Raw genomic sequence first — 57,671 nt, 5'->3', positions numbered from 1 at the left:
GACTACCCCGAGGTGGTGATGGCGACCTAGGGTCTTTCGTTTGGATCATGCCGGGCTCGCGGGGCCTGGTGCCGCCCTTCGCCGCGTTGTCGTCGGTTGCCATGGCTCCGCCATGGCGCCCTCCTCCGCCTTGCGATGCACGGCACCAGGCCCCGCTCCCTGATCCGGCCTGATCCAAACGAAAGACCCTAGCCGGTCCGGCCGCCGGGGGCGGGTGGTCGCACGCGCCCGCCCGGCGGCCGGTGCCGCGCGGCCGGGCCTCAGGCCGGGTCCTGCGGCCCCCGTCCCGAGAGGACCTCGCCGTACGCCTGCATCAGGTCCGGCAACCGCAGTGTCGACAGGTCATCCCGGGTCAGGGTCCCCGGGTAGGTCGACAGCCGCAGGTCCCGGTAGGCGCAGCTCTTCTCGTACAGGGTCCGCAGGAACCGCCCGTTGCCCAGTTCGTCGATCCAGCCCTGGTCCACCACGTGCCCGGCGATCGACCGCAGTTCGTCCAGGGCCTCCTCGTCCCACACGTCCCCGTTGTCCGCCGCGAGCACCTCACCGATCGAGGTGAGTTCGAGGGGCCGGTACGACGGGAAGTCGACGCGGGTCGTGAAGCGGGACGACAGACCGGGGTTCGCCGCGAGCAGCCGGTCCATGCCCTCGGGATAGCCGGCCAGGATCACCACCAGGTGGTCCCGGTTGTCCTCGGCCCGCTTCAGGAGCACCTGCAGTGCCTCGTCCCCGTACGCGTCCCCCTTGCCGTAGCCCGAGTTGGACAGGGAGTAGGCCTCGTCCACGAACAGGACGCCGCCCAGCGCGGAGTCGATCAGTTCGTTCGCCTTCACGGCGGTCTGGCCCAGGTACTCGCCGACGAGGTCGGCCCGCTGGGCCTCCACGAGGTGGTCGCCGCCGAGCAGACCGAGGGCGTAGAACACGCGGCCGAGGATGCGGGCCACCGTGGTCTTGCCGGTTCCGGAGGGGCCGGAGAAGACGAAGTGCCGCTTCGGCGGCTGGACCGGGAGCCCCTGGCCGGCCCGCAGCCGGGCCATGTTCAGCTGCGCCGAAAGGGCCTTGACCTGCCGTTTCACCGGCTCCAGACCCACCATGCGCTCCAGCTCGGTGAGCGCCTCCTCCAGTAACGCCGGGTCGGTGGGACCGGCCGGCAGGACCGAGGGCACGACGGTCTTCGCGCGCACGGCCGGGTCGGGCACCGTCGGGACGGGACCCACGGGCGGCAGGTCGGACGGGTCGCCGAGTTTCAGGTCCCGGCCCTCGGTGCCGAACAGCGGGTCCAGGACGTCCGCCCCGTCCCCGACGTCCTGACCGACTCCGGCCAGGGTGATGGACGCCAGGTCGCCCGTGTCGTCGTAGCCGTCGCCCTCGGCGATCGCGGCGAGCCGGGCCGAGGTGTCCATGAAGGCGGGGTCGACCCGGTGCACGGCCCGGTACAGGGGGAGCGCGGCGGCGGAACGGCCGGTGCCCTCGTGCGCGCGGGCCAGCCAGTACCGCAACTCCTTGCGCTGCGGCTGTTCGCTGCGGCAGCGCATGAGCGCCGTCGACAGCAGCGGCTCGGCCTGCCCGTACGTCTCCAGCCGGACCCGGGCCATGCCGCCGAACAGACCGGCCTCGATACCGAGGAGGGGGTCGTCGAGGAGCGGGTCGGTGTGCCGGACGAGCTGCTCCCAGTCCTTGACCAGATAGGCGCGGCAGGCGTGCAGGAAGCGGACGTGGTGGTCGGCGTCGACGGGCGGGAGGCCGGCCAGTGCCCGGTCCAGCTCGGGCACGTGCCGGCCGTCCAGCCAGTGCGAGGCGTGCGCGAGGAGCAGGTCGCGGGGGCTCTCCAGCACGGGCTGCACCCACCAGCCCAGCCAGTACCAGGAGTTGAGGGTGCGGCGGTGCCGGGTGCGCTGTTCGCCGAAGCGGTCGCGGTGCCGGAACATCCTGAGCAGCGCGGTCGTCGTGTCGACGCGCAGCGCGTGCAGTCCCAGCCAGCCGTCGGCCATGCCGGGATCGATCCGCACCGCGGCGCGGAACTCCTCCTCCGCCTGCGGATACGCGCCCATGGTGTAGGCGTCCACACCTCGCAGCCAGGCGAGGTCGGCCGGGGCCTCGGGGCCCCGCGTGCCGAAGTCCATCACGTCCCCCACGAACCGTGCCCCCGTCGGTATGCCACCGGGCCGGAGCCCATCGGCTGCGATGGTCGAACCGCTGTGCCGCGGACCGGAGTTGCCAGGTGCGCGCAGCAGTCGCCCGTAGGTCGCACCGAGGGCATCGTACCTGCGGGGGAGTGCCTCGCCGTAGGGTGCCGCACGGCCCGTTCGGCGAGGTGGGAGCAGAGGGGGCGCACCGTCACACGGTGACCCTGGGTGAGCGAACGGCGTCACGGCGCGTCCACGAAACGGCCCCGAAGGGGCGCGCGGGCAGAACGAAGCCCCCGATCACGGGGGAACAACCGGGGGCTTCGCGACTGCGGGGCGGCTTCCCATGCCGCACATTGAGAACGTAAGTCCTGTACGGGCCGTCGGTCAAGCCGAGTTGAAGCACTTGGCGGAGTTCGAACGCAAGGCCCTTCACGCTTTCACCACATTGCAGGCGACCTCTCACCCTGCGTGACGTGGTGGTGTGCTCAGCGCGTTCCCGCGGGCCCCGGGAGCACCTCGTACCCCTCGGGCAGCTGCCGTACCAGAGCGTGGGCGTACGGCCGCGACGGGTCCCCGGCGAAATGTCGCTCCTCCGCCTCGACCCATCCGTCCCAGAACTCCCGCTGGTCCTCCCCGTCCCGGCACCGCCCACGAGCCCAGGCCTCCTCCCGCGGCAGCTCCATCCACAGCAGGTGGGCCAGGTACGGCCGCAGGGCGCGGCGGCCGGCACCGACCCCCTCGACCAGGATCACGGGGGCCGGGGGAAGCGGGCGGGGCGGACCGAACCCGCGGACGCGCCAGTCGTAGGGGGCGTAGTGCGCCGTCTCGCCGCGGCCGAGCGGCTCGATCACCTGGGCCAGCAGCCGCCCGGTCCACGCGAACGGCTCGTCGTGGGTCGCGATGTCGTCCAGGCGCAGCACCGGTGCCCCGCCCGCCGCCTCGGCCAGCCGTCCCGCGAACGTGGACTTGCCCGAGCCGGCGTGCCCGTCGACGCCGATCAGGCGGACCGGGCCGCAGGACGGCGGCAGGCTGCGGAGCCGGGAGGCGAGCTGGCGGATGACGGTTCCTGGCGGTGGCGGTGGCGGTGGCGTGGCGGTGGCGGGCCGGGCAAGTCTAGCGGCGCGGAACCGACCTTCCGCAGGTCACGCCAGTGGACCAGACCCATATTGCCGGGCGCGGCACGGGCGGAAGTGCTGGCGGGTCCGCCCCCCTCCCGCCATAGTTGGCGCACACCGCACACCGCACACCGCACACCGGACCCGCTCCGACCCGGACACCCTGGGAGTCTTTCGCTCATGAGCAGAGCCGAACAGCCGTCCAGGAGGGCCGACCAGCTCTCCGACCGAACCGACCAGCCGTCCCGCAGGACGCTCCTCGCCGCCGCGGTCGTCGCCGCCGTGGCGGGCGGCGCGGCCCCCGCGGTGGCCGAGGCCGCCGTTCCGACCGGGCCCGCGGGCCCGGACGCGGCACCGGGCACAGCACCGGAAGCGGGGCCGGGCGCGGCCCCGGACCGCCCCGTGGAGTACCACTCCTGGACGACGTACACCGACTGGCGCTCCGGCACCGCCGCGGGCACCCGCGCCGTCGCCGGCGCCCGGCCCGGGCTGGTCCTCTCGACCCCGGCCGGGACCACCGACTACACCGACCCGCACACCGGCACCACCGCCGCCTGGGAGTACGCGACCTGGACCTCTCCCGTCCACCGGTTCGCCGTCCCCGCCACCGAGGCGATCGCCTCCTGGAACGCCGGCACACCGGCCGGCACCTGGCTCCAGGTCGAGGTGAAGGCCGGCTACTCCGACGGCACGCACACCCCCTGGTACGTGATGGGCCGGTGGGCCGCCGGGGACCAGGACATCAAGCGGACCTCCGTCGACGGCCAGACCGACGGCAGGAGCACCGTGTGGACGGACACCCTCGCGGTCGACGACGCGGCCACGGGCCTGCGCCTCACGTCGTACCGGCTGCGCCTGACCCTCCACCGCAGGCCCGGTACGAAGCTCACCCCGACCGTGTGGCGGGTGGGCGCGACGGGCTCCGACGTCCCGGACCGCTTCACCGTCCCGGCCTCGGTGCCGGGCCTCGCGCAGGAACTGGTCGTCCCGCGCTACTCGCAGGAGATCCACGCCGGTCAGTACCCCGAGTACGACAACGGCGGCGAGGCCTGGTGCAGCCCCACCTCCTCGCAGATGATCATCGAGTACTGGGGCGGCCGCCTCACACCGGAGCAACTGGCCTGGGTCGACCCCGCGTACGCCGACCCGCAGGTGTGCCACGCGGCTCGCCACACGTTCGACCACCAGTACCGGGGCTGCGGCAACTGGCCGTTCAACGCGGCCTACGCCGCCACGTTCGACGGCCTCCAGGGCGTGGTGACCCGGCTCGGCTCCCTCACCGACCTGGAGACGCTGATCGCGGCCGGCATCCCGGCCATCACGTCGCAGTCCTTCCTGAAGGAGGAGCTGACGGGCGCGGGGTACGGCACCTCCGGCCATCTGATGACCGTGATCGGCTTCACCGCGGACGGCGACGTGATCGCCAACGACCCGGCCTCGCCGAGCGATCCGGCGGTGCGGCGCGTCTACCGGCGGCGGGAGTTCGAGAACATCTGGCTGCGGACCAAGCGGTACAACGCGAGCGGCAAGGTCGCGTCGGGCACCGGAGGCGTCTGCTACCTCTACTTCCCGGCACGTCCGAGCGCGCTCCAGCGCAGGGCGCTCGCGGCGGTCGGGGTGCGCTGAGCCCCGACCCGCACACCGGCAACCCCCGTCGTGGCGGCCCCGTCACGGCGGGGGCCGTCCGCGTGTGAGCAAGCTCTCGACCGCAAAAGCCCCGCACGGTGGCAAGGTGGACGGACCGGGGGAAGTCCGCCGTCCACCGCACGCACGACCGTCAGCGAGAGACCATGACCGCACACGCCGCAACCGCCGCCGCCCGCACCCGTACCGGTGGGCCCGAGGACGACGGTCCGAAGATCTTCGAGCACGTCATGGGGTGGACCCTGGTCGTCGTCGTGGCGATGCTCGTGACCCAGCTGGGCCTGGTCTGACGCCGGCGCGGGAGCGCCGTCCGCGCTCCGGTCCCGAGGCGCCCGGGCCCGGTTCGACCTGACATACTGACGTCGTCCCGCCGAGTGTTGGAGCCAGGGTCGACATTGAACATCAGTCAGCAGCGTGACGCGTCCCGTCCCCAGGCCCGCGGCACCGAACGCTCACTGGCGCGTCGCGCCGAACTCATCTCCATCGGGCGCAGGTTGTTCGCCGACACGTCCTACGACGCGCTCTCCATGGACGACATCGCCCGGCAGGCGCACGTCGCCAAGGGACTGATCTACTACTACTTCCGGTCCAAGCGCGGCTACTACCTGGCGATCATCCAGGACTCCGTCGCCGACCTGGTCTCCTTCGCGGCGAGCGGCATGGAACTGCCCCAGGTGGACCGGGTGCACCGCACGATCGACGGCTACCTGCGCTTCGCCGAGCACCACCAGGCCGCCTACCGCACCATCGTCAGCGGTGGCGTCGGCTTCGACACCGAGGTGCACGCCATCCGGGACGGGGTGCGCGAGGCGATCGTGGCCGCCATCGCCGAGGGCGCCTACGGCCGCAGCGACATCCCGGCGCTGCCCCGCATGGGCCTGCTGTCCTGGGTGTGCAGCGTGGAGGGCGCCACCCTCGACTGGATCGGCCGCCCCGAACTCTCCCGCGAGACCATGCGCGACCTCCTCGTGAAGACCCTGGGCGGCGCCCTGCGCGCCGTCGAGGAACTCGACGCCGCCTTCCCGGCCCCGGAGCCGGCCCGGCGCGACCCTTGAACCGCCCCCGGGGCGAGGACCCGTGGTCCTCCGCCCCGAGTGCCCGTGCGGGACCAACTGGTCGATGGCCTTGATCGGCTCACCGCCTGCGGCGTCCCCGCCCGTACGTTCCCGCGGCCGGGCCGCCCGCCGTGGCGTCGGCGGTGATGGCCGCCGTGACGAGGTTCCCGGTGCCGAACCGCGCGCGCAGCGCCTGCACGAGGTTCCTGAAGGCCGCCCGGCCGCTGGTGTCGCAGGTGGCGCCGCAGGCGTTCGGGTACTCCCCGCCGATGCCGATGCCGATGCCGATGCCGTCGAAGACGTCGGCCCACCGGGAGTTCTCGACCAGGTCGTGGCAGGACCGGGCGAACGCGGCCGGGTTCCGGGCGGCCTCGCCGAAGCCGCCCGACCAGGTCCAATCGCTGAAGGACCACAGGGCCTTGAGGCCGGGGCGCTTCTTCTTCTTCTTCTTCGGCTCGCGCAGCTGGTTGAAGTTGCCGCGCAGCGGCTGGTCCGAGGCGCCGGCGGCCCCGTCGACGGACTCGGCGGCGGGGCGGGCGCGGTAACGCGGCGCCGAGAGCGCGAGAGGACCAGACCGGTTCGGTCAGTGGTGCGGACCGACCGCCTCCGCCCGGGCCGTGCGGCCGCCGCCCGCCGCGTGCATACTCACCGCGCCGGGCCGCCGACCGGCCCGAGGAGGAGAGTGGGGTCATGCCCGACCGTGCAGCACCGCCCGTGGACCGCCTCCTGCCCACGCAGGAGGCCCGCGACCTGCTCGCCCTCGTCCAGGACATCGCCCGCCGCGAGATCGCCCCGAGCGCCGCCGCGGAGGAGGACGCCGGACGCTTCCCGCGCGCGCTGTTCACCCTCCTGTCCCAAGCGGGCCTCCTCGGCCTGCCCTACCCGTCCGCGTACGGCGGCGGAGACCAGCCGTACGAGGTCTACCTCCAGGTCCTCGAGGAACTCGCCGCCGCCCGCCTCACCGTCGGCCTCGGCGTCAGCGTGCACACCCTGGCCACCTACCCCCTCGCCGCCCACGGCACCGAGGCTCAGCGGGCCGCCCGCCTGCCCGCGATGCTGGGCGGCGGGCAACTCGGCGCCTACTGCCTCTCCGAGCCCGCCTCCGGCTCCGACGCGGCCGCACTGCGCACCCGGGCCGTCCGGGAGGGCGACGGCTGGGTCGTCGACGGGACCAAGGCCTGGGTCACCCACGGGGGCGTCGCCGACTTCTACACCGTCATGGCGCGCACCGGCGGCGAGGGCGCCCGCGGGATCACCGCGTTCCTGGTGCCCGGTGACGCCGAGGGGCTGAGCGCCGCGCCACCGGAGCGGAAGATGGGGCTCAAGGGCTCGCCGACCGCCCAGGTCCACTTCGACGGGGTGCGGATCCCCGACGCGCTGCGCATCGGCGACGAGGGCCAGGGCTTCGCGATCGCCCTCGCCGCCCTGGACTCCGGACGGCTCGGCATCGCCGCCTGTGCCGTCGGTGTCGCCCGGGCCGCCCTGGAGGAGGCGGTCGCCCACGCCACCGGGCGCCGGCAGTTCGGACGGCCGATCGCCGACTTCCAGGGACTGCGCTTCCTGCTCGCCGACATGGCGACCCGGGTCGAGTCGGGCCGGGCCCTGTACCTCGCGGCGGCACGACTGCGCGACGCCGGACGGCCGTTCGTGCGCGAGGCGGCCATGGCCAAGCTGCACTGCACCGACGCGGCCATGCAGGTCACCACGGACGCCGTCCAGGTGCTCGGCGGCTACGGCTACACCGCCGACTTCCCCGTCGAGCGCTACCTGCGCGAGGCCAAGGTCCTGCAGATCGTCGAGGGCACGAACCAGATCCAGCGCATGGTCATCGCCCGTCAGCTGCTGGGTCCGGAGACCCGCTGAACTGGCCCGGCCGCACCAGCGGTGCGGCCAGCCGCACCCACTCCGGGTCCCGCCGGCCGGGCAGGGTGCGGCCCCGGTCGGCCCAGGCACGCATCATGTCGCGGTAGATCGGCGGGTCCTGCGAGGGCGGCGGCGGAGCCGACGGAACCGATTTCGCCGACACGGGGGCCGGGACGGACAGTTGGCGGTGACGCCCGGACGCCTGATAGGTGGGGGTCATACCAGGGCAACGCGAGCGCGCGACGCCAGGTCACGGCTCGCGCCCTCGTGCGTGAGTTCGGGATGTGCCCCCGGTGCGGCCCGCGTTGACGCGACCGCTCACCGACTCGCCGTCACATGCTCGTGCTTGAGCGGCACTTGACTGCTCCGGGTGTGCCGATCACGGGCCACGGCCGGGATGCGGGCCGTGGCGCGGGTCGGTCGGGGGCGTCGGGCGGAGGCGCTCAGGCGGCGTGGCGGCGCAGTGCCGGCACCCGGATCGGGCGCGAGGCGGGTCCGCCGACGTGCGAGAAGGGCTGCATGCGCCAGTCCAGTCCCTGGGGGAGCGTCAACAGCAGTGCCGTCTCCTGCTCCTGGGGCTCCACCGACTCGTCCGCGGGACGGGCCTCGGTCGCCGCGCGGCCCGTTCCGGCGCAGACCGTGAGCCCGAACGGGTTCCACGGGGAGGCGCACAGCGCGTGCTCCGGCAGGATCTCCTCGTCCGCCAGCAGGGCGATGGGCTGCGCGCAGTCCGGGCAGATCACCCGGTACATCTCGAACGTGTCGTAGGCGTCGAACTCGTAGGAGTGGTCGCCGCTCTCGTCGTCGAGGCCGTCGTAGCCGTCGGGTTCGACGCCCTCCGGCTCGGACTCGACGACGGTGGGCTGGAACCGCTTGGGCGCGGTACGACCAGGACGCTTAAGGCTCTGCATGGGATTCTCCCCCTCGGGCTGGGCCGTTCAGGCACTGCGGCCTCGACCACAGCAAGCACTTCCCAGCCCTTCGCGGCGGTAATCACGGGACCATCACGAAGACTTCGCACGGGCTGTGGTGTTGGTCACATGCCATGCGCAGGTGCCGGTCGGCTCGTCCCGTCCGTCACATCACGAACCGGTATGGCCTGGGCTGTATACGTATACGAAGAGATCGCGCGCCCTGTAAGTTCTTGCGCCATGGAGGAGCTGGACCGACAGATCGTGCAGCTGCTCGTCAAGGACGGGCGGATGAGTTACACCGACCTGGGCAAGGCCACGGGCCTGTCCACGTCGGCCGTGCACCAGCGGGTGCGCCGGCTGGAACAGCGCGGCGTGATCCGGGGGTACGCGGCCGTCGTCGACGCCGAGGCCGTCGGGCTGCCCCTGACCGCCTTCATCTCGGTGAAACCCTTCGACCCCAGCGCGCCCGACGACATCGCCGACCGGCTCGCCGGAGTGCCCGAGATCGAGGCCTGTCACAGCGTGGCCGGCGACGAGAACTACATCCTCAAGGTGCGGGTGGCCACCCCGCACGAACTGGAGGAGCTGCTGGGCCGGCTGCGGGCCCTCGCGGGCGTCTCCACGCGCACCACGGTCGTGCTGTCCACCCCGTACGAGGCCCGCCCGCCCCGGATCTGAGGACCGCCGCCCCGGACGGACCTCACGCACCGGCGCCCAGGTACGAGGGTCCCGCCCCGGACGGACCCCACGCACCGGCACCCGGGTGCGACGGTCCCGCGCGGATGAGCTCGTGCCCCCGGTACGAGGGGGTCCCCCGTGCCGGGCGGCCGGGGCGAGGTACGAGACTGGTGCCATGAGTGAGCGCACCCCCGACCCGAAGACCGTCCTGCTCCGCCGAGGAGAGGTCCACAGTCCCGCCGACCCGTTCGCGACCGCGATGGTCGTCGAGCGCGGCCAGGTGGCCTGGGTCGGCTCCGAGGGCGCGGCTGACGCCTTCGCGGACGGCGTCGACGAGGTGGTCGACCTGGACGGTGCCCTGGTCACCCCCGCGTTCACCGACGCCCACGTCCACACCACCTCCACGGGCCTCGCCCTGACCGGCCTCGACCTGTCGGCCGCGCCCTCCCTGGAGGCGGCCCTCGCCCGGGTGCGGGACTTCGCCGCGGCCCGGCCGCGGGACACGGTCCTCCTCGGCCACGGCTGGGACGCCGCCCGCTGGCCCGGCGGCCGCCCCCCGACGCGCGCCGAACTGGACGAGGCCACCGGCGGACGGCCCCTCTACCTGTCCCGCATCGACGTCCACTCCGCGGTCGTCACCACGGCCCTGCTGGAGATGACCCCGGACGTCGGCGCGACGGACGGGCCGGGCGACGCCCCGCTCACCGCCGGCGCCCACCACGCCGTCCGCGCCGCGGCGTTCGCAGCCGTGACGCCGGCCCAGCGTGCCGAGGCCCAGCGGGCCGCCCTGGCGCACGCCGCCTCGCTCGGTATCGGCTCGGTCCACGAGTGCGCCGGCCCCGAGATCTCCTCCGAGGACGACTTCACCGCCCTGCTGCGGCTGGCCGCCGAGGAACCGGGCCCGCGGGTCGTCGGCTACTGGGCGGAGCGCGACGTGGACAAGGCACGCGCGCTGGGCGCCCTCGGCGCGGCCGGGGACCTCTTCGTCGACGGCGCCCTCGGCTCCCACACCGCCTGTCTGCACGACCCGTACCGCGACGCCGCCCACACCGGTACCGCCTACCTGGACGCCGCCGCGGTCGCCGCGCACGTCACGGACTGCACCGAGGCCGGCCTCCAGGCGGGCTTCCACGCCATCGGCGACGCCGCCGTCACCGCCGTCGTCGAAGGTGTGCGCGCGGCGGCGGAGAAGGTGGGCCTGGCCCGCGTGCGGGCCGCCCGCCACCGCGTCGAGCACGCCGAGATGCTCACCCCCGAGACGATCGCCGCCTTCGCCGAACTCGGCCTGACCGCCTCCGTCCAGCCCGCCTTCGACGCCCTGTGGGGAGGCGAGGACGGCATGTACGCCCAGCGCCTGGGTGCCGAGCGGGCCCGCGCCCTCAACCCGTTCGCCGCCCTGCTGCGCTCCGGCGTGCCCCTCGCCTTCGGATCCGACAGCCCGGTGACCCCCCTCGACCCGTGGGGCACCGTCCGTGCCGCCGCCTTCCACCGCACGCCCGAGCACCGGATCTCCGTGCGTGCCGCCTTCACCGCCCACACCCGGGGCGGCTGGCGGGCCGTCGGACGCGACGACGCGGGTGTCCTGGTGCCGGGCGCCCCCGCCGACTACGCCGTCTGGCGCACCGGCGCCCTCGTCGTGCAGGCCCCGGACGACCGGGTCGCCCGCTGGTCCACCGACCCCCGCTCGGGCACTCCCGGCCTGCCCGACCTCACGCCCGGCACCGACCTGCCCCGATGCCTGCGCACGGTGGTCGGCGGACGGACGGTGTTCGCGAGGCCGGGCGAGTGATCCGCCGGGGCGCGGCGTCGAAGATCACCCGTCCGCACGGCGTCCCGCGAGAGTCGCCGCCTGCCCGCTGACCAGGGCCTTACCCGAAGAGTCGCAGGTCGGTCGGCTGTTGACAGCCGACCGCGGGGGGCCGGTAGGTTCGGCCGGGTCCACCACCGGACGCCCCGCCGGGGAACGTCCGCGCACTCGCCGGTGCGCCGCTGGGTCAGGGACGGTGTGCCGCACCGGCGCGTCGCCACCGGGAGCCAGGCGCGGCGCCGCACCAGGACGAGAGAACGTTCCGGCCGGTCGGGGCGGTGTGACCCGGGTGGGGCCCGGACGCTCAGTAGACAACGGCTTCAGGTCGACCCGCAGCCGGCGGGTCCCAGGTCGGCCCGAAGGGCGCCGGGCCCCCATCCGCAGGACCGTACGGGCACGTCCTGCGGCGGTACGCTCGGTCATACGAGGCCAAAAGGCGATCCATACCCCGCTTTTGTGGAAACGACACCACCGTACGAACGTCCTGTCGCGTCACCCCAGGCGGCGGCCACTATGGTGGACCCCTGCGTACGGACACGAAGGGGCAGCAGTGAACGACGGCGACGCGAACCGCGCGGCACAGGACCGGGGGAGGAAGTTCGGTCCGCTCGGCACGGCGTTGGTGATCATTCCGACCTTCAACGAGGCGGAGAACATCAAGAGCATCGTCGGCCGGGTGCGCGAGGCCGTCCCCGAGGCGCACGTCCTCGTGGCCGACGACAACAGCCCCGACGGCACCGGCAAACTCGCCGACGAACTGGCCGCCACGGACGACCATGTCCAGGTCCTGCACCGCAAGGGCAAGGAAGGCCTCGGCGCCGCCTACCTCGCGGGCTTCCGCTGGGGCCTGGAGAACGGCTACGGCGTCCTGGTCGAGATGGACGCCGACGGCTCCCACCAGCCCGAGGAACTGCCCCGCCTCCTCACCGCCCTCAAGGGTGCCGACCTCGTACTGGGCTCCCGCTGGGTGCCGGGCGGCCGGGTCGTGAACTGGCCCCGGTCCCGCGAGATCATCTCCCGCGGCGGCAGCCTCTACTCGCGCCTGGCGCTCGACCTGCCGCTGCGCGACATCACCGGCGGATACCGCGCCTTCCGGCGCGAGACCCTCGAAGGCCTCGGCCTGGACGAGGTCGCCTCGCAGGGGTACTGCTTCCAGGTCGACCTCGCCCGCCGGGCGGTCAAGGCCGGCTACCACGTCGTCGAGGTGCCCATCACCTTCGTCGAGCGCGAGCTGGGCGACTCCAAGATGAGCCGCGACATCCTCGTGGAGGCGCTGTGGCGGGTCACGGCCTGGGGCGTGGGAGAGCGCGTCGGCAAGATCGCCGGCCGGACGGGCGGGCAGGAGCAGGCACAGTCCCCCTCGCAGTCGTCCCCGGCCTCGTCCGCCCCGCCCACCCCGTCGCCGCAGCAGCCCCCGCAGTCCTAGGGCGTGGCGCCGGGGCCGAGCCGTCCGGCGGATCGCACAGGGACGGCCGATCGCACAGGGACGGTTGATCGGCCCCTTACGCCGCTCTGAGCCGGGGCCAGGCACACTGGGGGCATGACGACTGGCGCTCAGACTCCCACGTCCCTCGGCACCCGGCCCCGGCGCTCCCGTCTGCGGACGTTTCTGCCGCTGGGGCTCGCCGCGTGGCTGGTGCTGGAGATCTGGCTGCTGACCGTGGTCGCGGGCGCGGCCGGCGGGTTCACGGTCTTCCTGCTGCTGCTCGCCGGGTTCCTGCTCGGCTCCGTGGTCATCAAGCGGGCGGGCCGACGCGCCTTCCAGAACCTCAACGAGGCGCTCCAGCGCGGCACGCCCCCCTCCTCGGGCGGGGGCAGCGGCCTGATGATGCTGGGAGGCCTCCTCCTCATGATCCCCGGCCTGGTCTCCGACGCGCTGGGGCTGCTTCTGCTCCTCCCGCCGGTCCAGAAGGCCGTCGGCCGCTACACGGAACGCACGCTCGACCGCAAGCTGCGCGCGGCCGGCCCCGGGAGCCTCGGCGACGCCTTCCAGCAGGCCCGCATGCACCGCCCGGACGGAAAGGTGGTCCAGGGCGAGGTGATCAGCAGGGACGAGCGCGGAGATGACCGCCAGGACCGGCGTCCCCCGCTGACGCAGTGAGCCGAGCCCATGGCGAGCCCACGGGCGGTGCGACGCGCAGTCGGTGAGAGACGAAAAGACCGCGGGCGCCGTACGCACTTCGCGTACGGCGCCCGCGGTCATTTCTCGTTCGCTGTAAACCAGCCCCAGCTCCGCAGAACTACGCGGACTTGCGGCTGTCCCGAGGATGTACCGCGAGGTTCATCGCTCCGGAACGCAGAACGGCAAGCCGTTCCTCGAGGACCTCTTCGAGTTCCTCTCGGGTCCGCCGCTCCATCAGCATGTCCCAGTGCGTACGCGCGGGCTTGGCCTTCTTCTCCTCAGGGCCGTCGCCGTCCACGAGGAGCGCAGGCGCTCCGCAGACCTTGCACTCCCACTCCGGCGGGATCTCCGCCTCCACCGAGAAGGGCATCTCGAAGCGGTGCCCCTTCTCGCATGCGTACTCCACGGCCTGGCGCGGGGCCAAGTCGATGCCGCGGTCCGTCTCGTAGCTGGTCACCACGAGGCGCGTGCCGCGAAGAGCTCGCTCACTCATGAATCGTGCCTCCCGGGCTTGTCGCCCACAGGACAGGTGTCGCTGTCGTCGTCATCCGGTCAACGTCCGGTCGGCGGTAAAGATTCCCGTTCGGAGTCCCGTTCCGGGTCGTGCGTCGCCGTCGTAGCCGCAGCCTTGTCAACCAGTGCAGTACCCACCGGCGCCCGGTTTGTCACATCTGAATGGAGATGTCACCCAGCGTTTCGGTATCTTTGACGCGCAGTAACGGTACGCCTGGCAGGCCAAACGCGTACACTACCGCCCTTTGGTCTCCAGCGCTAAATCCTTTCGGGTACGGGATTGCCCGCGTCGGCGATCGCCCGTCGTACCGGGACCCGCGCCAGCAGCAGGAAACCGACGACGAAGAAGATCACCAGCGAGATGATCGCGTCCCGATAACTTCCGGTCACCTGGTAGGTGATCCCGAACAGCAGCGGGCCGAGCCAGCTCGTCCCGCGGTCGCTCACCTCGTACGCGGAGAAGTACTCGGCCTCCTTGCCGGGCGGGACGAGGTGCGAGTAGAGGGAGCGCGACAGAGCCTGGCTGCCGCCGAGGACCAGGCCGATCGCGGCCGCCAGCAGGAAGAAGCCCACCGGCGCGCCGGCCGGCAGGAAGTAGCCGACGGCCAGGGTGAGCGTCCAGGCCGCCAACGACCCGAGGATCGTGCGCTTCGCGCCGTAGATCCGGGACAGCCGGCCCATCGTCAGGGCGCCGACGACGGCCAGGACCTGCACCAGGAGGACGGCGCCGATGAGGGTGGACTGGCCGAGGCCGAGTTCCTCGGAGCCGTAGACCGAGGCCTGGGAGATCACCGTCTGGATGCCGTCGTTGTAGACGAGGTAGGCCAGCAGGAAGGCGAGGGTCAGCGGATGGCGGCGCATGTCCCGGAAGGTCGCCACCACCTGGCGCAGGCCCGGGGCGCTCACCGCGCCCGCGGAGGCGGCCGCCGGCGTGCGGTCGCGCAGCCGGAGCAGCGGGATCAGAGTGAAGCCGCCCCACCACAGGCCCGCCGAGGCCAGACAGATCCGTACGGCGGTGGACTCCGCGACGCCGAAGGAGCCGTGGGCGAGATAGAGGACCAGGTTGACGACCAGGACCAGGGAGCCCGCCGCGTATCCGAAGGCCCAGCCGCGCGAGGACACCGCGTCGCGTTCCTCGGGCGGGGCGATCTGGGGCAGGTAGGAGTTGTAGAGCATCATCGCGACGGACTGGGCGGCGTTGGCGACCACCAGCAGCACGCCGCCCAGCAGGTAGCGGTCGCCGGAGAGGAAGAACATGCCCGTCGTGGCCGCGGCCCCGGTGTAGGCGGCGGCCCCCAGGAACGGCTTCTTGCGGCCGGTGCGGTCGGCGGCCGCGCCCACCAGCGGCATCACCAGGACGGCCGCGATCACCGACAGCGACACCGAGTACGCGAAGAAGGAGCCCGCGCGGACCGGGACGCCCAGCGGATGCACATAGCCGGCCGGGTCGGCGGCCTCCTCGGCGACCGACGTCAGGTACGGGCCCAGGAACACGGTGAGCACACTCGTCGAGTAGACGGAGCACGCCCAGTCGTAGAAATACCAGCCGCGCTGTTCGCGCCGCCGTCCGGCCGCGTCGTCGGACGCCTCCGTCCGCACGGTGTCGGTGCCCACCCGCGCCCTCGCCTCCCCGCCGAAGATGCCGCGCGCGGCTGCGGAACGGGAAGGGGACCGGGATCAGACCCAGACGCCCCGGTCCACCATGACCTGGCGCAACGTGTCGATGTGATCGGTCATGATGCCATCCACTCCCAGGTCCAGGAGCCGGTGCATCCGATCCGCCTCGTTGACCGTCCACACGTGCACCTGGAGCCCGCGCGCGTGGGCGGAACGCACGAAACGCCGGTCCACGACCTGGATGCCCGACTGCGCCTCCGGCACCTGGGCGGCGACCGCCGACCGGCGCACCGTCGCGGGCACGCCCCAGGACCGCAGCCGCAGGTTCAGCACCCCGCGGGTGCCGTACGACGTGGCCAGGCGCGGTCCGGCCAGCCGCTGGGCGCGCACGACGCGGGCCTCGGAGAAGGAGCCGACGCAGACGCGGTCCCAGGCGTTCGCGCGGGCGATCAGGTCGAGCAGGGGGTGGAGGGCCGGTTCGGCCTTCATGTCGACGTTCCAGCGGACCTCGGGGAAGGTCTCCAGCAGTTCCTCGAACAGCGGGACGGTCTCCCTGCCCCCCACGCGCGCGCGGCGGACGTCCGCCCACGACAGGTCGGCGATGCGGCCCGTGCCGTCGGTCAGCCGGTCCAGCGTCGCGTCGTGGAAAGCGACGAGCCTGCCGTCCCGGGTGGTGTGGACGTCGGTCTCGATGTAGCGGTAGCCCGCCTCGACCGCGCGGCGGAACTGCGCCACGGTGTTCTCCAGGCCGTCGGCGGCCCCGCCGCGGTGTGCGAACGCGAGGGGACCCGGGTGGTCGAGGTACGGGTGGCGTACGAGCGTGCTCACGGACGCAGTATCGCTCCCTGCGGTGACCCGCCGGCAACCACCGTGCTGCCGCCGGATGCCGGGGACAGGGCGAACACCCGCAGGAACAGCTGGGCGAGCGGCCCGATCGACAGCGCGTACAGCAGGGTGCCGACGCCGATCGTGCCCCCGAGGGCGAAACCGGTCGCCACCACCGCGATCTCGACGGCCGTCCGCATCAGGCGGATCGACCGGCCGGTGCGCCGGTGCAGCCCCGTCATCAGTCCGTCGCGCGGCCCCGGCCCGAAGGACGCCGCGATGTAGAGGCCGGTGGCCGCGCCGTTCAGGACGATGCCCGCGACCAGCAGCGGCACCCGCACGGCCAGGCCGTGCGCCTCGGGGACCAGGGCGAGCGTGCCGTCCATCGCGAGACCGACCACGAAGACGTTGGAGACGGTGCCGAGCCCCGGGCGCTGGCGCAGCGGGATCCACAACAGCAGCACGGCGGCGCCCACGACGATCGACACGACGCCGATGGACAGGCCGCTCCGCTCGGCGAGCCCCTGGTGGAGCACGTTCCAGGGTTCCAGACCGAGGCCCGCCCGCACGAGGAGTGCGGAGCTGGCGCCGTAGAGCGCGAGGCCGACGTAGAGCTGGGCGAGCCGGCGGGTGAGCGGGCCGACGGGGGGAAGCGGCTCGGACAAGTGGACCCCTGGTGGTGAGAGTGGACTGACGCGTGTCACTCTGTGGCGTGGAAGGAAAGGTCATCCATGGCCAATCCCGGGAAGGTGGACTGATTTCATGGCGCAGTGGACCTCGGCGGTGGGGGCCGCACAGCTCGCACGACTCCTCACGTCCCAGCAGGACCGGCCCGCCGGCCCCGGGACGCGCCGCCCGCCCGCCTACCGTGCCCTCGCCGACGGCGTCCGGCTGCTCGTCCTGGAAGGGCGGGTCCCCGTCGCCGCGCGCCTGCCCGCCGAACGCGAACTGGCCCTGGCCCTGTCCGTCAGCCGTACCACCGTCGCCGCCGCCTACGAGGCCTTGCGCGCGGAGGGGTTCCTGGAGTCCCGGCGCGGCGCCGGAAGCTGGACGTCCGTCCCCGCGGGCAACCCGGTGCCCGCGCGCGGGCTGGAACCCCTGCCGCCCGAGGCCCTCGGCTCGATGATCGACCTGGGCTGCGCCGCTCTCCCCGCCCCCGAACCGTGGCTCACCCGGGCCGTTCAGGGCGCACTGGAGGAACTGCCCCCGTACGCCCACACGCACGGCGACTACCCGGCGGGGCTGCCCGCCCTGCGCGCGATGATCGCCGAGCGGTACACCCGGCGCGGGATCCCGACGATGCCTGAGCAGATCATGGTGACCACGGGCGCGATGGGCGCCATCGACGCCATCTGTCATCTCTTCGGCGGCCGCGGCGAGCGCATCGCCGTCGAATCCCCCTCCTACGCCAACATCCTCCAGCTCATGCGGGAGGCGGGCGCCCGGCTGGTGCCCGTGGCGATGGCCGAGGGGCTCGCCGGGTGGGACATGGACCGCTGGCGGCAGGTCCTGCGCGAGGCCGCGCCGCGCATCGCCTACGTGGTCGCCGACTTCCACAACCCGACCGGGGCCCTCGCCGACGAGGACCAGCGGCGCCGGCTCGTCGAGGCGGCCCGGTCGGCCGGGACCGTGCTGGTCGCCGACGAGACGATGACCGAGCTGTGGCTCGACGACGACGTCGAGATGCCCCGTCCGGTGTGCGGCTTCGATCCGGCCGGGTCGACGGTGATCACCGTCGGCTCGGCGAGCAAGGCCTTCTGGGCCGGCATGCGCATCGGCTGGGTCCGGGCCGCTCCCGACGTCATCCGCAGCCTGGTCGCGGCCCGCGCCTATGCCGACCTCGGGACGCCGGTCCTGGAGCAGCTGGCCGTGAACTGGCTGTTCAGCACCGGCGGCTGGGAGCAGGCCGTGGACCTGCGCCGCGCACAGGCCAGGGACAACCGGGACGCGCTGGTCGCGGCGGTGCGCCGGGAGCTGCCCGAGTGGGAGTTCGCCGTGCCGAGGGGCGGGCTGACCCTGTGGGTACGGTCCGGGGGGCTCTCCGGGTCCCGGCTGGCCGAGGCGGGGGAACGGGTCGGGGTGCGGGTGCCGTCCGGGCCCCGGTTCGGGGTCGACGGTGCCTTCGAGGGCTTCGTGCGGCTGCCGTTCACCGTGGGCGGCGCGGTGGCGGAGGAGGCGGCGGCGCGGCTGGCCGCGGCCGCCCGGATCGTGGAGAGCGGCGGGACCGCGGGCGGCGAGGGCCCCCGCACGTTCGTGGCGTGACGGGCCGCGGCCGGGTGCGGGACCACCCGGCCGCGGCCCGTCGGCGCGCGCGGGTCCGGTCAGGAACTCTCAGCCGCCACGGCCTCGGCGGGCACCGGCAGCTTCTCGCCGTCCGCGGGCGTCGTCCGCGGCGGCAGCAGTTCCAGCACCGCCTGCCGGTGCGCGTCGCTGGTGGCGTCGTCGTACGGGTCAGGGGTCGCCGGTACCTGGAGACGGTGCGCCGGGCCGCTGCCCAGCCGGGCGTAACCGCGCCCCGGCGGGACGTGCTCGGCGGAGGTGGTGTGCGGCCGGACGCCCAGGACCGCCTCCAGCAGTGCGGCGGGGGCGGGCCCGAGGACGACCCGCGCGCGCGTGTGCTGCCGTACGGAGTCGCTCAGTGTGTCCAGGCTGTCGAACTGCTCGGCCACCACCACCGTGACCTGGGCCGCGCGGCCGTGCCGGAGCGGGGCCTGGAGGAGGGACTGCGGGTCCTTGCGGCCGTCGGCGTCGGCGAGGTGGGTGAACGCCGTCGGCCGGTCGAGCAGGATCCACAGGGGGCGCTTGGTGTCGTCCGGCGGCGGGTGGCCCTCCTGACGGGCCCGGTTCGCGGCGATCAGACGCCGCTCGGTCTCGTGTGCCGCCCACTCCAGACTGGCCAGTGCCCCGGCGAGCCCCACCTCGACCCCCAGGACGCCGTCCCGGCCGGTCAGGCAGGCGTACTCGCCGGTGCCGCCGCCGTCGATGACCAGGACGTCGCCGTACTGGAGGGCCTGGAGGGCGAGGGAGCGCAGCAGGGTCGAGGTGCCGCTGCCGGGCTGGCCGACCGCCAGCAGGTGGGGCTCGGTGGAGCGGATGCCGGTGCGCCAGACGACCGGCGGGACGTCGCGCTGCTCCTCGCCGTGGGTGAGCGGGAGCGTGCGCTGGACCTGGGAGGGGTCGGTGAAGCCCAGGACGGTTTCGCCGGGCGCGGTCACGAAGCGCTGGGCGGCGAGGTCGGTGGGGAGCGGGGCGAGCACCGACACGGTGAGCGTGTTGCCCTCCTCGTCCCAGCCGAAGTGGTACTCCCGCCCCCGGCCGGACTTGGACGTGAGCAGGTGTTCGACCCGCGCGCGTGCCTCGGCCTCACCGTCGGGGAAGTACGCGGGGTAGTGGATCTCCAGTCGGGTGATCCGCCCCGAGCCGTCGAACTCGTAGGACGGGAAGGCCTTCTCCCACTCGCCGCCGTGCGCGTAGAGGGGAGAAGGGTCCTCCGCCGTGGAGAAGTGCGGCACCAGGGCTTCGTACAGTGCCTGGAGCCGCTGGATCTGCGACTCGTCGGGGCCGTCGGGAACCGGTGGGGTGCGGTCCCGGCCCTGCCAGGCGGCTGCCGCCATCACGGTGATGACGGCGAGCAGCGGTCCGTACGGTACGAGCGCCACGACCAGGATCACCGAGGCCACCAGGAACAGCAGCGGCCCGCGCCTGTCCTTGGGGGTCTCGGCCCACCTGCGCCACCCGGCCGAGGCCAGCCGGCGCAGACCGCGGGTCACCGTGATCAGCGGGTGGAGGATGTCGGTGGCGCTGTCCGCCGCCGTCCGGGCCAGCTCCCGGCTCCGGGCGATCTGCGCGCTGCCTGTGCTCAGGATGCGGGGGAGGGGGCGCCGGGCCACTGCTGTCTCCTGAAGGTGCGTACGGAAGGGACGGACGGCGGAGGACGGACGGGGGGAGGGGGGAGGGGGGAGGCCGGGCGGCCTCAGAACTTGATGCCGCCGAGGATGCTGGCCAGGCTCTCGCCACCGGCCTTGATGCTCGGGGCGATGGCCGTACTGGCCAGGTAGAAGCCGAACAGGGCGCAGACGAAGCAGTGCGACGCCTTGAGCCCGTCCTTGCGGCAGAAGAGGAAGACGATGACGCCGAGCAGGACCACGCCTGAGATGGACAGGATCATTTCGGTTCTCCTGGTTCACGGGGGACAGTCACCATGAGTACTTCCAGGATCACAGGATGTATCCATACGATAAAAGGTGCAACTGGGTGAAATGAGGCGAATTTCCCTCGTGTGGCGGAGGTCCTGAAGGGGCGCGTGAGCAGGGGAGTTGCGGCGAACGGGTCCCGCCGTGATGGTTGCCTCCGGCGGGTCACGCCATGGGTCCGGGGAGCCAGTACCCTGGCGATTCACCTGAACGGTTGCAATGAGAGGCGGTCCGGCCGATGACCGAAGTCCCCGACCCCGAGGTCGTGGAACTGGCGACCAAGATCTTCGATCTTGCTCGCCGGGGACAGACCGAGGCGCTCGTGGCCTACGTCGACGCGGGCGTTCCGGCCAACCTCACCAACGACCGGGGCGACTCGCTCGTGATGCTCGCCGCCTACCACGGCCACGCCGAGGCGGTCCGGGCGCTGCTGGCCCGGGGGGCCGAGGCGGACCGGATCAACGACCGGGGCCAGACCCCCCTCGCCGGTGCCGTCTTCAAGGGGGAGACGGACGTCATCCACGTCCTTCTGGAGGCCGGCGCCGACCCTGCCGCGGGCACCCCCTCGGCAGTCGACACGGCCCGCATGTTCGGCAGGACGGAGTTGCTGGAGCTGTTCGGCGTGGGGTGAGCCGGGCGTTCCTGAGCGGGTGAGAAGCAGTTCCTGACCAGGCAGATCGACGAGCACGGGGGAGGCGGTACGGGGCCGCCGGAAATTTCGGTCGCGGCAGGCTGAGCTGCCGAGTCATCATGACGACGTGATTCACGGACGCGATGGCTGGGCAGGTGTTGCCGCACCGCGCGGGCCGTGATGCGGTCCGCATGGGCCACCGACGAGAGGCAGAGGAAGATGGCTTACAGCAAGCAGCAAACGGCGGGCGCCCCGACGTGTCGTCACGCGGCCAGGTAATGCACGTTCCCGGTTGCGTCGACGCTTGATGTGAGGCTGTTTCCCATGTTCGATCCGTTCATAGCGCCCAGCGGTACGCTGCTCGGCCTGCTCCAGCGGGGCCGCGGCGACGGCACACTCCACGCGCTCACCGCCCCCCGCGCCGAGGCGCTCGCGGCACTCGACCACTGCGTGCTGCGCGATCCGCGCCACGACTGGCAGGTGGAGAACCGCTCCCTCTACTACGCCCGTCTCTACCTCGACCTGGGCGGTGGCCTCGACGAGATCGAGGCGCACCTCTTCGACGTCGAGGACGCCTTCGACACCGAGGAGAGCCGTACCGGCCTGAGCCTGGCCGTCCTCGGCCACCTTGCCTCCTACGGCAGGCGCGACGCCCTCGACCTGCTGCGCAGGTACGCCGCCTCGGGCTCCAACTGGGCCTGGGCGCTGGACGAACTCGCCCTGCGCGACGACGACGCCGGCCTGCGCGCCCTCGCCGCCCCCGTGCTCGCGCGGTTCGCCACCGACCCCGAGGGGGAGGCCCGACTGGCCGCCGTCGTACGGGACGCGTTCGAGCCCCGGCCCTGGCGGCTGTGGGCCGAGGACCCCCGCGAGTACGTCTCCGCACGCGTGCGTGCCGCTCAGGAAGCCGGATGCTTCGACCGCTGGCAGCGGCAGATGAGTCCCACCGGTCCCCGCCCCGGCTGGAGCGTGCGCGCCGTGTTCGAGTGGGCCCAACAGGGCATCGAACGGGGCGCCGCGCTCCATGTCCCCGCCGCCCGCTGCCTCACCGCCGTGGCCGGGCCCGAGGACCGCGCGGAGATCGTGCGGGCGGCCCAGGACGGCACCGAGGGAGCCCGGTGCACCGCCCTGCGCTATCTCGCCGATCACGACGACCCCGAGGCCCCCGACCTGATCGAGCAGGCCGTGGCGACGGGCAGCGGGTTCGTCGTGGAGGCCGCCGTCGACGCCTTCGAACGCATGCGCAGCAGCGCCGCGGTCGACCGGGCCCGCGGCTGGGCCCACCGACCCGACGCCCTCGGCGCCGCGGCCGGACGGGTGCTCGCCTGCCGGGGCACCGCCCGTGACAGCGACCTGGTCCTCGGCGCCCTGCGCGAGGCCGTGCGCGGCGAGGGCTGCGACGCGCCGACCCTGTGGACCCTGGTCGACGGCGCCGGACGGCTGGGCATCGCCTGCGCGGCCCCGGTGCTGCGCCACATCTACCGCGAGACCGCCTCGTCCCACCTGCGCGGGCGCTGCGCCCGCGCGCTCGCCGCCACCGACCCCTCCTTCGCCACCGGCTTCGCCGTCGAGTGCCTGTGGGACTGCGAGGAGACCACCCGCGAGATCGCCGCCCGGCACGCCGAGACCGGCGACGCCCGGGTCGTGGAACGGCTCCGCCGCCTCGCCGCCGACCCCGCCGAGGAGGCGGAGGTCCAGACGGCCGTACGCAGCCGGATCGGGCCGGACGCCGCCTCCGCCATGTGATCGACGGCAGAGGCGCATCCGCCGGGTGAACGGCGGACGACCCGCGGGTCAGACGGGCGTGGACGCCGTCTGACCTGCTCGGGCGCGCGGCGCAACGCTCATGGGACGTTTGTCCTCCGGAAAGATCCACTTTGACGCGTACACGTCCTGCGTGGCGACAACACCCGTATGCGTGTCGTCATCGTGACCGAATCCTTTCCCCCCGACGTCAACGGCGTGGCCCACTGCGCGCTCCAGACCGCCCGGCACCTCGTGGACCGCGGCCACCTCCCGCTCGTCGTCGCGCCGGCCACCGCCGCCGGGGCCGGGCCGGACGCCGAAGCGCCCTGCCCCGTCGTCCGCGTCCCCTCCCTCCCGCTTCCGGGCTACCCCCAGGTCCGCGTCGCCCTCCCCAGCCGACGCGTCGCCGCGGCCCTCGCCGACCACCGGGCCGACATGGTCCATCTGGCCGGCCCCTTCGTCCTCGGCGTACGCGGCATGGCCGCCGCCGCCCGGCTCGGCATTCCCGCCGTGGCCGTCTACCAGACCGACCTGGCCGGATACGCCCGCACCTACGTGCACGCCGGCGAGGCGGCCGCCTGGCGCCGCATCCGCTCCGTGCACGCCGCCGCCGACCTCACCCTCGCCCCCTCCAGCGCGGCCCTGCACGACCTGACCACGCACGGCGTGCCCCGGGTCCGGCTGTGGCCGCGCGGCGTCGACGCCGTCCGCTTCCGCCCCGGCCTCCGCGACGGGGCGCTGCGCCGCGAACTCGCCCCGAACGGCGAGGTGATCGTCGGCTACGTCGGGCGACTCGCCCCCGAGAAGCAGGTCGAACTCCTCTCCGGCGTCTGCGGCCTGGACGGCGTGCGCGTCGTGGTGGTGGGCGACGGGCCCGCCCGGCCCGGACTCGCCGAGGCACTGCCCGGCGCGGTCTTCCTCGGCCCCCGCACCGGTGACGACCTCGCCCGCGTCTTCGCCTCACTGGACGTCTTCGCGCACACCGGGCCCTTCGAGACGTTCTGCCAGACCGTGCAGGAGGCCATGGCGAGCGGCGTCCCGGTCGTCGCGCCCGCCGCCGGCGGACCGCTGGACCTGGTCGACCACGGACGCACCGGCCTGCTGGTCCCGCCGCGCGACGCCGGCGCCGTGCGCGACGCGGTCGCCGCCCTGGTTGCCGACCCGGCGCGCCGGAAGGCCTACGGGGCCGCCGGACGGGCCATGGTCGAGGGCCGCACCTGGGCCGCCGTCGGCGACCAGCTGATCGGCCACTACGGCGACGTCCTCACCGCACGCCGGCCGGTGGTGGCCGCATGAGCGCCGGACCGCTGCGGATCGTCCGTCTCGCCAACTTCGTCGCGCCCGCCTCGGGCGGACTGCGCACGGCGCTGCGCGAACTGGGCAGGGGCTACCGCGCCGCCGGACACGAACCGGTCCTGGTCGTGCCGGGCGACCGGGCGAGCGACCGCGACACCGAACAGGGCAGGGTGATCACCCTGCCCGGACCGCTGCTGCCCGGCACCGGCGGCTACCGCGTCCTCACCGACAAGCGGCGTGTCGCACGCCTGCTCGAGCACCTGGAGCCGGACCGCCTCGAGGTCTGCGACCGTACGACGCTGCGCTGGACCGGCAAGTGGGCGCGACGGGCCCGGGTGCCCGCCGTCATGGTCTCCCACGAGACCGCCGACGGCGTGCTGCGCACATGGGGGCTGTCGGAGGGTGCCGCCCGGCGAGCCGCCGACTCGCTCAACGTCCGTACGGCGCACAGCTACGCGCGCGTGGTCTGCACGACCGAGTTCGCCGAGCGGGAGTTCGTGCGGATCGGTGCCCGGAACGTGATGCGGGCGCCGCTCGGCGTCGACCTGGTCGAACGGCACCCCGCGCTGGCCGACACGCGGCTGCGGGCCCGGTACGCGCGCGACGACCAGACACTGCTGGTGACGTGCACCCGGCTGTCCGTGGAGAAGCGCCCCGGCACGGCGCTGGACGCGCTCGAGTCCCTGGTGCGCCGTGGCACGCGCGCGGTGCTGGTGGTGGCCGGCGACGGACCGCTGCGGGGCCGGCTCGAACGGCGGGCCCGGGAACGCGGCCTGCCGGTCGCCTTCCTCGGGCACGTCTCCGACCGCGGCCTGCTCGGCGCCCTCCAGGCCTGCGCCGACGTGTGTCTCGCACCGGGGCCCGCGGAGACGTTCGGGCTCGCCGCGCTGGAGGCCATGGCCTGCGGAACGCCCGTGGTCGCCAGCGCCTCCTCGGCGCTGCCCGAGGTGATCGGGGCCGCCGGGGCGACCGCGGCGGACCACGGGGACGCGTTCGCGGACGCCGTGGAGGAACTGCTGGCGCGGCCCCCCGTGGAGCGGCGCGAGGCGGCACGCGCGCGTGCGGAGCGCTTCGGGTGGGCAACGGCGGTGGAGACCTTCCTGTCGGCGCACGACGCGACGGTGCTCACCCGGTCGGGAACGGGAGCGGGGGACGACACGGCGGGAGTGCCGTCCTCCGACGGAGGCGGCGGTCCCGTCCGGACGGTTCCGTTCCGGTGCTGACACCGGCCGGGGTGCGTCAGCGACCGCGTACCGCCACGAAGCGGACCGGGGTGCCCGGTGCCGCCTGGGCGGCGTACGGGAGGTCGGAGGGGCGGACGACCCCGATCACCGGGTAGCCCCCGGTGGTCGGGTGGTCCGCCAGGAAGACCACCGGTCTGCCGTCGGGCGGGACCTGCACGGCACCCAGGACCATTCCCTCGCTCGGGAGTTCGCCCGTCGCCGCCCGGTCCAGCGCGGGCCCCTCGGTGCGCAGCCCGATGCGGTTGCTCGCCGCGGACACGCGGTACGCGCGCGAGGTGAACACCCGGACGGCCTGCGGCGTGAACCAGTCGTCGCGCGGGCCCAGGGTGACCCGCAGGACCAGTTCGGCCGGAGGCGCGGGCTGCGGGGCGACGTCCACGTGCGCGCTCGGCGCGCCCGCCCGCCCCAGGGGCAGGACCGTGCCGTCGGTGAGGGGCGCCGGACCGAGGCCCGAGAGGAGGTCCGTCGAGCGGCTGCCGAGGACGGGGTCGACGGCTATGCCGCCACCCACGGCGACACAGCTCCGTACGCCGGAGACGGCCCGGCCGACGTCCAGGACGGCTCCCGCGGGTACCCGCACGGGCGTTCCCCAGGCGGCGGGCCGGCCGTCCACGACGACCCGGCACGGAGCGCCGGTGACGGCCACGGTGACCGCGCACCGAGGGCGCACGGCACAGCCGTCGAGGGTCGTCTCCAGGACTGCCGCTCCGGGAGGGTTCCCGACGAGCCGGTTGCCGAGCGCCGCCGCGGGCGCGTCCAGGGCTCCGGAGCGCGGCACGCCGAGATGGGCGTGGCCGGGGCGGCCCCGGTCCTGCACGGTGGTCAGCGCCCCGGCGCGGACGACGACGAGCGCACGGTCCGTCATACGGCGCCCTCACGCGCGTGGGCGACGCGGGTGTCCTCGATGGCGCGGCCGGGCGCGCGGCTCGTGCTGTGCCGCAGGAGGGAGCCGGCGGTGGGCCGCGGGCCCGGCCGGGCCCGGCCGGCGCCCGCGCGCCTCGGACGGCGTGGGCGGCGCGCCGTGGCGAGGGCACTCCCGCCACGGCCACGCGGCACCGGTACCGGCACCGAGCCGCTCCCGCGGTAGCGGAGTGCCATCGGTATCCGGCCGTCGGCGTCGTAGCGGCGTGGCTCCTGCATGAAGACATTCATGCCGCACCCTCCCCGTCCATCGGGACGAAGCGCACGCGCGTGCCCGGTGTCAGCAGCGCGGCCGGCACGCGCGCGTGGTCCCACAGCACGGCAGGCGTGGTCCCGATCAGCTGCCAGCCGCCCGGCGAGGAGCACGGATAGACCCCCGTGTACGGGCCCGCCAGCGCCACCGACCCGGTCGGCACGGCGGTGCGCGGGGTCGCCCGGCGCGGGACGTCGTAGCGCGACGGCAGGCCCGTCAGGTAGCCGAAGCCGGGTGCGAAGCCGCAGAAGGCGACGCGGAACTCGGTGGCCGCGTGGATGCCGGCCACCTCCCGGACGCGGACGCCCCAGTGGGCGGCGACCTCGGCCAGGTCGGGGCCGTCGTACCGCACCGGCAGCTCGACCACCTCACCCGCGCGCGGGGGAGCGGGCGGCACGGTGGCCGTGGTCAGTTCGGCGGCCCAGCGGGCCGGGTCGGCCAGACCGTCGAGGAGGACCGTACGGGCCGCCGGGACGATCTCGCGCACGGTCAGCGAGCCCTCCGCGCGGCGCCGCAGCAACTCGGCGTGGAGGGCTTGGGCCTCCGCACCGGAGGTCACCTCGACGAGCAGGGCGTCCCGGCCGACGGGCAGCGCCCTCACGCGAACGCCGCCACGCGCACACCGGACTCCTCCAGCCGCCGCCGCACCCGGCGGGCCAGCTCCACCGCGCCGGGCGTGTCGCCGTGCAGGCAGAGGGAACGCGCGCGTACCTCGATGCGCGCCCCCGCGCGGGAGGTGACCTCTCCGAGCCTGGCCAGGCTCACCGACCGCTCGACGACGGCGTCCGCATCGGTGATCACGGCCCCGTCCCGGCCACGGGGCACCAGTGTGCCCTCCTCGGTGTAGGCGCGGTCCGCGAACGCCTCCGTGACGGCGGACAGCCCCGCTTTCCCGGCCAGCTCCAGCAGGCGCGAGCCCGGCAGCCCGAGCACGGGCAGCGTCGCGTCGGCCAGGAGCACGCCGTCGACCACCGCCGCCGCCTGCTCCTCGTCGTGCACGACCCGGTTGTAGAGCGCGCCGTGCGGTTTGACGTACGCCACGCGGGCGCCCGCCGCGCGAGCGAAGACCTCCAGGGCACCGATCTGGTAGGCCACCTCGGCGGCCAGTTCGGCTGGTGGCACGTCCATCGCGCGACGGCCGAACCCGGCGAGGTCGCGGTAGGAGACCTGCGCGCCGATCGTCACGCCCCGCTCGGCGGCCAGCTCGCACACCCGCCGCATGGTGGACGCGTCCCCGGCATGGAAGCCGCAGGCCACGTTGGCGCTGGTCACGACGGACAGCAGTTGCTCGTCGTCCGTCAGCTGCCAGCGTCCGAAGCCCTCGCCGAGGTCGGCGTTGAGATCGATCATGCTGTCTCCTGGTCAGGCCACGCGGTACTGCTCGTCGCGGGCATCGGTGAGGAACATCTGTCCCGGTGCGTGGGTGAGGGCGAACGGCGGGCGCGAGGCCGTCACCGCGGCCTGCGGGGTCACGCCGCAGGCCCAGAACACCGGGATGTCGTCCGGCCCGGCGTCCACCGGTTCCCCGAAATCGGGGCGGCCGAGGTCGTCGATACCCAGTCCCGACGGATCGCCGCAGTGTACGGGGCTGCCGTGCACCGCCGGGAGCAGACTGCTCTCCCGGATCGCCGCCGCCAGGTGCTCCGGCGGCACCGGCCGCATGGACACCACCAGCGGGCCGCGCAGCCGCCCCGCCGGACGGCACTGACGACTCGTCACGTACATCGGGACGTTGCGTCCCTGCTCGACGTGGCGGATCGGCACGCCCGCCCCGGTCAGCGCCCACTCGAAGGTGAAACTGCACCCGATGAGGAACGACACCAGGTCGTCCCGCCAGTACCCGCGCACCTCCGTCGGCTCGTCCACCAGCTCGCCGTCCCGCCACACCCGGTAGCGCGGCAGGTCGGTGCGCAGATCCGCGCCCTCGGCCAGGACGGTCGTCCAGGAGCCGGCGTCGGTGACGTCGAGGACCGGACAGGGCTTGGGGTTGCGCTGGCAGAACAGGAGCATGTCGTACGCCCAGTCCGCGGGCACCGAGATGAGGTTGGCCTGGGTGTGGCCCGCGGCGACGCCCGATGTGGGACCGGTCAGGCCGTCCCGGAAGCGGGACCGGGCGGTTGCGGGACTCCACGCGTGCGCGTGCTCGTCGACGAGGGCCACCGGGCGGTCCCGCACGATGACCGGACGCTTCACTCCAGCTCCCTTCCGCGCGTCTCCGGCAGTCCCGGCAGCGCCAGTGCCGCGAGGCCGTAACCGATCGCGCCGAAGACCAGGGCCCCGCCCACGCCCCAGCTGTCGGCGAGGAAGCCGACCGTGGTGGGGAAGACGGCGCCGACGGCGCGCCCGGTGTTGTACGTGAAGCCCTGGCCCGTCCCGCGCACGGCCGTCGGGTACAGCTCGCTCAGGAAGGACCCGAAGCCGCTGAAGATGGCCGACATGCAGAACCCGAGCGGGAACCCGAGGACCAGCAGCAGGGTGTCCGCGCCGCTCGGGATGTCGGCGTACGCCAGGATGCAGACCGCCGACAGCAGCGCGAACAGCCAGATGTTGCGGCGCCGGCCCAGCCGGTCGGTGAGATGCCTGCCGGCCAGGTAGCCGAGGAAGGCGCCGGAGATCAGGAACGTCAGATAGCCGCCCGTGTTGACCACCGACAGCCCGCGCTCGCTCTTGAGGTACGTCGGCACCCAGGTCGCCAGCGTGTAGTAACCGCCCTGGACGCCCGTGGAGAGCAGGCCCGCGAAGACCGTCGTGCGCAGCAGGGGGCCACGGAAGATCGCGGTGAAGGAGCCCTTGCCGGCGTTGCGCTCGCGTGCGGCGACCGCCGTGGGCGCGTCCTGCACGCGGCGCCGCATCCACACCACGAGCAGGGCGGGCAGGGCGCCGGTCCAGAACATCACGCGCCAGGCCACGTCGTCGTCGAGGAAGGAGAAGACCAGTGTGTACACGATCGCCGCCAGACCCCAGCCGACGGCCCACGAGCTCTGGACCGCGCCCAGGGTGCGGCCCCGGTGCCGCGCGCTCGCGTACTCGGCGACCAGGATCGCGCCGACGGCCCACTCGCCGCCGAAACCGAGGCCCTGGAGGGAACGGAAGAGCAGCAGCGTCTCGTAGGTGGGCGCGAAGCCGCAGGCCACGGTGAAGACGGCGTAGGTGACGACCGTGATCATCAGGGCCCTGACCCGGCCGATCCGGTCGGCGAGGACGCCCGCGAGGGCGCCGCCGACCGCCGAGGCGACCAGCGTCACGGTGGTGAACAGGCCGGTCTGGCCGCTGTCCAGGCCGAAGTGGGCGGCCAGCGCGACCATGCTGAGCGGCAGCGTGAAGTAGTCGTAGGAGTCCAGGGCATAGCCGCCGAAGGCGCCCGCGAAGGCGCGGCGGCCCCGCGGGCCCAGGGCGCGCAACCAGCCCAGCGCGCCGTCCTCGGCGGCTCGTTCGGCTGCCGGGAGACGGGCGTCGGCGGGTGGGGCCTGCGGTGGAGGGGGCGTGCTCATGGGGCACCTCGCAGAGGGATGACGGAGGGTGCTGGAGCCGTGCCGTGCCGTGCGGAGGTGGTGCCGTGCGGAGGTGGTGCCGTGCGGAGCAAGGTGTTCAGCAAGGTAGAGGATCGTTGAACGATCCCTCAATACCCCTGTTGTTTCGTCCTGGTGTCTGCGGTTGAATTCCGGGCATGGCAGAGCAGCTGGCGGGACTGGCCGACGACCGCGCCCTCCTGGGCCGCACCAGTACGGCCGAACGCGTCTCGGACATCCTCAGGAGCCGTATCGCCGAGGGCTATTTCCCGCCGGGGACGCGTCTGTCGGAGGACGGCATCGGCGGTGCCCTCGGCGTCTCCCGCAACACCCTGCGCGAGGCGTTCCGGCTGCTCACCCACGAACGCCTGCTGGTCCACGAGTTGAACCGGGGCGTGTTCGTCAGGGTCCTGACCGTCGAGGACGTCGAGGACATCTACCGCACGCGCGCCCTCGTCGAGTGCGCCGTCGTACGAGGTCTGGGGGAGCCGCCGTACGCCCTCGGCAACCTCGCCGAAGCCGTGCGGGAGGGGCAACGGGCGGCGCGCGAAGGTGACTGGAAAGTGTTGGGTACGGCCAACATCCACTTCCACCGGGAACTGGTCGCCCTCGCGGGCAGCGAACGCACCGACGAGCTGATGCGCAGCGTCTTCGCCGAACTGCGTCTGGCCTTCCACGTCGTCGACGACCCCCGTCGGCTGCACGAGCCCTATCTCACCCGCAACCGGCAGATCCTCCAGGCGCTCGAGGGCGGCGGCAGGGACGAGGCGGAGGAGCTGCTCGCCGTGTATCTCGCCGACTCGCTGGAGCGGATCGTCGAGGTGTACCGGCGGCGGGTGGGCGACGACCCCGCCGACGGCTGAGGCTCTCCGCGGCGGCTCCGAGGAGGGCGGCCTGGACCGGCTGGGGCTGCGGCTGCGGCTCCGCGGAGGCTGTGGCTCCGGCGGCCTGTGGGTCCGGCTGCCTGTGGGTCTGGCGGCCTGTGGGTCCGGCGGGGCGTGGCCTTCGAGGATGGTGGCTTCGGACGGCCGTGGCCCTCGGGGCTCCGGCTCTGGCGGCCGTCGTCGTCGCCGCCCGGGGCCGGGGCGTCCCGGCGTGCGCGTCGGGCGGTCTCGCGCCGCTGTGACGGGGGTCGCTTCTGCGCTGTTTGGGTCGATGTCAGACCGAGGACCTAGTCTGTGCACCGTGACTTCGCCTGCATCGACGGACCGTGTTCCGCCCCAGCTCAGCGCGGGGCCGCGCCCGGCGCCGGGCCCGGCCGCCGACGAGGGACTGGCGCGGCGGCTGCGCGCGCTCGCCTGCACCGCGCCGATCCACGACCTCGACGCACGCAAGGCCAACCTCGCCGGCGAGTACTCGGTCTACGGCATGGCGGAGATCGCCCTCTCCGCGATCGACCTGGTCACCCTGAACATGGACTTCGACACCGGCGCCGACCACGACCAGATAGTCGCCCGCCTGATCCCGCGCATCGCCGCGCAGGCCCCCCGGAGACCGGCCGAGGAACACGAGCGCGTCGCCCGCTGGGTCCTGGAGAACCTGATCAACGTCGGCAGCGTCGACCGCGGCTTCCGCGCCGTGTACGGCACCTTCACGCCGGACGGCACCTACGTCCGCCGCGACTACGACTTCAAGCTCCTCGAGGAGGTCCCCGGCCACGGCGGCACGGTCTACCTCCGCACCACGGACGAGGCGGTCAACGTCCTGGTGGGCGCCCTCGACACCGACGTCACCAGCGCGCAGATCGCCGCCGAGGTCAAGCTCGAGGTCCTCGTCCGCCGCGGCCGCCTGGCCGACGCCCAGCTCGCCGCCGAACAGGCCCGCTACCGGACCGTGCAGTACTCGGAAACGCTGCGCCGGGCCCTGGAGGCGACCCGGCGCAACGTCCGCGCGGTGGACTGGCTCAACGCCGTGCCCGACATGATCGCCGAGGCCCTCGACCACGTGGCCGACCGCTACCGCCACGAGAACGCGATCCTCACCAACATCCGCAAGGCCCGCGACGAGATCGAGGACGCGGAGAACAAGCGCCGGGCCGCCGAACTCGTCGACATCGTCAAGGACTGCATCCGCCGCCACACCCAACTGCAGTCCCGGCTGCTGGAGGCCGGACCGCTGTTCCGCGCCGAGCAGGACCGGCAGGCCTTCGCCACCCCCATGACGACGTCGGGGACAGACCTCTACGGTCATCTCGTCGCGCCCGTACTGCCGTTGCCGCTGGAGAAGGCGGTCCGGGTCACCGACGCGTTCTTCGCGAGCGGGACGGGACTGCGGACACCGGTGTCCGTCCGGGTGGGTGATCTCGTTGACCTGCTGCTGACGCCACCGGTGGAGCGGGAGCACCTCGGCGCCGAGATGCCGGAGCCGGACCTCATCGCGACACCCGACGACAGCCGGTTCAGCGAGGAACAGCTGGCCGCCGCGATGGAACTGCTGGACCTGCCCGCCGACGCGCCGCGGCGGCTGTCGGGCCTCCTCGCGCAAGCACGCGAGCGAGATCCCGAACTGCCCTACCTGGTGGCCCTGCTGGCGGTCCACGCGGCCAGCCCGGCGGTCGGCACGGCCTATCGGCAGGGCGAGCAGAAGCTGTTGTTCGCCGTCGACGACGGGACCGAACTGGACGATCCGGAGTTCGGCGGGGCCGACCTGATCGTGGGCACGGCGCTGCTGGACGCGGCGGGGATGGCCGCGGACCGGACGGAAGCGGCATGAGGCGGTACCCGAAGCGAAGCGAAGCCGAGCGAAGCAGCACGAGCCGGATCCGGAAGCGGAACAACACGAACCGGCCGCCGAAGCATAAGAGCGAGCGTCCCCGCAGGACCCCCGCAAGAACGAGCACCCCCGCAGCAACGCGCACCCCCGCAGCAAGGAGCCGAAACCGTGACCGAGCACGTCGACCGGAGTGAGCCCGAGGCCGCCCCGCCGGTCTCCGCCGTCGTCACTCCCGCCGACGCCGCCGACGCGGCGCGGCTCGTCGCCTTCGGGCTCCAGCCCAGACTCCAGCCCGCGCGCGACCAGGAGTACGCCGACCTGCTGCGGCGCTACCGCGAGGACCCGCCGTTCGCGCGGCTCGCGGACGCCGTGGCCACCGGGCTGGGACTGATCGTGCTGGAGGTGTCCCCGCGCGCGGGAATGGCCGTCACCGCCGCCGAGGACTCGGTGTTCGCCGTCCGTATGGGCGACTACGCACGGCGTACGTCCGCCGACTCCGGGGACCGGTTCCTGCACGGTCTGGCCCACCTCGCCGTCGCCGCGATGGCGTTCCCCCGGCCCGAGGACCTGGCCGACGACGGCTACATCGGCCGGGTCAGCGTCAACGGCGTCGACGCCTTCGTGCGCCAGGCCTGCCGACGGCTGGAGGAGCGGGCGGAACAGCAGGGCGAGAACACCGACCCCGCGACCGACGCCCCGGGCCTGGAGGCCGCCTGGCGCATCTGGGCCAGACGCAGCGCCGCCGGTGCCACCAAGGACGCCCGCCGGCTCGCCGGTTCGACGACCGGTATCGTCGGCAAGGCCGTCGTGTTCCTCACCGACTCCGGGTTCCTCCAGCGCACCGGCGACGACAACGGCGGCACGTACCGGACCACCGCCCGCTACCAGCTCCAGGTCCGCGACATGGCGGGGAACGCGGCCATGGCGGAGCTGCTGGAACTGGGCATCGTCCCGGTCACCGACGGCACACCGACCCTGCTGCCCCCCGAGGAGTCCGACGACCTGGAGCTCGTCGCCGACGCGGGGCTGCCGTTCCACTCCTGAAGCCGCCCGAGCCGCTAGCGGCTTGCCGGCACCTCCCGCGGCTTCCGGGGACTCCGCGAACTCCACGGAGCCCGAAGCCCGGGCAGTTCCCCGAAGCACCGATCCACCGCACCTTCCGAAGACTTACGAGAGTCCGCCATGTACGAGCTGTCCCGGGTCCGCCTCTACTCGATCGGGCCCGCCGGTGCGCGCTATGCCGACACCGTGCTTGACCTGCGAGGCGTGGGCGACGTCGTGCCCGATCCCGCACCCACGCAGGCGGAGTTCTTCGAGGACGAGCCCGTCGGCCCGCCGCGCCGGCCCGCGCCGGCGGGCGTGCTCTTCCTGGAGAACGGCGGCGGCAAGTCCGTCCTGCTCAAGCTGATCTTCTCGGTGATGCTGCCGGGTCACCGCAACACCCTCGGCGGTGCCAGCTCCGGCGTTCTGCGCAAGTTCCTGCTCGCCGACGACTGCGGTCATGTCGCACTGGAGTGGCAGCACGTGCTGACCGGCGAGTGCGTGGTCGTCGGCAAGGTCAGCGAGTGGCGCGGCCGCCAGGTGTCCAACGACCCGCGGAAGTTCGCCGAGGCCTGGTACTCCTTCCGCCCCGGCCCCGGCCTCACCCTCGACAACCTTCCCGTCGCCGAGTCCACCGCCGTACGGCCTTCCGTCGAGGGCCAGTCGGGGGCGCAGGGCCGCCGGCGCACCATGAAGGGCTTCCGGGACGCGCTCACCGACGCGGGCAAGGCGTACCCGCATCTGGAGGTGCACTGGGAGGAGATCCACGACCGGTGGGTCGAGCACCTCGGCGAGCTCGGCCTCGACCCCGAACTCTTCCGCTACCAGAGGGAGATGAACGCCGACGAGGGCGAGGCCGCCGGCCTCTTCGCGGTCAAGAAGGACTCCGACTTCACCGACCTGCTGCTGCGCGCCGTGACGGACACACGGGACACCGACGGCCTCGCCGACCTCGTCGGCGGCTTCGGCAACAAGCTGGGCCGGCGCGCCGAACTGATCGCCGAACGCGACTTCACCGCAGGCTCGGTGGACCTGCTCGGGCGCATCGTCGAGGCCGCGGACGCGCGGGCACGCGCGCGTGACGTCCACGCCGGTGCCGAGCGCCGCACCCGCACCCTCGCGCGCCGGCTCACCGCCCGTGGCCTGCGGGAGCGCACCCGCGCCGCGGACCTGGCACAGCGGGTCACCGCCGCCGCCTACGCCGTCACGCACTCCGAGGGCGCCCGCGAGCGCAGCGCGCTGATCGCCGCCGAACTCGCCTTCCGGCACGCTTCCTTGGCGCTCGCCGCCGCGGAGAAGTCCGCCGCCGCGCAGAAGCGGGAACTCGCCGAGGCGCGCACCCTGCACGCCGCCTGGCAGGCCGCCGAGGTCTCCCTGCGCCAGCGCGCCGCCGCCGACCGGGTCGCGCGCGTGTCCGCCGCCATCCAGGAGGCCGAACGGGACGCCGCCCCGGCGCTGGCCGCCCGCGCCAAGGCCGCCGCCGACCTCGTCCGCGCTCTGCACGCCGCCGCCGCGAACGCCGAGACCCTCGCCAACGAGGAGGAGGAACGCTCCGCGGCGCTCCAGGACGTCGGCGAGGCCGCCCACCGGGATGCCACCTCCGCCGCCACCGAGGCGCAGCGCGCCCGCAGCGAGGCCGGCCACCTGCGCCAGCGCCTCACCGAGGTCGAGCAGGAGACCGCCGAAGCGGTCCGCGCCGGCTGGCTGGACGACAGCGCGCCCGATGCCGACCCCGCGCGCGCCGCCCTCGCCGCCAGCGACGCCGAGAAGAGCGCCGTGGCCGCCTGGGACACCGCCCGCGAGGCCTCGCGGGCAGCCGCCGAGCACGCCCGCGAGGCCGCCTCGGCCGAGTCCCGCGCCGAGCTGACCGCGGCCCGGGCCACAGACGCGGCGACGGCCGCGCGACGGTCGTACGAGGCCGAGCGCCGGCTCGCCGAGGGCCTCGCGAGCGAGGAACGGCTGGCCGAACTGCTCGGCCTGACCGGCGGCGCGCCCGCGCGGATCATCCCGCAGCCGCGCCAGGAGGGCGAGGCCGAGAGCACCGGGCTCACGCCCGAGGACCTCGACCGCTACGCCGAGGAATTGCGCGGACTCCTCGACGACACCGTCTCCTCCGCCGAGCGGCAGCTGTTCGAGCTGCGGACCGCCGCCGCCGACGACTCCCGCATCCTCGGCGCACTCGGCGACGGCGGACTCCTGCCGCCCGGCCCGGACGTGCTCGCGACGGTCGAGTTCCTCGGCGAGCACGGCATCCCCGCCCTGCCCGGCTGGCGCTACCTCGCCCAGGCCGTCGACCCCGTCGACCACGCGCGCGTCCTCGCCGCCCGGCCGGAACTGGTCGACGGCGTGATCATCACCGACCCGGACTCGCACGCACGCGCGCGCGAGGCGCTCAGCGAGGCCGCGCTGCTGCCCCGGTCCGCCGTGGCCGTCGGCACCGCCGCCGCCCTCCTCGCCCCCACCCCGGCGCCCGACGCCGACACCCGTGACGTCTTCCTCGTACCGCCGAACCCGGCCATGCACGACGAACACGCCGCCGACGAGGAACGGCAGACGCTGCGCACGCGGGCCACGGAGCGGGACGAGGACATCCGCCGGCTCGCGGCGCGGCTCGGCAAGGACCGCGAACTGGCGGCCCGGCTCGCCTCCTGGCGCACCGGCTGCCCCGCCGGGCGGCTCACCGAACTGGCGCGGACCGCCGAGGAGGCACACGCCTTCGCCGAGGAGACCGAGGCCGAGCTGGCCGAGGCACGGACCGTGCGCGCGGAGGCCGACGAGGCGGCCGCCGAAGCCGCGCAACTGCGCGACGAGCGGCAGGAGACCGCCCAGAAGGCCCGGCGCGCCGCCGACGCCCTCGCCGGCCTCGCCTTCCGGCTGCGCGAACGCGCCGGCTGGCAGGTCAAGCTGCGTGAACTCGCCGACGAGGCCGCGGAGTCCGAGGCCCGCGCCCAGTCCTGCCTGGAGCGCGCCCGCGCTGCCGACGAGGACCGCCGCGCCGCCCAGCGCGCCGCCGACGACTCCCGCCGCACCGCGCGTGCGCTGCGCGCCGAGCGCTCCGAGATCGCCGGCGCCCCCGACGACGTACCGGAGGGCGAGCCGGACGCGCCCAAGGCGTCCCTGCCCGCCCTGCGCGAGGCCTATCGGGCCGCCTCCCAGGTGTACGAGAAGGTGGGCGTCGGTGCCGACCTGCGAGCCGAGCAGGCCCGCGCGGAGAGCGACGAGAGCGCCGCCCTGGCCGAGCTGGACCGGCTGAGCAACAAGGTCCGCACCCGCGCGGAGCAGTTGCTCCAGTCACCCGACGGCTCCGACGGGCCGTCCCGGCAGGCGGCCGCCGCGCGCGCGGAGGAGCTGGTCCAGCTCCTGGAGACCCGCGTGTCCAGCGCGAGCGAGCAGCTCGGCCGGCTGCGCGGCGAGGCCGAACGGCACGCGCCCGAGGACGGCGACGCCCATACCCGGCTGCCCGAGGAGCTCGCGCCGCGCGACGCCGAGCACGCACAGGCGCTGCTGCGCACCGCCACCGCCGAACTGGCCTCCCGCGCCGAGGCGTTGACCCAGGCACGGGAGGCGCACGCCGAACTGCTGGACGCCCACCGTGCCGCCGAGGACGCGGCCGGCGGCTTCGACGAGATCGCCGCCATGCTCCGCGACCTGCTGCGCGAGCACACCTCCGAGGAGGAACAAGAGACGCCGGATCCCTACCCGGGCACCCTGGAGGAGGCCCGCCAGTCCGCGTCCGAGGCCCGCCGGTCCCTGCGTGGCTGTGCCGCCGACCTGTCCGCCGCCGAGGCCGCGGTCCGTGAGGCGAGCGACATCCTCGTCCGGCACGCCAACTCCACCCGCTACGAACAGGTGCGCACCCCTGCCCGGCAGCAGATCCGCGAACTGCCCGCCGCAGCGCTGCCCGAGCACGCCCAGAAGTGGGCGGACGCCTTCGCACCCAGGCTCCGCGTCCTCACGGACGAGTTGGAGCAGCTGGAGCGCAACCGTGACTCGATCGTGGACCGGCTGCGCGGCCTCGTGGAGTCGGCACTGGCCACACTGCGGTCCGCCCAGCGGCTGTCCCGGCTGCCCGAAGGACTCGGCGAGTGGTCCGGGCAGGAGTTCCTGCGCATCCGCTTCGAGGAACCCGACCAGGCCACTCTCACGGAGCGGCTCGGTGAGGTCGTCGACGAGGCCACCCGCGCCGCCGTCAAGAAGAACTCCGACCTGCGGCGCGACGGCATGTCCCTGCTGCTGCGGGGCGTCGGGGCGGCGCTCGAGCCCAAGGGCGTCGCCGTCGAGATCCTCAAGCCGGACGCCGTACTGCGCGCCGAGCGGGTGCCCGTCGGCCAGATGGGCGACGTCTTCTCCGGTGGCCAGCTGCTCACCGCCGCCATCGCCCTGTACTGCACGATGGCGGCCCTCAGGAGCAACGACCGGGGCCGCGACAGACACCGGCACGCCGGCACGCTCTTCCTCGACAACCCCATCGGCCGTGCCAACGCGACCTATCTGCTGGAGCTCCAGCGCGCGGTCTCGGACGCCCTCGGTGTACAGCTCCTCTACACCACCGGCCTGTTCGACACGACGGCGCTCGCGGAGTTCCCCCTGGTCATCCGCCTGCGCAACGACGCCGACCTCCGGGCCGGCCTGAAGTACATCAGCGTGGAGGAACACCTCCGTCCCGGACTGCCGCAAACGTCCTCCGGCGAGGCGGGGCACAGCGAGATCACGGCGACGAGGATGTTCAAGCGCCCGGCACCGACCGCCCCGTAACGCGGCGGCGGGAAACCGCCGCCATGGCGGGCGCCGTCCGAGAGGCAGGACAGGTGACGCCGTGACCTGCGTGATACGGCGGCGGACGCGGCCGACCCGGCTGCGAGCCGGAGCGGCCTGCTGAGTGACGCGTCCGGTGAGACCGGTCTCGGGGCGTCAGGGGCGTCCCGAGCGACCGGTCGCAGGTGTCAGGAGTGGGACAGCCGTCCGGCGCCGCTCCGGCGACGTATCCGCGCCTGCGCGCGCCCGGCGACCCGCTCCTGTCGGCGCGCCCGGCGACGCTCACGGCGCAGTGCCCGCGCGGTGCTGCTCGGCGTCGACACGACGCCGTTGCGCTGGTTCCACACCTGGCGGGTCACCCAGACGTCCAGCGCGCCCCAGGTGGCCACCACGATGCTGACCACGCTGCTGATGACCATGGGGAACGCCAGCCAGGATCCGGCCAGCGTGCACAGGAAGGCGACCATGGCCTGGAGCAGAGTCACGGCGATGAGCAGCACCGCCCGCACCGCCGACCTGCGAACCGGGTCGGGAAGCCGACGCCGACGTGCGGGCTCTTCCACCCACAACGGCCGGTACTGCGGCTGCTCGCGCTCCGCACGGGGCGTGCCACCGCCCCGGGCCGCCCCCGAGTCACGGCCGTCGTCGGCCGCGTCAGCGACGGCCGCCGCGGTCACCGGAGGGCCGCTTCGCTCCGTCACCCTGCGCCCCTGGACCGGAACGTCACGATCCGGTGCCTCGGGGTTCCGCAACGCCGTACCGCGCGCCGCCGTACCGTCCTCGGGCGCCTCGCGCCGCTCCGCCGTGCCCATCAACGTGTCACTCCCCACCGCCGGCAGACCGCTTGCCCCCGGCTCCAAGAACCGGCTCCCCATTGGCTGCCCGGCTTGCGCTCTTTTACGCCGCCCGGGTGCGGCATGCGGCTCCTGTGGCCGATTCCGTCCCCAATTCCCAATGAGTAGGACGCGCAACACGCCCCGAAGATTCCCGAACTGCGAAAAATTCTGGCCAACTCCGCCACGGTGCGGGTCGGATCCTGTCCCGCTCGAAGGCATTGGTTCCGGGAGGCAATCTCCCGCAATGAACGGACAACTCACCCTGCTGCGGCGCCTATGCGGACGTTCTGATTCCGGACGTGTCTTCGAGTTAACGGCGCGTCGGTAGTAGGCTCGCGCCGTTTGTTGACGCACATGCGTACCCCCTGCCGGTGGGGGTTCGAGCTGGGGGAGTCCATGCGCTTTCGCGGGAAGTCGATCCGCCGGAAGATCGTGGCGCTGCTGCTCGTGCCGCTGGTGTCCCTGACCGCCCTGTGGGGCTTCGCCACGGTGCTCACGGGCCGCGAGGCGAACCGCCTGTTCACGGTGTCGAACCTCGTGGAGAAGGTCGGCTACCCCATCGAGGACACCGTCCGGATCGTCCAGCAGGAACGCCGCCAGACCCTGGTCTACCTCGCCGACCCCCGCGCCTCCGACGCGTTGTCCGCCCTGCGCCGTACCCGTACCGCCACCGACGAGGCGCTCGCGGAGATCCGCGCGAACGCCAAGGACTCCGACGTACGCGAGGTACTGGACGAGGACGACGGCGAGGGGCTGACGGCGGTCCTCGACGCCTTCGACGGGGTCGACGTCCTGCGCCGCGGTGTCGAAGAGGGGACCGTGACCCGCGCCCAGGCGCTGGACCTCTACAACCGTCTGATCGACCCCTGTTACACGCTGCTGGCCAAGCTCGACGTCGTCGACAGCGTGGAGATGGACAAGCAGTACCGGGCCCTCGTCAGCGTCGCCCGGGCCCGTGAGCTGCTCTCCCGGGAGGACGCCCTGCTCGGCTCCGCCCTGGTCGTGGGCCGGGTCACCCGGGACGAGATCCGTGACGTCTCCGACCTCGAGGCCCAGCGCAACGTCGTCTATGACATCAGCCTCGCCCAACTGCCCGTCGCGGAGCGCGAACGCTACGAGCGCTTCTGGAAGAACGCCACCACCGCCCCCGTGCGCACGGCGGAACAGGCGGTCGCGTCCACCGAGCCCGGCGAGATGCCCCGCGGGGTCACCGCCAAGACCTGGGACACCGCGGCCGCGAACGTCCTCGACGAACTCGGCACCCTCGACGAGCAGGCGAACGACCGCTACCAGGACCGCGTCCGCCCCGTGGCCGTCGAGGTGATCGTCAAGGCGGTCGTCGCCGGAGTCTTCGGCCTCATCGCCCTGCTCGTCTCCCTCGTCCTGTCCGTGCGCATCGGCCGCGGACTCATCCGTGACCTGCGTCAACTGCGCCTGGAGGCGCACGAGGCGTCCGGCGTACGGCTGCCCGGCGTCATGCGCCGCCTCTCCGCGGGCGAACAGATCGACGTCGAGACGGAAGCCCCGCGGCTCGAGTACGACAAGAACGAGATCGGTGAGGTCGGCCAGGCTCTCAACACCCTTCAGCGCGCCGCGGTCGAGGCCGCCGTCAAACAGGCCGAGCTGCGCTCCGGCGTCTCCGAGGTCTTCGTCAACCTCGCCCGCCGAAGCCAGGTCCTGCTGCACAAGCAGCTCACCCTGCTCGACACCATGGAACGCCGCACCGAGGACACCGAGGAACTCGCCGACCTCTTCCGCCTCGACCACCTCACCACCCGCATGCGACGGCACGCCGAGGGCCTGGTGATCCTCTCCGGCGCCGCCCCCTCGAGGCAGTGGCGCAAGCCCATCCAACTGATGGACATCGTGCGCGCCGCCGTCGCCGAGGTCGAGGACTACGAACGCATCGAGGTCCGCCGCCTCCCCCGTGTCGCCGTCACCGGCCCCGCCGTCGCCGACCTCACACATCTCGTGGCCGAGCTCCTGGAGAACGCCACCGTGTTCTCCCCGCCGCACACCGCCGTCCAGGTCCTCGGCGACCGGGTCGCCAACGGCTTCACACTGGAGATCCACGACCGCGGCCTCGGCATGGCGCCCGAGGCGCTCCTGGACGCCAACCTCCGGCTCGCCGAGACGCCGGAGTTCGAACTGTCCGACACCGACCGGCTGGGCCTCTTCGTGGTCAGCAGGCTCGCCCAGCGTCAGAACGTCCGCGTCTCCCTGCAGCCCTCCCCGTACGGCGGCACGACCGCCGTCGTCTTCATCCCCGACGCCCTGCTCACCGACGACGTCCCCGACACCAACGGCATCGGCTTCCGGCTCGACCGCCCCCGGCCGGGGAAGGAGACGGAGCCGGCGAGGAGCCGCAGGTCCGCGCTGGCCCAGACGCCGGTGCAGCTCCCCGGCACGCCCGCGCTGCTGGACGGCCCGGTCGAACTGGAGGCTCCGGTCGACCTGGACGCCTTCGGCGGCTTCCCGGTCCCCCTGGACGACGACAGCGGCGAGCGGGGCGGCCTGTTCCGTACCGGCCGCTCCCTCACCCGCACACCGGACGGCCCGCTGCCCGGAGCCGTCGAGCAGCGCCGTCGGCCGGCCGACGGCCGGAGCGACCCGGACCGTCCCGCGACGGGCGATCCGGCCGCCCCCGTGCCCCTGCCGAGCCGGAGAACCCCGAAGCTGGTCAGCTCGCACGGCCGTCCGGTCACCGATCAGCGGCCCCGACGCGCGGGTGCGGAGACGGGCACGGGCGAAGAACCCCCGTCGCGGCCGACCGGAGGGCGGCCGGAGCAGGACGGACCGGCCCCGCTGCCCTCCCGCCGTCGCGGCGCGACGCCGCAGATACCGCGGAGCACCGGCGCCGCCGAACGCTCCGGCGACAGTGCCGGCCGGCCGCCGCAGCCACCCGCCCTGCCGAGCCGCAGCCGAAGGCCCGCCGGTCCGGACGAGACGGCCGACCTCACGCGCAAGCCGCCCCACCAGGCCGAGGAACCGGTGCCGGGCAGTCCCGAGGGCCTCACCGAACCTCCTGGCGACACGGCTCATGACACCGGCTCCGGTACGGGTGCCCTGCCCCGGCGCGTACGGCAGGCCAACCTGGCCCCACAGCTGCGGCAGGGCCCCGAGCAGCCCGCCCAGGACCGCTCGGACCCCGCCGACCGTGACGCGGACGAGGTCCGCAGCCGCATGGCCTCGCTCCAGCGAGGCTGGCAGCGCGGCCGCGCGGAGAACGCCGCGGACGACGATGCCCACAGCGGTACAGCACCACAACGAACGACAAAGGGGGACGGTCGATGACCGCACCGAAGGCGACCGGCCACACCACGACCGATAACGGCGGACTGAACTGGCTCCTCGACGACCTCGTCGACCGCGTCGGCAGCATCCGCAAGGCCGTCGTCCTCTCCGGCGACGGCCTTGCGACGGGAGCCTCCAAGGACCTGAGCCGGGAGGACAGCGAACACCTGGCCGCTGTGGCCTCCGGATTCCACAGCCTCGCCAAGGGCGTCGGGCGCCACTTCGAGGCCGGCAGCGTCCGCCAGACCGTCGTGGAACTCGACGAGGCCTTCCTGTTCGTCACCGCCGCGGGCGACGGCAGCTGCCTCGCCGTCCTCGCGGACGCCGACTCGGACGTCGGACTCGTGGCGTACGAGATGACGCTGCTGGTGAAGCGGGTCGGCGTACATCTGGGTACCGCCCCGCGCACCGATCTGCCCGCCGGCGGGTAGTGGGACGGTATGAGGACAGACGGACAGGGAAGCAGCCACTGGTTCGACGACGAGGCCGGACCGGTCGTCCGTCCGTACGCCATGACGCGCGGCCGCACCACCAGTGCGGTCCAGCACCGTCTCGACCTGATCGCGGTCGTCGTGGCCGAACCCCAGGCCGATGACCCGGACGCGGACCTCGCGCTGTCCCCGGAACACGTCGACATCGTGGACCTGTGCCGGGACGCCCCCCAGTCGGTCGCCGAACTCGCCGCCGGACTCGACCTGCCCGTCGGGGTGGTGCGCGTCCTCGTCGGGGATCTCGTGGACGCGGAATTCGTCCATGTGAACCGGCCCGTACCCCCGGCCGAACTGCCGGACGAGAGTATTCTGCGCGACGTGATCAACGGCCTCCGAGCGCTGTGAGCAGCACGGAAGCGAGGTGAGGACGTGGCAGGCTGGCAGTTCTGGGTGGACCGGGGCGGCACCTTCACGGACGTCGTCGCGCGCCGCCCGGACGGCCGCCTGCTCACCCGCAAGCTGCTGTCCGACAACCCGGCGCGGTACGCCGACGCGGCCGTCGCCGGCGTCCGCGCCCTGCTCGGCGACGCGTGCGAGCCCGTCGAGGTGGTGCGCATGGGCACCACCGTCGCCACCAACGCCCTCCTGGAGCGGACGGGCGAACGCACCCTCCTCGTCGTCACCCGCGGCTTCCGCGACGCCTTGCGCATCGCCTACCAGAACCGCCCCCACATCTTCGCCCGCCGCATCGACCTGCCGGAACTCCTCTACGAACGGGTCGTCGAGGTCGACGAGCGCATCGCGGCCGACGGCACCGTCCTGCGTGTCCCGGACCTGGACGCCCTCGCCGGACCGCTGCGGCAGGCCTACGACGACGGCGTCCGTGCGGTCGCCGTGGTCTGCATGCACAGTCACCGCCATCCCGCCCACGAGCAGGCCGTAGGACGACTCGCCGCCCGCATCGGATTCCCGCAGATCTCGCTGTCCAGCGAGGTCAGCCCCCTCATGAAGCTCGTCCCGCGCGGGGACACGGCTGTGGTGGACGCCTACCTCTCGCCGGTGCTGCACCGCTACGTCCGGCACGTCGCCGACGAACTGCGCGGTGTGCGCCTGATGTTCATGCAGTCCAACGGAGGCCTGGCCGAGGCGAGGCGGTTCCGCGGCAAGGACGCCGTCCTGTCCGGGCCCGCAGGGGGCATCGTGGGTATGGCCCGCATGTCCCAGCTCGCCGGCTTCGACCGCGTCATCGGCTTCGACATGGGCGGCACCTCCACCGACGTCTCCCACTTCGCGGGCGCGTACGAACGCGTCTTCACCACGCAGCTCGCGGGCGTCCGCCTGTGCGCGCCCATGCTGGACATCCACACCGTCGCCGCCGGCGGCGGCTCCGTCCTCCACTTCGACGGTTCCCGCTACCGCGTGGGGCCGGACTCGGCCGGCGCGGCCCCCGGCCCCGCCTCCTACCGCGGCGGCGGCCCCCTCGCCGTCACCGACGCCAATGTGATGCTCGGCCGCATCCAACCCGCCCACTTCCCGCAGGTGTTCGGCCCCGAAGGCGACCAGCCTCTCGACGACGCACTCGTCCGTGACCGCTTCACCGCACTCGCGCGCGAGATCCGCGAGACGGTCGGCGACGGCCGCACACCCGAGCAGGTCGCCGAGGGGTTCCTCCAGATCGCCGTCGCCAACATCGCCAACGCGGTGAAGCGGATCTCCGTCCAGAAGGGCCACGACGTCACTCGCTACGCCCTCACCACCTTCGGCGGCGCGGGCGGTCAGCACGCCTGCATGGTCGCCGACTCCCTCGGCATCCGCACCGTGCTCGTGCCACCCATGGCCGGTGTCCTGTCCGCGCTCGGCATCGGCCTCGCCGACACCACGGCCATGCGCGAACAGTCCGTGGAGGCGTCGCTGGAGCCCGCCTCCCTGCCGCGGATCCTCAGGACGGCCGATGACCTGGAGGCGGCGGTCCGCGCCGAACTCCGGGCCGAACACGTCCCCGACGACCGCATCCGGGTCACCCGCCACGCCCAGCTGCGCTACGACGGCACCGACACCACCCTCACCGTCGAACTGACCGACCCCGCCACCATGCGGGCCGCCTTCGAAGAACGTCATCGCGCCACGTACTCCTTCGTGCTCGACCGCCCGGTCGTCGTGGAAGCACTCTCCGTGGAATGCACCGGCATCACCGAACCCCCCGATCTCTCGGCCCTCGCCCCGTACGAAGGCCGCACCGCACCACCCCGCACCGTCCGCCTCCACACCGGCGGCACCTGGCGCGACGTACCTCTCCACCGCCGCGAGGACCTGCCTCCCGGCCAGACCGTCACCGGACCGGCGATCATCACCGAGACCAGCGCGACGACCGTCGTGGACGACGGCTGGCGGGCCGCGACCACGCACGACGGGCATCTGCTCTTGGAACGCACGGCGATCACGCAGAGTTCCGATGCGGACACGGAAGCGGACCCCGTCCTCCTCGAGGTGTTCAACAACCTGTTCATGTCCATCGCCGAACAGATGGGCGCCCGGCTGGAGTCGACGGCCCAGTCCGTCAACATCAAGGAACGCCTCGACTTCTCCTGCGCGCTCTTCGACCCCGACGGAAACCTGGTGGCCAACGCCCCCCACATCCCCGTCCACCTGGGATCGATGGGAACCAGCGTCAAGGAGGTCATCAGCCGTCGCGGCCCCGCCATGCGCCCCGGCGACACCTACGCCGTCAACGACCCCTACCACGGCGGCACCCACCTGCCCGACGTCACCGTGATCACGCCGGTCTTCGACGCGAGAGGCGACCGCGGCACGGAGAGTGACCGCGACACCGGAAGTGACCGCGACACGGGGAACGACCCGCGGATCCTCTTCTACGTCGCCTCCCGCGGCCACCACGCCGAGATCGGTGGCATCGCCCCGGGCTCCATGCCGGCCGACAGCCGCACCATCGACGAAGAAGGCGTCCTCTTCGACAACTGGCTGCTCGCGGAGAACGGCCGCCTCCGGGAGAGGGAAACCCTCCGCCTGCTCACCGAGGCCCGCTATCCCTCCCGCAACCCCGCGACCAACCTCGCCGACCTGCGCGCGCAGATCGCCGCCAACCGGAAAGGCGTCGACGAAGTCGCCCGCATGATCGAGAACTTCGGGCTCGACGTCGTACAGGCGTACATGCGGCACGTCCAGGACAACGCCGAGGAGGCCGTGCGCCGCGTCATCGACGCCCTCGACGACGGCGAGTACGCCTACGAGACCGACGCCGGCGCCTTCATCCGGGTACGCGTGCGCGTGGACCGCGAGAACCGCTCGGCGACCATCGACTTCACGGGCACGTCGGCCCAACAGGCGAGCAACGTCAACGCCCCGTACGCCGTCGTCAACGCGGCCGTCCTGTACGTCTTCCGCACCCTGGTCGCGGACGACATCCCCCTCAACGACGGCTGTCTGCGCCCCCTCAGGATCATCGTGCCGCGCGGCTCCCTGCTGGCCCCCGAACCCCCCGCCGCCGTGGTCGCGGGCAACGTCGAGACCTCCCAGGCGATCACCGGCGCCCTCTACGCCGCCCTCGGCGTCCAGGCCGAAGGCTCCGGCACGATGAACAACGTCACCTTCGGCAACGCCCGCCACCAGTACTACGAGACCGTCGCCTCCGGATCCGGCGCGGGCGACGGTTTTCCCGGTGCGAGCGTCGTCCAGACGCACATGACCAACTCCCGCCTGACCGATCCCGAGGTCCTGGAGTGGCGGCTTCCCGTACGGCTCGACGAGTTCGCCGTCCGGCAGGGGAGCGGCGGTGCGGGAGAATGGCGCGGCGGTGACGGCGCCGTACGCCGCATCCGGTTCCTGGAACCGATGACCGTCTCCACCCTCTCCCAGCACCGCAGGGTCCCGCCCTACGGCATGGCGGGCGGCGCCCCCGGAGCACTGGGCGTCAACCGCGTGGAACGCGCGGACGGCACCGTCGCCGAACTCGGCGGCAGCGACTCCGTGGACGTCGGCCCCGGCGACGTGCTCGTCATCGAGACCCCCGGCGGCGGAGGCTACGGTCCGCCGCCCACGACCCCCCCATCGAGCAGGAGAAGTAACCGATGATCTTCGGGCGTTCTGAGCGCGGCAAGCCCCCGGTGGAGCCTGTCACGCTCAAGATCCTGGTGGCAGGCGGCTTCGGCGTGGGCAAGACCACCCTCGTCGGAGCCGTCAGCGAGATCAGGCCGCTGCGCACCGAGGAGTTCCTCACCGAGGCGGGCCGGCCGGTCGACGACACCACGGGCGTCGAGCGCAAGCACACCACCACGGTCGCCATGGACTTCGGGCGCATCACCCTGCGCGAGGACCTGGTGCTGTACCTGTTCGGCACGCCCGGCCAGGAACGGTTCTGGTTCATGTGGGACGAGCTCTCCGAGGGCGCGCTCGGCGCCGTCGTGCTGGCCGACACCCGCCGCCTGGAGGACTGCTTCGCCGCCGTCGACTACTTCGAGCGCCGCTCCATCCCCTTCCTCATCGGCGTCAACTGCTTCGAGGGCGCGGCCCGGTACCCCGTGGAAGACGTACGCCGCGCCCTCGACCTCGACGACGCCGTACCGGTGCTGTTGTGCGACGCCCGCGACCGTGGCTCGGTGAAGGACATACTGGTCGGTGTCGTCCAGCACGCCATGGACCACGACGCCGACCGCCGCCGGACCGTCACCACCTGAGACGTGCGCACGGCCCGTGCCCCCACCGACCGGGGTACGGGCCGCGGCACCGGACGGGCCACACGCGTGTGGCGGGCTCCGGCCGGCCCTCGTCCCCTTCCAGCAGGAGTGCTGCCCGTCCCGGAACGGGCAGGACGGTCCGATTCCCACGGACGGACCGCGTACGATCGTCTTCCCGCGCGGGACCGGGACCTGATAGACGCAGGGAGCATGACACGACTTCCCAGCGCCGTACGCGGTGCCGTCACCACGCTCGCCGCCCTGCTGGCACTGACCACCGCGTCCGCCACGGCCCGCGCGGACACCGCCCCCGCAGCCCCGGCGGACTTCGTCGCTCTGCGGACCGTGGACCGGACGATCCTCCAGGACATGCGCTACGTCACCGCGCACAACTTCGTCGGCGAACGCATCGACGGCTATCGCCGGCCGCTGTGCATCCTCACCCGGCCGGCCGCCCAAGCCCTGCACAGGGCCCAGACGAAGCTCCTGCGTCAGGGCTACACGCTCAAGGTCTACGACTGCTACCGCCCCCAGCGCGCCGTGAACCACTTCGTCCGCTGGGCCCAGGACCTCGACGACCAGGTCATGAAGGGGGAGTTCTACCCGAACGTCGACAAGACCCGCCTCTTCGAGGACGGTTACATCGCCGAGAAATCCGGTCACAGCCGCGGTTCGACCCTGGACGTCACACTCGTCAGGCTGCCGACCCGACCGACCCGACCGACCCGACCGTACGTGCCCGGTGAACCTCTCGTACCCTGCTTCGCACCACAGCGCGACCGTTTCCCGGACAACTCCGTCGACATGGGCACCGGTTTCGACTGCTTCGACACCCTCAGCCACACCCTCGACCCGCGCGTCCAGGGCGAACAGCGAGCCAACCGACTGCTCCTGAAGAGCACGCTCGAGGAGCAGGGCTTCGTCAACCTCGCCGAGGAGTGGTGGCACTACACCTTCAAGCCCGAACCCCACCCGGAGACCTACTTCGACTTCCCCGTCTCCGCCAGGTCCCTCACCAGGGCCCCTGAGTCACCCGCGCACGACGCCCACCGATGATCGGATACAGTCCGCGCGTGTCCGAAACTCAGCACTTCACTTCCAACTCCGTTCCCGACTCGCACTGTTCGGGCTGCGGAGCGCCCTATGGAGAGGGCGTCACCGGCTGGCCCCGCACCTGCCCGGCCTGCGCCGCCGTCGCCTACCGCAACCCCCTGCCGGTCGCGATCGCGCTCCAGCCCGTGTACGACACGAAGGGCACCGCCCTCGTCGTCATCACCCGAACCATCGCCCCCGCCCGCGGAGGCATCGCCCTGCCCGGCGGCTACGTCGATCACCAGGAGGACTGGAAGCAGGCCGTCGTCCGGGAACTCAACGAGGAGACGGGCATCGACGCCGCAAGCCGCGACGTACGCCTCGCCGACGCGATGAGCTCGCCCGACGGCCACCTCCTGCTGTTCGGGCTCCTGCCGGAACGCCCCGCGGACCGGCTGCCGACCTCCGCCGCCACCGACGAGACGGAAGGCTGGCACCTCCTGCACAGGCCGGAGGAGCTGGCCTTCCCGCTGCACACGATCGCCGTGCGGGCGTTCTTCGAGGGCCGCTACATCTGAGCCGGCCGGCCGAGCCCGCGTACGCGCACGGGGTGGGACGGCTCACGCACACCGTCCTCACCCTCCCGCTCCACGACGACCTCTCGGTCGACGCCCCAGCGGGCGACGTACCGCTCGATCTCGGGCTCGTCCCAGCCGTCGCCGGCGTCCCGCACCACCAGCCCGCCCCCCGTCCCTCCCGGGGCCGGCGCCCACACCTCCAGTTCCAGCCCGCCGTCCTCTCCGCGCACGGGCACGACCGCACCCGCGCGCGCGAGCACCGGTATCCGCCCCAGGGGCGCGTCGACGAGGACCTGCCCCGGCCCCGCGTACCGCTTCCCCGTCGCCGTGTCGTACCAGAGGCCCCGCGGCAACTGCACGGCCCGCCGGTCCGCGCCCGGGTCCAGCACCGGCGCCACCAGCAGGCAGTCACCGAGCAGGAAGGCGTCCTCGCAGTCGCGCAACGCCCGGTCCTCCGGGGCACCCCACCACAGCGGCCGCACATAGGGAGCCCCCGTCCGCCGGGCCAGATGCGCCAGCGTCACGAAGTACGGCAGCAGCCGCCGACGCTCGACGAGCGCCACGCGCGCGTACTCCAGCACCTCGGGACCGAACTCCCACGGCTCCCCGAGCCCCGCCCGGGGGGCCGCACGCGTGCGGAACAACGGCAGGTGGGAACCCAGCTGCAACCACCGCAGATACAACTCCGGAGACGGGCCGCCGTCGAACCCGCCGACGTCCGGCCCCGAGCACGGCACCCCGCACAGCCCGAGCCCCAGCACCAGCGACAGCGACGCCCGCAGCCCCGGCCAGCCCGCGGCGACGTCACCGGACCAGGTACCGCCGTAGCGCTGGAGCCCCGCCCAGCCGGAGCGCGAGAACACGAACGGGCGCTCCTCGGGAAGCAGCTCCCGCAGCCCCTCGTAGCCCGCCTGCGCCATGCACAACCCGTACACGTTGTGCGCCTCGCGGTGATCGCCGCCCCGGCCTTCCAGAGCGTGTCGCGCCGACCTGGGGAGCGTCGCCTCCCCGAAGGCGGTGAACGACGTGGGCTCGTCCAAGTCGTGCCAGAAACCCGAGAAGCCCTGCGCGACCCCCTCCGCGTACAGCCCACCCCACCAGCGCCGCACACGCGCGTGCGTGAAGTCCGGGTACACCGAATCGCCGGCCCGCGCCACGCCCTCCACGATCCGCCCCGAGGCGTCCCGCACGAACGCGTCCGCGGTGCCCCCGCTGTCGTGGACCGCGTCGCCCGGCACGGCCCGCACGGCAGGCTCGACGACCGACACCAGGCGGACCCCGCCCCGCCGCAGCTCCTCGGCGAGCACCGCCGGCTTCGGGAAACGCTCCTGGTCGACGGCGAACACCTGACCGTCGTCCAAGGAACCGACGCCGAGATGGACCACGTCGAGCGGCAGGCCGCGCTCCTGGTAGCCGGCCACGACACTCCGCAGCTCCTGCTCGTCGCCGAAGCCCCGCGCGTGATGGTGCCCGAGCGCCCAGGCGGGCGGCACCGCCGGCGCGCCGGTGAGCGAGGCCCAGGCGAGTAGCACGCGCGCGGGGGTTCCCACCACCACCCAGCAGCGCAGTGGGCCGCCGTCCATCCGCAGCTCGGACATCCCGGGCCGGTCGTGTCCGGAGCCGGCCCCCTCCTCGCCCTCCCGCAACCTCACCGAGCCGTCCCAGGACGTGTCGTGGAACGCCAGATGCGTGGCCGCGTCGGCCACCACCAGTTGCACCGGCATCGTCAGGCACAGCGGATCGTCGCCCCAATCGAACGCACGCCCCGGATCGGTGTTCCACAGCCGGTAGGTCCCGGCACGCAGACGAGGCCCGGCCGCCCGACCGCCCAGCCCGAAGAAGCGGGCGTCCGCCGGCACCTCCGACCGCTGCATCCACCGCCCCGGACCCCCGTCCGCCGGTTCCCACCACCGTGGTGGCAGATCCCGTCGCAACGCCACACCACCCGGCGTCCGCACCTCGATGGCCCCGTGCCGCGAGACCACGACGGTCACCCGTTCCGCCACCACCCGCCAGCCGCCGTCCTTGTCCGGTTCCAGCACCGCCCGCGGATCGGCCTCGGGGCAGCGTCCGGCCAGTGCGTACGACGGCTCCGGCCCGGCCCCGTCCCAACCCCAGAAGACGGCACCGTTCACCGCCACCCGGATCGTCAGCTCGGAGCGGCTGAACCGCATCGTCCCGCCGCCGGGCCCCGGCTCCACGTCCCGCACCACCCCCGGCACCCGCGCGCGCTCGACGCCCCGCGCGGGCAGCGCCAGGGCGTCGGCACGCCGCCGGCGCCATGCCGCCCGCACGGTGCGCAACCCCCGTGCGGTCCCCGCGGAACCGACCATCTTCATCGAACGCACCAGGTCACGACCGTCCATGTCGCTCACCCTGTCACTGACGGCACCACGCGCGCGTGTCGTTCAACTGCCGTTCACCTGTGCTGGACTCACATCTTCACGACACGGACTGTGTGGGACACACCCTGGTGTGGAAGTCGATCACATGGCATCGTCCGTGTCAGCCGCGTCACGCGCACACCCCAGCACGTGCGCGAGCGACGCACACGACGCGCACAGTCCGGGAGCCGCCCCATGTCGACCGTGAACCCAGAGCCGCTCTGGCGGCCCGATCCGCAGCGCACCGCCGAGGCCCAGGTCACCAGATTCCAGACCTGGGCCGCCGAACGCCACGGAGCCCCGTCCGACGGCGGCTACCCGGCGCTGCACCGCTGGTCCGTCGACGAACTGGAAACGTTCTGGAAGGCCGTCACGGAGTGGTTCGACGTACGCTTCTCGACCCCCTTCACGCGTGTCCTGGGCGACCGCGCCATGCCCGGCGCCCAATGGTTCCCCGGCGCCACCCTGAACTACGCCGAGCATGCGCTGCGCGCCGCCGCCGGCCGCCCGGACGAACCAGCCCTCCTGTACGTCGACGAGACCCACGAACCCCGACCCGTGACCTGGGCGGAACTGAGCCGCCAGGTCGGCTCCCTCGCCGCCGAACTGCGCCGTCTCGGCGTCCGCCCCGGAGACCGCGTCAGCGCCTACGTCCCGAACATCCCCCAGGCCGTCGTCGCCCTCCTCGCCACGGCTGCCGTTGGCGGCGTCTGGACCTCCTGCGCCCCCGACTTCGGCGCCCGCAGCGTCCTCGACCGCTTCCAGCAGGTCGAGCCGGTCGTCCTCTTCACCGTCGACGGTTACCGCTACGGCGGCAAGGAACACGACCGCCGCGACGCCGTCGCCGAACTCCGCCGCGAACTGCCCAGCCTGCGTGCCGTCGTCCACATCCCCCTCCTCGGCACCGAGACCCCCGAGGGGGCCCTGGACTGGTCGGCCCTGACCGCCGTCGACCAGGAACCCACCTTCGAACAGGTTCCGTTCGACCACCCCCTGTGGGTGCTCTACTCCTCCGGCACGACCGGTCTGCCCAAGGCCATCGTCCAGTCCCAGGGCGGCATCCTCGTCGAACACCTCAAGCAACTCGGTCTGCACTGCGACCTGGGTTCCGGGGACCGCTTCTTCTGGTACACCTCGACCGGCTGGATGATGTGGAACTTCCTCGTCTCCGGCCTCCTCACCGGAACGACGGTCGTCCTCTACGACGGCAGCCCCGGCCACCCCGACACCGGAGCCCAGTGGCGCATCGCCGAACGCACCGGCGCCACCCTCTACGGAACGTCGGCGGCCTACGTGATGGCCTGCCGCAAGGCCGACGTGCACCCGGCCCGCGACTTCGACCTCTCCAAGGTCCGCTGCGTAGCCACCACCGGCTCGCCGCTGCCGCCCGACGGCTTCCGCTGGCTCCACGAGGAAGTCCACGACGACCTGTGGATCGCCTCCGTCAGCGGCGGAACGGACGTCTGCTCCTGCTTCGCGGGAGCCGTCCCCACCCTGCCCGTGTACACCGGCGAACTCCAGGCCCCCTGCCTCGGCACCGACCTGCAGGCCTGGGACCCGAGCGGCCGGCCCGTCGTCGACGAGGTCGGCGAACTCGTCGTCACCAACCCCATGCCGTCGATGCCGGTGTACTTCTGGAACGACCCCGACGGCAGCCGCTACCACGACAGCTACTTCGACACCTACCCCGGCGCATGGCGTCACGGCGACTGGATTACCCTCACCTCGCGAGGCACCGTCGTCATCCACGGCCGATCCGACTCCACACTCAACCGGCAGGGCGTCCGCATGGGCTCGGCCGACATCTACGAAGCCGTGGAGCGGCTGCCCGAGATCAAGGAATCCCTCGTCATCGGCATCGAACAGCCCGACGGCGGCTACTGGATGCCCCTCTTCGTCCACCTGGCACCGGGAGCCGTCCTCGACCAGGCGCTCCTCGACCGCATCAAGCGGACCATCCGCGAGGAACTCTCGCCACGTCACGTCCCCGACGAGGTCATCGAGGTCCCCGGAGTGCCGCACACCCTCACCGGGAAACGCATCGAGGTCCCCGTCAAGCGCCTCCTCCAGGGCACCCCCCTGGAAAAAGCGGTCAACCCGGGCTCCATCGACAACCTCGACCTCCTGCACTTCTACCAGGACCTCGCCCGCAAACGAGCCTGACCACACCGAAACCGCAGCTCAGGGCCCATTGTCAGTGCCGACGGTTACTGTGAGTGAGCATTGATCGACTGCGCACACACAGGGGGAGCCATGGCGGCACACACCGACCACTGGACCATGCGACGCGTCCTGCGCCGCGAGATCGCCGGCACCATCGGCCTGCTCACCGACGAACACGACTTCCGGGCCATGCGGCGCTATCGCACCTTCACCTTCGACGACCACACCACCTATCTCCGACAGGTCGAGGAACTCCTCAAAACGCGCGCCCTCCAGGGCACCCACACCACCGTCGCCCTCTTCGACCCCCAGGAGTACGCCGACTTCTGCGCGGCGAAGGGCCTCGACCCCGACGACCCCGCCCACCGCACACGCTTCACGGCCGAACTCGCCACCACCGGCCCCACCCTCCCGTACGAGGGCCAGCCGCTGGCCGATCTGGTACCCGCGCTGGTCGAGGAAGCGGTCCGGCAAGCGACCTGGGAATACGCGGCCACTCTCCTGGCCCGCCTCGGAGCATGCGCGACCTGCGGCGAGGACATCGGCCGCGCGGCCTTCAGCCAGGCCTCCGACCTGCTCGCCCGCATCCTCGACACGGCACCGCCCGGCGACCGCCACCTCGTGTGCAGTGTCACCGGCACACCCGAGACCCTGGTCGCCGTCCTCCACGCGGACGAGGCAACCGACGGCACCACCCCGCTCGACGAGGCCGAGGCCCTCGAATTCACGACCGTCCTCGCTCTCGGCGTCGCCACCCGCAGCCCCGGCGGGCTGGTCATGCGCACCAGCTCCACCGGCAGCCCCGACCGCGTGTACGGCTGGCGACTGCGCGGCGAGGGACTGGAACCGCTGACCGCCGGTGAGGTCTTCGACGCCTACTGCACCGACGTCGAATCCGGCGACCTCATCGCACCCGAGTCCGACGTCGACTACTGCGCGCCGCCGGACCTCAGCGAGGACGGACAACACGGGCCGGCCCCGGGCCACCACCACTGACACGCAGGAGGGGCGCTCCGCGACACACGCGGAGCGCCCCTCCTCACCGGCCGAAGCCGGCACCGCCGACTACTCGCCGGACAGCACCGCCCGCACGGCCTCGCGCGCATCCTCGGCGCTGTCGGTCGCACGGGCGGCCGCCGCCGCCCGCTCACACTGCGCCAGCGTGTACTTCGCGAGCGTCGCCCGCACGTACGGAATCGACGCCGATCCCATCGACAGGGAGGTGACGCCCAGACCCGTCAGCACGCAGGCGAGCAGCGGATCGGCCGCGGCCTCACCACAGACCCCACAACTGCCGCCCTCCGCCCTGGCCGCCTCGGCGGACAGCGCGACCAGGTCGAGCAGCGCGGGCTGCCACGGATCCTGGAGCCGCGACACCGCACCCACCTGACGGTCCGCGGCAAAGGTGTACTGCGCGAGGTCGTTCGTCCCCAGGGACAGGAACTCGACCTCCTGCAGAATCGAGCGCGCCCGCAGAGCGGCCGACGGAATCTCCACCATCGCGCCGAACTTCGCCCGCAGCCCGGCCGCCCGGCACGCGTCGGCGAAGGCCTTGGCATCGGCACGGTCCGCGACCATCGGGGCCATCACCTCGAGGTGGACCGGCAGGCCTTCGGCAGCCTTCGCCAGCGCCGACAGCTGCGTGCGCAGCACATCGGGGTGGTCGAGGAGCGTCCGCAGACCCCGCACGCCCAGCGCCGGATTCGGCTCGTCCGCCGGAGTCAGGAAGTCCAGCGGCTTGTCGGCGCCGGCATCCAGCACCCGCACCACGACGCGCCCCTCGGGAAACGCCTCCAGCACCTGCCGGTACGCCGCGACCTGCTTCTCCTCCGACGGAGCCTTCTTGCTGTCGTCGAGGAAGAGGAACTCGGTACGGAACAGGCCGACACCCTCAGCACCTGCCTCGACGGCGGCCGGCACATCGGCCGGGCCGCCGACGTTCGCCAGCAGCGGCACCTTGTGTCCGTCCGCGGTGGCGCCCGGTCCCGTCGAGGCGGACAGCGCCGCCTTCCGCTCCGCCGCCGACGCTTCGAGCTGTGCCTTCTTGTCCTCGGTCGGGTCCACGAAGATCTCGCCGGTGCTCCCGTCGACGGCGATGACCGTCCCCTCGGCAAGCTCACCGGCACCCGGCAGCGCCACGACGGCCGGCACGCCCAGCGCCCGCGCCAGAATCGCGCTGTGGCTGGTCGGCCCGCCTTCCTCGGTCACGAACCCGAGGACCAACGTCGGATCCAGCAGCGCGGTGTCGGCCGGCGCGAGATCTCGCGCCACCAGTACGTACGGCTCGTCGCTGTCCGGGACACCCGGCATCGGGACCCCCAGCAGACGGGCGACGATACGGTTCCGCACGTCGTCGAGGTCGGCCACGCGACCGGCGAGGTACTCCCCGGCGTTCGCCAACAGTTCGCGGTACGCGGCGAACGCGTCGTACACGGCACGCTCGGCCGTACTGCCGACGGCGATACGCCGCTCCACATCCGCCATCAGTTCCGGGTCCTGGGCCATCATGGCCTGGGCTTCGAGCACCGCCTGGGCCTCGCCCCCCGCCAGATTGCCGCGCGCCATCAGATCGGCGGCCACAGCATCCACGGCCTGACGGGCGCGCCCCTGTTCGCGCTCCGCCTCCTCGGCCGGGATCTGCTTGGCGGGCGGTTCGAGGACCGCCGTTCCCATGTGCCGAACCTCGCCGATCGCCACACCGTGGCTCACGCCGACGCCTCGCAGCGTTGTTTCCATCTCACCCGTCTCCGGTAGTGCGGCGGGTCCCGCCGCCGCGGTGGTTGTCCCATGTGCCGTCATCGATGCGACGGCCTCGGCTCAGCGCCAGGAAAAGAGAACGTCGCCAGTCTTCACGTCGCCGTCCTCGCGGAGATCACCGAGGGCGTCGGCGGTGGCTTCCAGGGCCACGACCGGACACACCGGGGACTTGCCGGCCTCTTCGACCGCGACGGGATCCCACCGCACGATGCCCTGTCCGCGGGTCACCGTGTCGCCCTTGTTCACGAGCAGTTCGAAGCCCTCGCCGTTCAGCTGCACGGTGTCGATACCGAGATGAGTGAGCACGCCGTGTCCCTCGGCGTCGACCACCACGAATGCGTGCGGGTGGAGGGAGACGATGACTCCGTCCACGGGTGACACGGCCTCGGAGGGCTCGCGCACCGGGTCGATGGCCGTGCCGGGGCCGACCATGGCCCCGGAGAAGACCGGATCGGGCACTGCTGCCAGTCCGATGGCGCGTCCTGCCAACGGGGACGTCACGGTGGTCATGGGAAGCCTCCCAGGGGTGGAGATGTATACGGGCCGTCACTGCTAGTCCCGGACGGCGCACTGTGCAGCAGGGTATGTCATATGAAGTACCGGTTCCGCACGAGTGATCCCGATCCGTGGTCTAGACCACTAGCCTAATCGATTTGCACGCGCTCCGCGGGCCCGTGTACAGTCGTACTCCTGCTTAAGGGTGAGCGACGCCAGCGAGCGCGCTTAACCGAGCAGCATCCAACTTGTTCAGATCCTAGCTTTTGATCATCTTCCGTATGCCTGCGAGACGGTGGTCAGGGGGACGGAAAATGACTGGTAGAGTTGGAGACACCGAAGGGAAGCGCCCGGAGGAAAGCCTGAGAGAGTCTCTCGGGTGAGTACGAAGGAAGCGTCCGTTCCTTGAGAACTCAACAGCGTGCCAAAA

General features: G+C 73.0%; 45 protein-coding genes and 2 pseudogenes (1 of these 47 running past the window's edge). 27 read left to right on the top strand and 20 right to left on the bottom strand.

Going from position 1 to position 57,671, the window contains the following annotated elements; all coding sequences use genetic code 11:
- Window positions 1–30 carry the 3' portion of a hemolysin family protein gene (locus ACH4N1_RS16040; protein ID WP_398097614.1) on the top strand. 1,017 nt of this gene lie to the left of the window's left edge, so 30 of the gene's 1,047 nt are visible here — the last part of the coding sequence; the start codon falls outside the window, past its left edge; the stop codon is at window positions 28–30.
- A gap of 230 nt (window positions 31–260) precedes the next feature.
- Here the strand turns inward: ACH4N1_RS16040 and ACH4N1_RS16035 are convergent, their stop codons facing one another.
- Window positions 261–2,120 (bottom strand): AAA family ATPase, encoded by a 1,860-nt coding sequence (locus ACH4N1_RS16035; protein ID WP_398097613.1) that lies wholly within the window; start codon window positions 2,118–2,120, stop codon window positions 261–263.
- Between the two features lie 491 nt (window positions 2,121–2,611).
- The gene (locus ACH4N1_RS16030) at window positions 2,612–3,184 is read right to left on the bottom strand and encodes a uridine kinase (protein ID WP_398097929.1); all 573 of its coding nucleotides are present in this window, start codon (window positions 3,182–3,184) and stop codon (window positions 2,612–2,614) included.
- A 237-nt stretch (window positions 3,185–3,421) separates the two neighbouring features.
- Here ACH4N1_RS16030 and ACH4N1_RS16025 point away from each other — a divergent pair, with 237 nt between their 5' ends.
- The 3 genes from ACH4N1_RS16025 to ACH4N1_RS16015 all read left to right on the top strand — a co-directional run bounded on the left by ACH4N1_RS16025 (window position 3,422) and on the right by ACH4N1_RS16015 (window position 5,940).
- Entirely contained in the window at window positions 3,422–4,867 is a 1,446-nt protein-coding gene (locus tag ACH4N1_RS16025; protein WP_398097612.1) for a peptidase C39 family protein, read from the top strand.
- Window positions 4,868–5,031: 164 nt separating this feature from the next.
- Window positions 5,032–5,175, top strand: a complete 144-nt coding sequence (locus ACH4N1_RS16020) for an SCO1431 family membrane protein (RefSeq protein WP_366061586.1) — start codon at window positions 5,032–5,034, stop codon at window positions 5,173–5,175.
- A 105-nt stretch (window positions 5,176–5,280) separates the two neighbouring features.
- Entirely contained in the window at window positions 5,281–5,940 is a 660-nt protein-coding gene (locus ACH4N1_RS16015) for a TetR/AcrR family transcriptional regulator (RefSeq protein WP_398097610.1), read from the top strand.
- A gap of 121 nt (window positions 5,941–6,061) precedes the next feature.
- Here ACH4N1_RS16015 and ACH4N1_RS16010 read toward each other — a convergent pair.
- Window positions 6,062–6,481, bottom strand: a pseudogene (locus ACH4N1_RS16010) (glycosyl hydrolase family 18 protein); the annotation flags it as partial.
- Between the two features lie 149 nt (window positions 6,482–6,630).
- On the opposite strand from ACH4N1_RS16010, the gene ACH4N1_RS16005 reads away from it, so the two are divergent.
- A complete protein-coding gene (locus ACH4N1_RS16005; RefSeq protein WP_398097609.1) occupies window positions 6,631–7,803 on the top strand; it encodes an acyl-CoA dehydrogenase family protein in 1,173 nt (390 codons plus the stop codon).
- Between the two features lie 443 nt (window positions 7,804–8,246).
- Here ACH4N1_RS16005 and ACH4N1_RS16000 read toward each other — a convergent pair whose 3' ends face one another.
- Window positions 8,247–8,714, bottom strand: coding sequence for a hypothetical protein (locus tag ACH4N1_RS16000; RefSeq protein ID WP_398097607.1), 468 nt, complete (start codon window positions 8,712–8,714; stop codon window positions 8,247–8,249).
- Between the two features lie 240 nt (window positions 8,715–8,954).
- Between ACH4N1_RS16000 and ACH4N1_RS15995 the strand changes: the two genes are divergently transcribed.
- The 4 genes from ACH4N1_RS15995 to fxsA all read left to right on the top strand — a co-directional run bounded on the left by ACH4N1_RS15995 (window position 8,955) and on the right by fxsA (window position 13,303).
- Window positions 8,955–9,395 (top strand): Lrp/AsnC family transcriptional regulator, encoded by a 441-nt coding sequence (locus ACH4N1_RS15995; RefSeq protein WP_363091426.1) that lies wholly within the window; start codon window positions 8,955–8,957, stop codon window positions 9,393–9,395.
- A gap of 175 nt (window positions 9,396–9,570) precedes the next feature.
- Window positions 9,571–11,184 carry an amidohydrolase gene (locus tag ACH4N1_RS15990; RefSeq protein ID WP_398097605.1) on the top strand — a complete coding sequence of 538 codons (1,614 nt, stop codon included), beginning with the start codon at window positions 9,571–9,573 and terminating at the stop codon, window positions 11,182–11,184.
- Window positions 11,185–11,752: 568 nt separating this feature from the next.
- A complete protein-coding gene (locus tag ACH4N1_RS15985; RefSeq protein WP_398097604.1) occupies window positions 11,753–12,628 on the top strand; it encodes a polyprenol monophosphomannose synthase in 876 nt (291 codons plus the stop codon).
- Window positions 12,629–12,742: 114 nt separating this feature from the next.
- A complete protein-coding gene (gene fxsA / locus ACH4N1_RS15980) occupies window positions 12,743–13,303 on the top strand; it encodes an FxsA family membrane protein (RefSeq protein ID WP_398097602.1) in 561 nt (186 codons plus the stop codon).
- A gap of 139 nt (window positions 13,304–13,442) precedes the next feature.
- Here fxsA and ACH4N1_RS15975 read toward each other — a convergent pair whose 3' ends face one another.
- The 4 genes from ACH4N1_RS15975 to ACH4N1_RS15960 form a co-directional block, all read right to left on the bottom strand.
- Window positions 13,443–13,817 (bottom strand): RNA polymerase-binding protein RbpA, encoded by a 375-nt coding sequence (locus tag ACH4N1_RS15975; protein WP_020128921.1) that lies wholly within the window; start codon window positions 13,815–13,817, stop codon window positions 13,443–13,445.
- Window positions 13,818–14,095: 278 nt separating this feature from the next.
- Window positions 14,096–15,451, bottom strand: coding sequence for an MFS transporter (locus ACH4N1_RS15970; protein ID WP_398097600.1), 1,356 nt, complete (start codon window positions 15,449–15,451; stop codon window positions 14,096–14,098).
- A 63-nt stretch (window positions 15,452–15,514) separates the two neighbouring features.
- A complete protein-coding gene (locus ACH4N1_RS15965) occupies window positions 15,515–16,282 on the bottom strand; it encodes a glycerophosphodiester phosphodiesterase (RefSeq protein ID WP_398097598.1) in 768 nt (255 codons plus the stop codon).
- Window positions 16,279–16,944, bottom strand: coding sequence for a YitT family protein (locus tag ACH4N1_RS15960; protein WP_398097596.1), 666 nt, complete (start codon window positions 16,942–16,944; stop codon window positions 16,279–16,281). Before ACH4N1_RS15960 ends, ACH4N1_RS15965 begins: the two co-directional genes overlap by 4 nt.
- 97 nt (window positions 16,945–17,041) lie before the next feature.
- Here ACH4N1_RS15960 and ACH4N1_RS15955 point away from each other — a divergent pair, with 97 nt between their 5' ends.
- A complete protein-coding gene (locus ACH4N1_RS15955; RefSeq protein WP_398097595.1) occupies window positions 17,042–18,541 on the top strand; it encodes a PLP-dependent aminotransferase family protein in 1,500 nt (499 codons plus the stop codon).
- A 59-nt stretch (window positions 18,542–18,600) separates the two neighbouring features.
- Here ACH4N1_RS15955 and ACH4N1_RS15950 read toward each other — a convergent pair whose 3' ends face one another.
- Complete coding sequence (locus ACH4N1_RS15950) at window positions 18,601–20,169, bottom strand: hypothetical protein (protein ID WP_398097593.1); 1,569 nt, start codon at window positions 20,167–20,169, stop codon at window positions 18,601–18,603.
- Between the two features lie 83 nt (window positions 20,170–20,252).
- Window positions 20,253–20,447 carry a hypothetical protein gene (locus tag ACH4N1_RS15945; protein WP_363091434.1) on the bottom strand — a complete coding sequence of 65 codons (195 nt, stop codon included), beginning with the start codon at window positions 20,445–20,447 and terminating at the stop codon, window positions 20,253–20,255.
- Window positions 20,448–20,710: 263 nt separating this feature from the next.
- Here ACH4N1_RS15945 and ACH4N1_RS15940 point away from each other — a divergent pair, with 263 nt between their 5' ends.
- The 4 genes from ACH4N1_RS15940 (at window position 20,711) to ACH4N1_RS15925 (ending at window position 25,368) form a co-directional block, all read left to right on the top strand.
- On the top strand, window positions 20,711–21,103 hold the full coding sequence (locus ACH4N1_RS15940; protein WP_398097591.1) for an ankyrin repeat domain-containing protein: 393 nt from the start codon (window positions 20,711–20,713) through the stop codon (window positions 21,101–21,103).
- 324 nt (window positions 21,104–21,427) lie between these two features.
- On the top strand, window positions 21,428–22,849 hold the full coding sequence (locus ACH4N1_RS15935; protein WP_398097589.1) for a HEAT repeat domain-containing protein: 1,422 nt from the start codon (window positions 21,428–21,430) through the stop codon (window positions 22,847–22,849).
- 168 nt (window positions 22,850–23,017) lie between these two features.
- On the top strand, window positions 23,018–24,145 hold the full coding sequence (locus ACH4N1_RS15930; RefSeq protein WP_398097588.1) for a glycosyltransferase family 4 protein: 1,128 nt from the start codon (window positions 23,018–23,020) through the stop codon (window positions 24,143–24,145).
- Window positions 24,142–25,368 (top strand): glycosyltransferase, encoded by a 1,227-nt coding sequence (locus ACH4N1_RS15925; protein WP_398097587.1) that lies wholly within the window; start codon window positions 24,142–24,144, stop codon window positions 25,366–25,368. Before ACH4N1_RS15930 ends, ACH4N1_RS15925 begins: the two co-directional genes overlap by 4 nt.
- Before the next feature lie 16 nt (window positions 25,369–25,384).
- Here ACH4N1_RS15925 and ACH4N1_RS15920 read toward each other — a convergent pair whose 3' ends face one another.
- The 6 genes from ACH4N1_RS15920 to ACH4N1_RS15895 are packed head-to-tail and all read right to left on the bottom strand — an operon-like array spanning window position 25,385 to window position 30,054.
- Window positions 25,385–26,254: a biotin-dependent carboxyltransferase family protein gene (locus ACH4N1_RS15920; protein WP_398097586.1), complete on the bottom strand. Its 870-nt coding sequence runs from the start codon at window positions 26,252–26,254 to the stop codon at window positions 25,385–25,387.
- Window positions 26,251–26,541: a hypothetical protein gene (locus tag ACH4N1_RS15915; protein ID WP_398097585.1), complete on the bottom strand. Its 291-nt coding sequence runs from the start codon at window positions 26,539–26,541 to the stop codon at window positions 26,251–26,253. The genes ACH4N1_RS15920 and ACH4N1_RS15915 overlap by 4 nt, the downstream gene beginning before the upstream one ends.
- Entirely contained in the window at window positions 26,538–27,164 is a 627-nt protein-coding gene (locus tag ACH4N1_RS15910; protein WP_398097584.1) for an allophanate hydrolase subunit 1, read from the bottom strand. The genes ACH4N1_RS15915 and ACH4N1_RS15910 overlap by 4 nt, the downstream gene beginning before the upstream one ends.
- The gene (locus ACH4N1_RS15905; protein WP_398097582.1) at window positions 27,161–27,913 is read right to left on the bottom strand and encodes a LamB/YcsF family protein; all 753 of its coding nucleotides are present in this window, start codon (window positions 27,911–27,913) and stop codon (window positions 27,161–27,163) included. Before ACH4N1_RS15905 ends, ACH4N1_RS15910 begins: the two co-directional genes overlap by 4 nt.
- Before the next feature lie 12 nt (window positions 27,914–27,925).
- Window positions 27,926–28,756: a putative hydro-lyase gene (locus tag ACH4N1_RS15900; RefSeq protein ID WP_398097580.1), complete on the bottom strand. Its 831-nt coding sequence runs from the start codon at window positions 28,754–28,756 to the stop codon at window positions 27,926–27,928.
- Entirely contained in the window at window positions 28,753–30,054 is a 1,302-nt protein-coding gene (locus ACH4N1_RS15895) for an MFS transporter (protein ID WP_398097579.1), read from the bottom strand. The genes ACH4N1_RS15900 and ACH4N1_RS15895 overlap by 4 nt, the downstream gene beginning before the upstream one ends.
- Before the next feature lie 176 nt (window positions 30,055–30,230).
- On the opposite strand from ACH4N1_RS15895, the gene ACH4N1_RS15890 reads away from it, so the two are divergent.
- The 4 genes from ACH4N1_RS15890 to ACH4N1_RS15875 all read left to right on the top strand — a co-directional run bounded on the left by ACH4N1_RS15890 (window position 30,231) and on the right by ACH4N1_RS15875 (window position 38,580).
- Complete coding sequence (locus ACH4N1_RS15890) at window positions 30,231–30,935, top strand: GntR family transcriptional regulator (RefSeq protein ID WP_398097577.1); 705 nt, start codon at window positions 30,231–30,233, stop codon at window positions 30,933–30,935.
- Window positions 30,936–31,257: 322 nt separating this feature from the next.
- Window positions 31,258–32,784: a hypothetical protein gene (locus ACH4N1_RS15885; RefSeq protein ID WP_398097576.1), complete on the top strand. Its 1,527-nt coding sequence runs from the start codon at window positions 31,258–31,260 to the stop codon at window positions 32,782–32,784.
- A gap of 168 nt (window positions 32,785–32,952) precedes the next feature.
- Window positions 32,953–33,828 (top strand): hypothetical protein, encoded by an 876-nt coding sequence (locus ACH4N1_RS15880; protein ID WP_398097575.1) that lies wholly within the window; start codon window positions 32,953–32,955, stop codon window positions 33,826–33,828.
- Window positions 33,829–33,966: 138 nt separating this feature from the next.
- On the top strand, window positions 33,967–38,580 hold the full coding sequence (locus ACH4N1_RS15875) for a hypothetical protein (protein ID WP_398097573.1): 4,614 nt from the start codon (window positions 33,967–33,969) through the stop codon (window positions 38,578–38,580).
- A 188-nt stretch (window positions 38,581–38,768) separates the two neighbouring features.
- Here ACH4N1_RS15875 and ACH4N1_RS15870 read toward each other — a convergent pair whose 3' ends face one another.
- Window positions 38,769–39,392, bottom strand: coding sequence for a hypothetical protein (locus tag ACH4N1_RS15870; protein WP_398097572.1), 624 nt, complete (start codon window positions 39,390–39,392; stop codon window positions 38,769–38,771).
- A gap of 420 nt (window positions 39,393–39,812) precedes the next feature.
- Here ACH4N1_RS15870 and ACH4N1_RS15865 point away from each other — a divergent pair, with 420 nt between their 5' ends.
- From ACH4N1_RS15865 to ACH4N1_RS15835, 7 genes and pseudogenes are all read left to right on the top strand, one after another.
- Window positions 39,813–42,710, top strand: coding sequence for a nitrate- and nitrite sensing domain-containing protein (locus ACH4N1_RS15865; protein WP_398097928.1), 2,898 nt, complete (start codon window positions 39,813–39,815; stop codon window positions 42,708–42,710).
- Window positions 42,707–43,141, top strand: coding sequence for a roadblock/LC7 domain-containing protein (locus ACH4N1_RS15860; RefSeq protein WP_398097570.1), 435 nt, complete (start codon window positions 42,707–42,709; stop codon window positions 43,139–43,141). Before ACH4N1_RS15865 ends, ACH4N1_RS15860 begins: the two co-directional genes overlap by 4 nt.
- A gap of 9 nt (window positions 43,142–43,150) precedes the next feature.
- A complete protein-coding gene (locus ACH4N1_RS15855; protein ID WP_366061561.1) occupies window positions 43,151–43,546 on the top strand; it encodes a DUF742 domain-containing protein in 396 nt (131 codons plus the stop codon).
- Window positions 43,547–43,570: 24 nt separating this feature from the next.
- A pseudogene (locus tag ACH4N1_RS15850) lies at window positions 43,571–47,246 on the top strand (hydantoinase B/oxoprolinase family protein).
- Window positions 47,227–47,832 carry a GTP-binding protein gene (locus ACH4N1_RS15845; RefSeq protein WP_398097568.1) on the top strand — a complete coding sequence of 202 codons (606 nt, stop codon included), beginning with the start codon at window positions 47,227–47,229 and terminating at the stop codon, window positions 47,830–47,832. Before ACH4N1_RS15850 ends, ACH4N1_RS15845 begins: the two are co-directional and overlap by 20 nt.
- Window positions 47,833–48,042: 210 nt before the next feature.
- Complete coding sequence (locus ACH4N1_RS15840) at window positions 48,043–48,888, top strand: M15 family metallopeptidase (RefSeq protein WP_398097567.1); 846 nt, start codon at window positions 48,043–48,045, stop codon at window positions 48,886–48,888.
- Between the two features lie 17 nt (window positions 48,889–48,905).
- Entirely contained in the window at window positions 48,906–49,442 is a 537-nt protein-coding gene (locus tag ACH4N1_RS15835) for an NUDIX domain-containing protein (RefSeq protein WP_398097565.1), read from the top strand.
- Here ACH4N1_RS15835 and ACH4N1_RS15830 read toward each other — a convergent pair.
- The gene (locus ACH4N1_RS15830) at window positions 49,433–51,808 is read right to left on the bottom strand and encodes a glycoside hydrolase family 31 protein (RefSeq protein ID WP_398097563.1); all 2,376 of its coding nucleotides are present in this window, start codon (window positions 51,806–51,808) and stop codon (window positions 49,433–49,435) included. The two genes, ACH4N1_RS15835 and ACH4N1_RS15830, sit on opposite strands and share 10 nt — an antisense overlap.
- Window positions 51,809–52,021: 213 nt before the next feature.
- Here ACH4N1_RS15830 and ACH4N1_RS15825 point away from each other — a divergent pair, with 213 nt between their 5' ends.
- Complete coding sequence (locus ACH4N1_RS15825) at window positions 52,022–53,989, top strand: acetoacetate--CoA ligase (protein ID WP_398097561.1); 1,968 nt, start codon at window positions 52,022–52,024, stop codon at window positions 53,987–53,989.
- Window positions 53,990–54,079: 90 nt separating this feature from the next.
- Complete coding sequence (locus ACH4N1_RS15820; protein WP_398097559.1) at window positions 54,080–54,985, top strand: hypothetical protein; 906 nt, start codon at window positions 54,080–54,082, stop codon at window positions 54,983–54,985.
- 69 nt (window positions 54,986–55,054) lie between these two features.
- Here the strand turns inward: ACH4N1_RS15820 and ptsP are convergent, their stop codons facing one another.
- Together ptsP and ACH4N1_RS15810 are read right to left on the bottom strand one after the other, a co-directional pair.
- On the bottom strand, window positions 55,055–56,725 hold the full coding sequence (gene ptsP / locus ACH4N1_RS15815; protein WP_398097557.1) for a phosphoenolpyruvate--protein phosphotransferase: 1,671 nt from the start codon (window positions 56,723–56,725) through the stop codon (window positions 55,055–55,057).
- A gap of 81 nt (window positions 56,726–56,806) precedes the next feature.
- Window positions 56,807–57,256, bottom strand: a complete 450-nt coding sequence (locus tag ACH4N1_RS15810; protein ID WP_398097556.1) for a PTS glucose transporter subunit IIA — start codon at window positions 57,254–57,256, stop codon at window positions 56,807–56,809.
- Window positions 57,257–57,671: the final 415 nt, after the last annotated feature.

The sequence above is a fragment of the Streptomyces sp. NPDC017202 genome (assembly GCF_044331705.1).
In the GTDB taxonomy this organism is placed as follows: Bacteria; Actinomycetota; Actinomycetes; order Streptomycetales; family Streptomycetaceae; genus Streptomyces.
Note: the sequence above shows the minus strand (reverse complement) of the source record. Positions and strands in the feature narration are given on the sequence as shown.

Excerpts from the sequence above, each read along its gene's own strand:
- ACH4N1_RS15940 (WP_398097591.1), top strand. The coding sequence starts at position 20,711 with ATGACCGAAGTCCCCGACCCCGAGGTCGTGGAACTGGCGACCAAGATC.
- ACH4N1_RS15895 (WP_398097579.1), bottom strand. The coding sequence starts at position 30,054 with ATGAGCACGCCCCCTCCACCGCAGGCCCCACCCGCCGACGCCCGTCTC.
- ACH4N1_RS15945 (WP_363091434.1), bottom strand. The coding sequence starts at position 20,447 with ATGATCCTGTCCATCTCAGGCGTGGTCCTGCTCGGCGTCATCGTCTTC.
- ACH4N1_RS15955 (WP_398097595.1), top strand. The coding sequence starts at position 17,042 with ATGGCGCAGTGGACCTCGGCGGTGGGGGCCGCACAGCTCGCACGACTC.
- ACH4N1_RS15860 (WP_398097570.1), top strand. The coding sequence starts at position 42,707 with ATGACCGCACCGAAGGCGACCGGCCACACCACGACCGATAACGGCGGA.
- ptsP (WP_398097557.1), bottom strand. The coding sequence starts at position 56,725 with ATGGAAACAACGCTGCGAGGCGTCGGCGTGAGCCACGGTGTGGCGATC.
- ACH4N1_RS15845 (WP_398097568.1), top strand. The coding sequence starts at position 47,227 with ATGATCTTCGGGCGTTCTGAGCGCGGCAAGCCCCCGGTGGAGCCTGTC.
- ACH4N1_RS15820 (WP_398097559.1), top strand. The coding sequence starts at position 54,080 with ATGGCGGCACACACCGACCACTGGACCATGCGACGCGTCCTGCGCCGC.
- ACH4N1_RS15990 (WP_398097605.1), top strand. The coding sequence starts at position 9,571 with ATGAGTGAGCGCACCCCCGACCCGAAGACCGTCCTGCTCCGCCGAGGA.
- ACH4N1_RS15830 (WP_398097563.1), bottom strand. The coding sequence starts at position 51,808 with ATGGACGGTCGTGACCTGGTGCGTTCGATGAAGATGGTCGGTTCCGCG.
- ACH4N1_RS15935 (WP_398097589.1), top strand. The coding sequence starts at position 21,428 with ATGTTCGATCCGTTCATAGCGCCCAGCGGTACGCTGCTCGGCCTGCTC.
- ACH4N1_RS15930 (WP_398097588.1), top strand. The coding sequence starts at position 23,018 with ATGCGTGTCGTCATCGTGACCGAATCCTTTCCCCCCGACGTCAACGGC.
- ACH4N1_RS16020 (WP_366061586.1), top strand. The coding sequence starts at position 5,032 with ATGACCGCACACGCCGCAACCGCCGCCGCCCGCACCCGTACCGGTGGG.
- ACH4N1_RS15975 (WP_020128921.1), bottom strand. The coding sequence starts at position 13,817 with ATGAGTGAGCGAGCTCTTCGCGGCACGCGCCTCGTGGTGACCAGCTAC.
- ACH4N1_RS16005 (WP_398097609.1), top strand. The coding sequence starts at position 6,631 with ATGCCCGACCGTGCAGCACCGCCCGTGGACCGCCTCCTGCCCACGCAG.
- ACH4N1_RS15995 (WP_363091426.1), top strand. The coding sequence starts at position 8,955 with ATGGAGGAGCTGGACCGACAGATCGTGCAGCTGCTCGTCAAGGACGGG.
- ACH4N1_RS15915 (WP_398097585.1), bottom strand. The coding sequence starts at position 26,541 with ATGAATGTCTTCATGCAGGAGCCACGCCGCTACGACGCCGACGGCCGG.
- ACH4N1_RS15855 (WP_366061561.1), top strand. The coding sequence starts at position 43,151 with ATGAGGACAGACGGACAGGGAAGCAGCCACTGGTTCGACGACGAGGCC.
- ACH4N1_RS15905 (WP_398097582.1), bottom strand. The coding sequence starts at position 27,913 with ATGATCGATCTCAACGCCGACCTCGGCGAGGGCTTCGGACGCTGGCAG.
- ACH4N1_RS15865 (WP_398097928.1), top strand. The coding sequence starts at position 39,813 with ATGCGCTTTCGCGGGAAGTCGATCCGCCGGAAGATCGTGGCGCTGCTG.
- ACH4N1_RS15825 (WP_398097561.1), top strand. The coding sequence starts at position 52,022 with ATGTCGACCGTGAACCCAGAGCCGCTCTGGCGGCCCGATCCGCAGCGC.
- ACH4N1_RS16035 (WP_398097613.1), bottom strand. The coding sequence starts at position 2,120 with ATGGACTTCGGCACGCGGGGCCCCGAGGCCCCGGCCGACCTCGCCTGG.
- ACH4N1_RS15870 (WP_398097572.1), bottom strand. The coding sequence starts at position 39,392 with ATGGGCACGGCGGAGCGGCGCGAGGCGCCCGAGGACGGTACGGCGGCG.
- ACH4N1_RS15920 (WP_398097586.1), bottom strand. The coding sequence starts at position 26,254 with ATGACGGACCGTGCGCTCGTCGTCGTCCGCGCCGGGGCGCTGACCACC.
- ACH4N1_RS16000 (WP_398097607.1), bottom strand. The coding sequence starts at position 8,714 with ATGCAGAGCCTTAAGCGTCCTGGTCGTACCGCGCCCAAGCGGTTCCAG.
- ACH4N1_RS15875 (WP_398097573.1), top strand. The coding sequence starts at position 33,967 with ATGTACGAGCTGTCCCGGGTCCGCCTCTACTCGATCGGGCCCGCCGGT.
- ACH4N1_RS15840 (WP_398097567.1), top strand. The coding sequence starts at position 48,043 with ATGACACGACTTCCCAGCGCCGTACGCGGTGCCGTCACCACGCTCGCC.
- ACH4N1_RS15890 (WP_398097577.1), top strand. The coding sequence starts at position 30,231 with ATGGCAGAGCAGCTGGCGGGACTGGCCGACGACCGCGCCCTCCTGGGC.
- ACH4N1_RS16025 (WP_398097612.1), top strand. The coding sequence starts at position 3,422 with ATGAGCAGAGCCGAACAGCCGTCCAGGAGGGCCGACCAGCTCTCCGAC.
- ACH4N1_RS15810 (WP_398097556.1), bottom strand. The coding sequence starts at position 57,256 with ATGACCACCGTGACGTCCCCGTTGGCAGGACGCGCCATCGGACTGGCA.
- fxsA (WP_398097602.1), top strand. The coding sequence starts at position 12,743 with ATGACGACTGGCGCTCAGACTCCCACGTCCCTCGGCACCCGGCCCCGG.
- ACH4N1_RS15925 (WP_398097587.1), top strand. The coding sequence starts at position 24,142 with ATGAGCGCCGGACCGCTGCGGATCGTCCGTCTCGCCAACTTCGTCGCG.